The sequence below is a fragment of the Limosilactobacillus viscerum genome (assembly GCF_947387525.1).
GTDB lineage: Bacteria > Bacillota > Bacilli > Lactobacillales > Lactobacillaceae > Limosilactobacillus > Limosilactobacillus viscerum.
Map to the genome: position 1 here is coordinate 57,672 of NZ_CANDNW010000002.1, position 57,671 is coordinate 115,342.

Here is a 57,671-nt window from a genome sequence, read left to right on the forward strand (position 1 = left end):
CAAAATACTAATTCTAATGATATTCTAATTTACATAGAAAAACACACAGGAGGATTTAATTATGGTTAATGTATTTACTAAGCAATATCAACTTTCTTCCTCCTCAGTCTCTAGTAACTTTGAGACTGAGTGATCTTTGTGTGTCATAAATTATTGATTTAAGAATATTAAGTCGGGCATACTTGGTCATTTGGTTTAATACCACATGACTAGGTATGCCCGTTTTGTTTTGTCCTAAATCGAAGAATGGAGGAATGATGATGAATAAGCAGCCACAAGAGGAATTGAATCGTTCGTTAGGTTTCTGGTCGGCAATCTCAATCGTAGTGGGGACCATTATTGGTTCCGGGATCTTCTTTAAACAAGGGTCAGTTCTTGACAGCGCCGGTTCCTCAACCCTGGCTATTGCGGCCTGGGTATTTGGTGGGGTAATTACCCTGACCGGTGGATTAACAGTCGCTGAAATCGGTGCCCAAATGCCTTACACTGGTGGGCTATACGTTTACATTGAAAATATTTATGGGCGGATTCTTGGCTTCCTCGCCGGATGGATGCAAGTGATCGTTTACGGCCCCGCGATTATTGCTTCGGTTGCTGGTTTCATGAGTATTTTAATGGCTAACTTCTTTGGCTTGGGAACCGAATGGCGGGTGCCACTAGCCTTTATTACCGTTCTTGCAATTGGAATTATGAACCTTTTTGAAAATAAGGTCGGTGCTATTTTTGCAATTATTACTACTGCCGGTAAAATGATCCCAATCGCCGCCATTATTATCTTTGGCCTGTTCTGGGGAAATGAACATGCCTTTGGTCAAACCGTTACTGAAATTCACCAAGCAACTGGTGGCTTCGGGGTTGCCGTATTAGCAACACTCTTTGGTTACGACGGTTGGATTTTAATTGCCAACCTTGGTGGTGAAATGAAGAACCCGCAAAAGCTGCTGCCAAAGGCAATTATCTTCGGGATCACCGCCGTTCTGATTATTTACACGTTAATCACCGTTGGTATCTTGAAGTTTATGCCAGCCAACCTGATCCACCGTCTTGGTGAAAACGCGACTGTCTACTTAGCAACGAAGGCGTTTGGTAATATTGGTGGAAAGCTTCTTTCGGCCGGAATTATTATTTCGATGATGGGGACTTTGAATGGTAAGATGATTACCTTCCCCCGGATCGTCTACGCAATGGCCAAGCGTGGTGACTTACCATTCTCGCGTTTCCTGTCGTTTGTTACGCCAAAGGGCAAGTCGCCTGTTGTCGCAACGATGTTTATTATTGTTTTAGCAACGGTCATGATGTTCTTCTTTGATCCGGACCACTTGTCGGACTTATGTGTGTTCACCGTGTACTGCTTCTACTTGCTGGCCTTCGTAGGGATCTTCATTCTGCGTCGGCGGAACAAGGGACCACGGCCGTTTAGCACCCCACTTTACCCATTGGTACCAATCATTGCAATTGCCGGGGGCCTGTTCGTATTGGTCAGTGAAATTTTCAATGATCCTGCCGGGGTAATCCTCTTCGTTGGAATTGTGATTGTTGGGTTGCCAATCCTATACTGCGTTAAGCGGATGGATAAGAAGCGGCTTTAATATTAAGCCTTTTCCCGCAATCAATGTACAATATTTAAAAAAGGATTGGGAAGAAAATGAAGTTCTTCTTCCCAGTCCCTTTTCATTTTAAATAACTATACAGTAATTAGTGAAAACGACTATAATTAGTTGGTAAGATACGGGGGAGGGTATAACTTGATTGAAATTAATAAACGTAAATATTCGTTCCCGAAGATACTAACATTTGGTTTCCTGTTAGTAATTGCAATCGGAACAGCATTATTGATGCTGCCATTTTCGACAGTTCCTGGTGCCCACACCAACTTCATGACAGCCTTTTTTACGTCCACTAGCGCGACCTGTGTGACCGGGTTAACGTTGGTCAGTACCGCTACCCACTGGACGTCGTTTGGTCAAGTGGTCATTGCGTTTTTGATGGAGATTGGTGGACTAGGTTTTATGACCTTTGCCGTTATGATGTCCTTAATGATTCGCCGGCATGTCCGGATGTCAACGCGACTCTTAACACAAGAAGCATTAAACCTCGACCATTTATCACAACTGAGCGTGGTTTACCTAATCGTTAAGTTGTCATTATTAATTCAGGTAATCGGTGCCGTCTTTTTGTTCTTCGACTTTTATCCCCGTTACGGTTTAAGTAAGGGGATCTGGTTCAGTATTTTCCATTCAGTATCAGCCTTTTGCAACGCCGGTTTCGACCTCTTTGGCAACAGCATGGAAAACTACCTTAATGACCCATACATGATTTGTGTGCTGGCAGTTTTGATCGTTGCTGGTTCCATGGGTTTCCTGGTTTGGAAGGACTTGCTCAATTATCATAAATACCACCACTTGTCCTTGCATACCCAACTGGCATTGTGGACCGGGGCAGTACTCTTTATTGTTTCATTTATTGTTTACTTCATTACGGAACACAACCTGGCCCAATTAAGCAATCAGATTAGTTGGCCGCAGCGGTTATTAAATACGGTGTTTATGGCGATTACGCCGCGGACGGCGGGCTTGATTACTTTCTCGTATAACAAGCTAAGTGCAGCTGGAATTAGTCTAACAATTATTTTGATGTTCATTGGTGGAACGCCAGGTTCAACGGCTGGTGGGGTTAAGACCACAACGATTGGCTTACTAGCCACACAGAGTATTGCAACTTTGCGTGGCCAACGTGACACTAACTTTGCCCATCGCCGGTTTACTCAGGATAATATTAACCGGGCACTGACCTTGTTCTTCGTGGCCTTAGTGATTGTTTTGCTGGCGATCCTGTTATTAGTTGAAACGCAAGATCTTCCGAAGCACGACTCAATCGCCTATGTTACTTTTGAAGTGTTGGCGGCTTTTGGAACAACCGGGATTTCACTGGGAATCACCCAGAGTTTGAACTTGTTTGGTCAGCTAATCATCATGGCATTGATGTTTATCGGGCGGGTTGGTATCTACACCGTTATGTTTACCATCTTTAATGCCCAGCCACGGATGAAGAGCTACCGTTACCCAGAGGAGAGTGTTTTAATTGGCTAGAGAAAGCTATGCAGTTATTGGAATTGGGCAGTTTGGTGCCTCAATTTGTGAATCACTAGTTGCTGCCGGTCAGGAGGTACTGGCGATTGATTCAAATCCTGAAGTTGTTAATGAATTGGCTGGTACTGTCATGCGGGCCGTTGTTGCCGACGCCCAGGATGAGGATGCTTTACGGGACCTAGATATTGGTCACTTTGACCATGTTTATATTTCAATCGGTAAGAACGTGGGGGCCAGTATTATGGCGACACTGATTGCTAAGGACATGGGGGCCGACGATGTCATTTGCCGGGCCGAAAATGTTAACCATGCCCGGGTTCTTGAACGGATCGGTGCCGATCTGGTTGTCCGGCCTGAACACGACTTGGCTAAGCGACTCGTCTTTCAACAGTTAAACCCTAGCCTAGTTGATTATGTAAACCTGAGTAAGGAAACCACGCTGGCCGAGATCGATATTAACAACCCGAAATTTTATGGTAAGACCCTTGATGAACTTGATTTCCGTAATAAGTTCCGGGTTAATGTAATCATTATTGTTAGCCAGGATGAACAGATTAACCAAATGCCCCAAGCGGATGATGTTATCCAGCCGCATGATAAGATTACGGTCGTCGGTAACTTGAATGATATTAAACGACTGAACGAAATTGTACAGAAGCATAAAGGAGAAAAATAGTGAGAAACCGCGCAATTAACGTTATTACAATCGGTATTATTGCCCTGATTGCAGTGATCAGTGGCCTGTTTGCAGCATTTTCCAGTCATGAATACTGGAACTTAATTTGGGTTGCCCTGATTATCATCTGGGCAGGAATCTTTTTCCACACTATTTCAAGTGGCCATGAGCAGATCCTAGCTAATTTACTGGAGAAGCTTTCAGTACCGGCAACTTCCCAAGTGCTCGCTTTTAATGCTGGCCGGGTTGAAGATTTAAAGTTGATTGGCCAACGGCTAGAGGCACCGGGGAAGGTTACCGGTGTTGCACGCTGGCAGCAGTCGTTACCGGTTATTAAGCAACAGATTGCTAGTGAACGGCTTGCTGACCGGGTTAAGTTAGACGATGGTGGCATGATGAACCTGCCGTTTGCTAACCAGCTCTTTGATTACGTACTGGTTGATTCGGCATTGCACAACATTACACCAGCTATTCAACGTGGCCGGGCACTGCAGGAAGCGGCCCGTGTCCTAAAGGCTGATGGGACCCTGGTAATCGTTGATACTAAGTACATGGATGAATACAAAAAGGTACTTGCCAATGTTGGAATTGACGATGTTCAGGTTATTAAGACCGGCTTTAATGGCTGGTGGGGTGGTCCATGGATTACCACGAAGATATTAATTGCCAAACGTTCCTAGTAGATCTGGTTAAATTCACCGTCTATTTATATAGAGACAATTTGAAGAGGGGCTGAATTTATGACGCCAGAACAGGTATTAAAGGACAATTTCGGCTTTAAAACGTTCCGTAGTGGGCAGGCGGCAGTTATTTCCCGGGTAATGGCTGGTAAAAATGTACTAGCAGTTATGCCTACTGGTGGTGGAAAGTCACTGTGCTACCAAATTCCGGCACTAGTTAATCCCGGGGTGACCCTGGTTGTTTCACCGCTGATTTCCTTGATGAAGGACCAGGTTGATTCACTAAAGCAAAACGGGATTGCGGCTGCGGCAATTAATAGTACCATTCCCCAAGAAGAGGTTAACCCAATTCTGCGGCAAGCTTATGAGGGGAAGATTAAGCTAATCTATGTCACTCCTGAACGGTTAAACATGGATTACTTTCGTTACCAGCTTAATTTCTTGCCGATTGACCTGGTGGCAATTGATGAAGCCCACTGTATTTCCCAGTGGGGTCATGATTTTCGCCCTGCTTACCGGCAACTGCGTGAAGGAATTGATGGTCTGAAGTCGCACCCGAACACTTTGGCATTGACCGCTACTGCAACACCAGCTGTCCAGGAAGATATTGGCGACCAATTAGGAATTTCACGAGATAACTTTGTAATTACTAATTTTACCCGTCCCAACATTAGCTTTCGGGTAGTTCACCCAGAAAATAGTACCCGCCGATACATCCGGGAGTATCTGAAGGAGCACCAGGATGAGGCGGGGATTATTTATGTCAACACCAGGAAGGGCGTTGATGAGCTAACAACCTATTTACTGGAACACCAGTTTTCAGTGGCCGCGTACCACGCGGGGATGGATCCCGCTAGTCGTTCTAAAGTCCAAGATGACTTCCAATTTGACCGGGTAAACACCATCGTTGCTACCAGCGCCTTTGGAATGGGAATTGATAAGAGTAACGTCCGTTTCGTTATTCATGCCACAAGTGCCCAGAACATTGAGTCGTATTACCAGGAAGCAGGTCGTGCGGGGCGGGATGGCTTACCCAGCGAAGCTATTTTGATTTACCACCCCAATGACCTTCGCCAATACCGCTGGTTTATTGACCAGTCAACGGCCGATGATGATTACCGTGACTTACAGTACAAGAAACTGCAGGCGGTTGCCAATTATGCCAGCACCCCGGAATGTTTACAGCAATACATTGTCCGTTATTTTGGGCAGGATTGTGACCCTTGTGGCCATTGTAGTAACTGTACAGATGACCGAACTATTCAGGATATTACCACGGAGAGTAAGCACGTCCTTGAAATGGTGCAAGAGCTTCACGGCCGTTTTGGTAAGGGAGTGGTTGCCCAAGCTTTAACCGGTTCCCATAATAAGCGAATGGTGGAGATTGGCGCTCCCGAGATGGAAAACTTCGGAACCTTGAAGCAACTCTCTAAGCAGGAAGCCGCTAGCTTAATTGACTACCTGGTGGCAACAGGAATCTTGCAAACGGTGGGTGCCCAATACCCAGTTGTCCAAATTGCACCAGATGGGTGGGCGGTACTGAAGGGAGACAAGAAGGTAACCCGGCGGCAAGAAAAGCAGCCAGATCGTTCACGGACACAGGTAATGGAATCACCAGATGTTGCGGCGTTGTTTGAGCAACTTCGCCAAAAACGGTTGGAGCTGGCCACCAGTCAGGGTGTACCACCGTTTGTTGTTTTCTCGGATAAGACTTTACATGATATGGCACGGCTGAAGCCACAGACGAAGCGCGATTTTCTGGAGGTTAACGGTGTCGGCCAACAAAAACTTGCCCAGTATGGTGAAGTAATGATGAATGTAATTGGTGAATACCTAGCCGGTAAGAATTAATTTATTAAGTAAAGCTGGGAATGTCTTTTGAAAGTCCTAGCGAATACAAATGAGGTCCAGAATTTGGTTTTGACAACCGGACTCTGGACCTCATTTTGTTTTACATATTTGCAATTTAAAATAGCCACTTACTCATGATAATCATAAAGATTAAGAGGCAGACGGAACTGATGATCGCTGCGCCAAAGACCGCACCGCCGCGTTTAAAGATTACCTTGAAGTTTACTGATAATCCCAGTGCAGCCATTGCCATCCCTAAGAAAATATATGCGGCTTGGACAAGGACGTCCAGCGCACCCTTTGAAAATGGCAAGAAAGTACCAAGAATACTGGTTAAAATGAAACCACCTAAGAACCAAGGAATTGGCAGCTTCTTAGGCGTAGGAATTTCGCCTTCTTCACTTTCCTTGACTAGCCGGTGTTGGTACCAGTAACCAACAATTAAGGCAACTGGTGCTAACAAGAGTACCCGGGAAAGCTTCATAATTAAGGCATTGTCTAGACTGGCTTCACCAAAGGCACCACCGGCAGCAACCGCGTGGGCAATTTCATGAAGTGAACCACCAGCAACGATCCCAAACTGCGGATCGGTGAGGTGCAGAATAGGTTTTAACCCAATTTCCAATAGGGTAAAGACAGTCCCCATCACGCAGACAACTGCTACGGCCAGAACTTCATTTTCCCGTTTCCGTTCTTCATTGTCCGTTTCAATCTGTGGTGAAACACCCATTACGGCAGCGGCACCACAAATACTACAACCGCAGGCAGTAAGAATCGCCAATTCGTCCTCGGCACCAAACTTCCGACTTAACCAGTAAGTTAAGAAGATGGTTAAGGTAACTGCACAGGCAGCTACAAGGATGGTTTTAACGCCGGCAGCAGCAAGCTTAGCAAGGTCAAGCCGGAAACCAAGTAAGATGATCCCTAACCGTAAAAATTTGTTGGAGATAAAACCGATCCCAGTGCTAGCTTCATTCCGTAGCCCCGCGGGGGTTAACTGCATTGTAATCCCTAATAAGAGGGCGATAACTAATGCACCAATTAAGTTAACATAGGGGAGCTTGGCAAGCAGTACCCCGGCGACAGAACAAATTAAAGTCATAATGGTCGCCAACCAGAATGACTTTTTAGCAAAGATTTGCATTCTAAAATGAGTCCTCCCAATTTTTTCTCTTGTTCCACTTTACCAAACTGAGGGTGATAAACAAGAGGCAAATAGCATGGCAGCGCTTTATCATTCGTTTGTTTTGTCAGCAATAGTTTAAAAGAGTAGAATAACTTTAGCTTATGAAAAGGAAGTGTAAATTTTATGAGTGAACAAGGTAACCACGTACGACGGTTACTCAAAACGCGGCACTTGGAGATGATTGCCCTTGGTGGTTCAATTGGGACAGGGTTATTCATTGCCAGTGGTTCTGCTATTCACACCGCCGGGCCTGGTGGTGCGATTGTCGGTTACACGATTATGGGAATTATGGTTTACTTCCTCATGACCAGCCTTGGTGAGATGGCAACCTTCCTACCAGTAAGTGGATCATTTGCCACTTACTGTACCCGTTTTGTTGATCCTGCCCTTGGTTTTTCAATGGGATGGATCTACTGGTTTAACTGGGCATTAACCGTGGCGGTCGACAGTACGACGGCAGGAATTGTGATGAATTTCTGGTTCCCGCACGTACCGAGCTGGATCTTTAGTTTAGTCGTTTTAATTTATATTATTACGGTGAACGCTCTGGCCGTTAGTGCCTTTGGTGAAGCCGAATACTGGCTAGCAATTATTAAAGTTTTGACCGTGGTCCTATTCTTGATTGTCGGTCTGTTCGTGATTGTTGGGATTATGGGTGGTCAAGCAGTTGGCTTCCATAACTTAACGTATAAGGAAGCACCATTTGTTGGTGGCGCACCAACTGTTTTGAGCGTCTTCCTAGTTGCTGGTTTCTCTTTCCAGGGAACTGAACTGGTGGGAATCACTGCCGGTGAATCGGCAACTCCATCGAAGAGTATTCCCAAGGCCATTCACTCGACCTTCTGGCGGATCCTGCTCTTCTACATTTTAGCGATCTTTGTTATTGCATGTATCCTGCCATATACTAGTAAAAACTTATTGGGCTCATCAGTTAAGGATATTACCATTAGTCCATTTACCTTGGTCTTCCGGCGTGCCGGACTAGCTTTTGCGGCTAGTGCGATGAATGCAGTTATCCTGACAGCCGTTATTTCTGCGGCTAATTCAGGAATGTATGCTTCAACCCGGATGATTTATTCAATGGCTCATGAAGGACAAGCCTGGAAAATCTTTGGGGTTACTGATAAGCGCGGAATCCCGATTTATGGTCTGATGGCTTCAACACTGGTGGCATCCCTGACCTTTTTGACCGGGATCTTTGGCCCAAGTATTTATGAGTTCCTGATTGACTCTAGCGGGTTAGCTGGTTTCCTAACCTGGATGGGGATGGCCGTTGCGCACCTCCGTTTCCGGCGAGCATACAAGGCACAGGGGTACGATGTCCAAGATTTACGTTACCGGGCATCCTTCTTCCCTTTTGGCCCGCTCCTGGCCGTCGTCCTATGTGCGGTTGTTGTTATTGGTCAAAACCCAACAGCACTGCTACATGGTCAATGGCAGCAAATTATTTTGACCTACCTTAGTGTGCCACTGCTATTAGTTCTGTGGCTCTACTATCGCTTGCGTTACCACACCCATTTGATTCCACTAAAGAAGGTTAACTTGCATGGTGGAAAACTGAAGGGTGACAAGGAGATCTAATGGAAATTAAAAATGTTCCCTTGGTGGAACCATATTCATCAGTTGATATTTATCATAGTAATTCGGATGTCCCGCTGCCAGGGGTAGTAATTGTCCCGGGTGGTAGCTATAACCGGATTATGGAGCGTGATTCTGAACGGGTGGCAATAACAATGGCAACACACGCCTTCCAAGCTTTCGTTGTTCGTTATCCGGTAGTTGAGCATAAAGATTACCAGGCGGCTAAACGGGCAATGTCCCAGGCATTTGACTACTTGCTTGCGCACGCTAAGGAACTAGACCTTGACCCAACACGGTTAGGGGTACTTGGCTTTTCAGCTGGTGGCCAGTTGGCGGCAGCATACAGTAACCAGGCGGAAACTAAGGCAAAGTTTGTGGGCCTCGGTTACCCGGTTATCCAGCCGACGATTGATCAGCGGATGGGGGTAACAACGGAAAACGTTTCCCAGTTGGTAACGCCACAAACACCACCGACCTTTATTTGGGGCTCAATTAAGGATGAACTAACTCCTTATTTAGAACATGTTGCAGTTTATGCACAAGCATTAGCTGAAAATGGTGTTCCGTTTGAACTCCACGAATTTAGTACCGGTGGTCACGGAATTGCCTTAGCAAACAAGTATACGGGAATTGTAAACCGTGACCGGGTTGATGCCCACATGGCAAAATGGTTTCCACTATTTTTAGATTGGTTTAAGCAATTGTAATTAAAAGGAAACGAGACAGAAGTCGGCTTGATTTCTGTCTCGTCCCCTTTTTAAATAAACAAGGCCTTGGAAGAGATTTTCCAGCTGATTATTTCCTGGGAAATATTTTAACTTGGACCTGCTGTTGGGCAACGGTATCAATGAAGTGCTTGTCATGTTCGACAAACAGCAGGGGCGGTTGGTAATCCTTAATTAGCTGGATTAATTGTTGTTGGTTATAGGTATCAAGATAATTCAATGGCTCATCCCAGATATAGAGTTGTGCAGGGGTAGCCAGTGACCGGGCAAGCTCAACCTTCTTTTGCTGGCCCATGCTCATTTGCTCAATTGGGACGTTAAACGTTGACCGTTCCATTCCTAACTTCCGTAAAATATTGAGAAGGAGGTCGTAAGCAATGTGCTGTTCGCTGGAAAATTCCTTTAATAATCCATGGTTAGTAGTGTAATCTTGGCGAACATAGCTAACTTTGATTCCATTTGCTAGGGTAATTTTTCCAGAATATTCGCCTGCAAAGTTATTGCGGATTGCATGAATGAGACTTGACTTGCCGGCACCATTGGGACCAACTAGTGCTACTTGGTCATGAGCGGTGACTTTGAAGCTTAGAGGTTCAAAAAGCTGCTCACCGTTAATCGTTAGTATAACCTGGTCAACAGTTAATAGTGTTTGATGATGACTAGCTACCAAGTTAAGCGGTAAGCGATCCACCTCCTCCACTTCTTTTAATAGTCCTTCACGATTGGTAATTGCCTGACTCAGGCGATTAGTAGTAGAAACCGTCTTTTTCATCATTTTAGCGGCTTTAGCACCAATAAAACCCTTGTCAGCGTGGGAGTTGTTTTTCTTTTCTCCCTCAGCACGTTGGGCCCACTGCTGTCGCTGCTGACGGGTCTTTTTCAGTGCCTTAATTTCCGACTTAAGCTGCTGGTTGGTGGCTAGTGCCTCCTTATCACGCCGCCGCTTTTGCTGGAAGTAGGTTGAATAATTACCGTGACTGAGGACTAGCTGGTAGCGTTCGATTACGAGAGTGTGGTTAATTACCTGGTCAAGGAAGTCTTGGTCGTGGCTGGTAATAATAAAACCGCGCTGTTTACTAGTAAGATAGTCCGCAACTTGCTGCCGGCCAAGCTGGTCGAGGTGGTTAGTTGGTTCATCGAGTAGTAAGAAGAGACCATCCTGGGCAAAGAGGGTGGCTAGCTGGACCTTTGTTTGTTCACCGCCACTCAGTGTTTCGTACGGTTGCCACATTAATGCCGGGTCAACGCCCATTAGATTTAGTTCCCGTTCAATCTGCCACTGTTCTAGTGCCGGATCATTAACGGTTGCTAATAGGGCTTCACCTGCGAAGGCAGTTGGCTCACTAATGGCTAAGGGAAAGTAGCCGAAATTTAGTTTGCTGGTGACGGTACCAGTGTATTTAACCTTTCCACGGAGGATCTTCATCAGGGTAGTTTTACCTCGCCCGTTTCTCCCGAGTAGGCCTAGTTTCCAGTCGCTATTTAAATCCAAGTTACAGTCGGTGAATAATTGTTCTTGGCCAGGATATGCAAAGTTAAGGTTACGAATCGTAATTGGTTCCATTTAATAATCACGTTCCTTTCAAAGAGGCACGCAAAAAGGCCCACCCCGAGTAGGACAGGCCTTTAAAAGAGCGGCACTAAGCCACTAATTAATGGTACCAATAATTGAAATAATAATTCTACTCGAGGAGCCAATTCGCGCATGGTGCTGAATTAGCTGCGTTAACTTGTGTAGAATTAAAACTTCAATGGTTGATCCCTCCGCTTAATTGATATTGTCAGCTTAACAGGCCGACAATTATTTGTCAATTACTTGTTAAGTTCACCATCGGCAATCTTGTCTAATAATGGACGAGATGGGATGAAGAAGAGTTGACCAGATAAAATGTCAGAGAAGGTAAGCAGGTAGTCACCATTCTTTAACATGTTTTCCAGCATCAACTTGGTTACTTTCCAATACCGGGAGTAGCCAATGAAGTAGGTCCCAGTAATGCCGGAAGCAGGGTCAGAGTAAGGAACATTCATCCGTACAATCTTTTGCTCCACGCCATCAATCTTGGCTTGTGAAGCAACGTTGTGGGCATTCTTGAACTTTTCACCATCAGGCAATTCAAGGTCAGAGAACTTCTTCCGCCCAACGGCCTTTTCCTGGGTTTCAGTGGTTAGCTTATCCCAAATATCCATGTGGTGACGCCATTTTTGTGCAAAGGCGTAGGAACCATTTTCAAAGAATGGGTCTTCGTCACCGACAATTGCGTAATCGGCAGCATCTTCTACTTGTGGTGCTTCGGTTCCATCGATAAAGCCGATAATGGCCCGTCCTTCAAAGTAACGGAAGCCCTTGGTTTCATCAACAACCGTGGTGTAGTCCTTTAAGAAGAGCATGCATTGGCTAATCAGTTCGTATACAACCGCTTCGTCATTAGCACGAATGTGAAGGAATAAGTCACCCTTTGTGGCAGGCATGGTGTACTTGTCACTGGACAGTGTTTCGTAAGGTTCTAGTTCCTTTGGCTTTGGTGCGTCAGGGAAAAGGTAATCCCAGGCAGCACTGCTAAAGCCAAGGGATGCCTTTAAGTTACCCTTGTTATCCCGGATCCGTAGAGACCGCACAATTGCTTGGTAGCGGTCAACGAATTCTTGGATAACTTCTTGCTCTTTAGCTTGGTCCTTACGGTTAAGCTCTAAAACAGTAAATTGAACGTGCTCACCGGCATCTTTCCAGACATCTTGAGCTTTATTTGGATTCATAGGCATTGGAAAAGTCTCCCTTCAAATTATTCCCAATTACAGTATTATTATAGCATTTTCAGCCAGGGGTGCCGATAAATTTTAGTTGGCCCTAAAAAGGTTTTAGTTTACTTTCTGGCGGGTTTTGTCATATCATATAGGCATTATAAATTTACAAAAGGATCCAAACAAATAATGAACATGAATAATTCTGTCGTATTTAAAATGCACCAACTTGAGATTAATCCAGACACGCATGACCAATATCTCAATGCTAGTCGTGGCGACATGATTACTGCGGTGGCAATTGAAGATGGCACTTTTGGGATGTATGCTTCCCACCAGCCAGATGACCTGACGAAAAATTATATTTTTGAAGTCTTTAACGATGAGGCGGCTTACCAGGAACACCGGAAGTCTGGTCAATACCAGCAATTCCACCAGGAAATGGACGGGGTAGTTGTCAGTGATAAAGAAACTGACCTTGAACCCCAGTTCATGGGCCACCAAGATGTTGCATTAAACATCAGTACGCCAAATGATTTGTGGGTTAACATCGTTAATATTTCCGTTAAAAAGGACCACCTTGGTGACTTTAAGCGGGTTGTTGCCAAGCAATTGCAAAATGCTATTGATGGCGACACTGGTATTTTAGCGATCTATGCGGGAACCAAAAAAGGCCAACCCAGTGAGTGGGTAATTTATGAAGTCTTCCAATCAGAGGAAAACTACCGTAAGCACCTTGCTAACCCAGACCACCAAGACTATGTCAATACAACTAAGGACTGGGTTGCTAATAAAGATGTGGCACAGACCATCGGTGATATTTTAGTTAACCAGGGAAATAATTAAATTTTAAGACCTATGCCAGATTTTAACGGTGTGGGTCTTTTTTATTGCCCATATTTTGACCGAGGGTAACAAAAAAGGTGCTAACGCATAATTTGTTAACACCTTTTTTAATGTTGTGCATACGGCCCTCTAAAAGGCCGCTCCGCACTTTTTTAGTAGACGTGCTACGCGGCCGAGGGCTAGAGTCTAACAGAAAAAAGACGCCAACGCATCCGCGTTACCGCCTTTTTCCACGTTAGCCAACCGCCTCCTTAAAGGCCGCTCCGCACTTTTTTAGTAGACGTGCTGCGCGACCGAGGGCTAGAGTCTAACAGAAAAAAGACGCCAACGCATCCGCGTTACCGCCTTTTTCCATGTTAGTCTTACGCCCTCTTTAAAGGCCGCTCCGCACTTTTATTTTTGTTCCATCACCTTTTCACCGTTTGCGGTAACAGTGAAGGTCTTGTTTGCTGCGTCTGCTTCCAGTACTGCGACGTTTGCGCCGTCCTTGTCCTTCCGCGTGATCTTGATCGTGGTTTCGCTTGGCGTTTCAACGTCAATTGAACCATCTAAGTCAAAGGCAGCAAACTTGTTCCGCCATGATAATAACTTCAGTAGGTTAGCAACAACTGGCCGTTGTACTTCCTTTGCTACTTCTTCCTTACTGTAGTAGTGACGGTTGATGTTCCGGCCTTCCTTGGTCTTTTCCAGCAATTCAAGGTCGTTTGAACCTGCCAACAGCCCAACATAGTAAACCATTGGAATACCAGGAGCAAAGATTTGGAATGCCCGAGCCAGCAAGTATGACTTGTCATTGTCACCTAATGCTGAGTAGTAAGTAGAGTTAATTTGGTAAATGTCCAGGTTGTGGTATTCAGCACTGGAGTACTTCCGCTTAACGTTAGCACCAACCTTGTATAATTCGTTTGATGCGTACTTGATTTCATCATCAGTCAAGATGTCCTTAGCGTCAACAACACCAATTCCATCGTGAGTATCAAGCGTGGTGAATTGCTTCATTGGGCTAATCTTTAACCAGTGGGCCAAGCGGTTGGTCTTACCAGAGTACAAGGTGTACAGGGTCGTCATTGGCAGGGTGAAGTCGTAAATGAAGAAGTTGTGTTGAGAAATCTTTTGTGGAATCGTGTAGTGTTCGTGGATTTCAGGCAGGATGATAGCCTTGTATGGTGCCAGAATGTCTTGAACCTTGTTTAAGAGGTCCCAGATTTCTGGTTCAACGAAGAAGTCATTCGTACCAACCTTCTTAACAGCATATGCAAAGGCATCCAGACGGATCATGTCGGCACCGTGCTTAACCATGTCGATCAGAGTTTCCTTGAAGAATTCGTTAGCTACCTTGCTCTTAACGTTGATGTCGATTTGTTCTTCACCAAACGTGTTCCAGAGGTGTTCCTTCGTACCATCATCAAAGTCAATTTCTTGTTCAGGAGCCTTATCCTTCCGCTTGTAAATCAGGTCGATGTCCTTTTGGGTTGGACGGTCCTTACCAGCCTTTTCCCAGAACTTTTCCCAACGGATGAAGAAGTCGTTGTACTTAGAGTCATCATGCTTCTTCTTGAAGTCTTGGTACATTACTGACTTCTTGGAAATGTGGTTGATCATGAAGTCAAACATCAGGTAGTAGTCTTCACCTAATGCTTCAACGTCGTCCCAGTTACCAAAAGCTGAGTCAACAACGTCGTAACGGTATGGTGCAAAACCACGGTCACCAGTTGATGGGAAGAATGGCAGCAAGTGAACACCACCAATTGCGTCGCCAATGTAGTTCTTTAATACTTCATGAGTTTCCTTAATGTTTTTACCCATTGAGTCAGAATAGGTGATTAACATTGCTTTGTTTTGAATTGGCATAAGATAAAACCTCCAATAAATTAGTTAGCTTTTTGAGCATTGTGACGGGTAGCAAAGAAAATAACTAATGCGATGACGATTAAAGCGACACCGTAAACGGGGAATGGTGCAGCTAAGCCCATTCCGCTGGTTGGTTGACCCAGCAAGTGGTTAGTCCATTCTGCAATCGTTGGAGAGAAGAATGAACCAAAGTTAAAACCAATCAGGCAAAGTGAAGTAACGAGCGGTTGCCGGTTTGCTGGAGCAAGATCTGGCAACAGGTTGAAAATCAACGGAGAAACAAGTTGCAGTGGGAAACCAATTAAGAGTAGCCCGATGACCATCATCACAAAGTTATGACCAGCAAAGCCAAACAAGAAGTTAGATAAGGCCATCAGTCCTAGGCCAAGATAGACGGTCCCAAAGCCGAGGCGTTTTTGAATGGCACCATAGAAAATACCACCAAGTGTGGCCCCAATCAGCATCAACGATAAGAACATGGATGAACCAGTGTAATGGCTACCGTTGATGGCAACAGATAAGCCAGGGAAACGATTTTCCATCCCCACATAGTCTACAACTAATAGGAAGGCAAAGAGTACCAATAAGTACACAACTGGACTAATCTTGGTAATTTTTTCACCCTTCTCTTCGCCAAGTTCATCACCCAGGTCGTCTTCGTCAACATTATCATCCTGAACCTTACTGTCATCGGGAACCCGGACAGCGAAGAAGAAGAGAACAACAAATGCCAGCAAGTAAACGGCAAACGAGCCATGCCAGCCGAGAAAGCTGAGCAGCAGTCCCGCAACAGTTAAGGTGCAGGCTTGACCGATTTGTTCGGCTGCGGCACGCCAACCAAGCATTTGTGCCCGGACACCGCCTTCGTACCAGACGGAAATCATTGAAATAGCTTGTGAGTTGTATAAACCATAACCAGCACCCAAAACTAGTCGGGAAATTAAGATGGTTGTGTAATTGCTGACAAACATTGGAATGATCCCAGCCAGGCCGACAATTGTTACCCCGGCCATGATGATTTTCTTATCCGAAATGTGGAACCATTCCTGGATTAGTGGTGAGAGAACCACGAAGATCATGACAGCAAATGACGGGGTGGTAACCAGGTACTCAGATTGCGTCTGGCTAATATTCAGGCGGCCTTTAATTGAGGGAGGGAACCCTGAATGGCATAAGCACTGGTAACCATAAATGAAACAGAGAGGAACGCAAGCTTAGTAACGATTGAATTCTTATTATTCATAAGTTTCGGTATCACTTTCTAAATAGTTTTGCTAAACGTTTAATATTTATCTGTGACCATAATATACATCCTTCACGATTTATTGTCAAACGTTTATCAAAACTTTTTGGAATTGCTTTCATCCCCGCGAGATCAAATTAAAATGAAAAATACGATGAAAGCTTGTCAGGACAATGGTTACGGTTCCATCACAAAGCCTTGTGTAGTGGTGATCAATTGAGATAAAAATAAAGAAGGGGAGACAGAAGTCGGTTACGACTTCGTTTTTCGACGCGAAGCTAGCCTCTGGGAGCCCCCGCGAGCACAAATAGAGGTCTAGAATTCGTCTTTGACGGGCTCTAGACCTCATTTGTGTACCGCGCTGTTCGATTTTTATCTATATAAAAGGACTTATGTCACGGCCCCAAAGAAATTAGTATTGTTGGTTGTATTCATAAACCAGTTCAGGTTCATCGCCGGTCCGTTGGTACTTGTTTAGGGCATTAATCTTTTCCATTTCGGCGGATGAAAGTTTAAAGTCATAGATGTCGGCATTTTGCGCAATCCGTGCTTCGTGGACGGACTTAGGGATGAATGATACGCCGCATTGGAGGTGCCAACGTAGAATAACCTGGGCAGTTGACTTTCCATGAGCAGCGGCAATTTCTTTCAAAACATCTTCACCAAGAACGGCTCCCCGGCCAAGTGGACTCCATGCTTGGGTAATAATATGGTGTTCCTGGTTGAACTTGAGCAGTGGCTTTTGGGTGAGCAGTGGGTGTAATTCAACCTGGTCCACTACCGGCATTTCATTTGCCTGCGTTGCAAGGTATTGCAGGTGGATCATTTCAAAGTTGCTGACCCCGATTGACTTGGTGAGCCCTTCCTTCTTCATGTCTTCAAAGGCCTGCCAGGTTTCAAAGAAGGACCGTTCAATTGGCCAGTGGACAAGTAACAGGTCAACATAGTCCATCTGGAGCTTCTTTAATGACTCCTTAACTGAAGCAATTGCTTTGTCATATCCCTGATTTTCTTCAGCCACCTTAGTAGTAACAAAAATTTGGTCTCGTGGAATATCAAGTTGCTTAAACGCTGTACCGACTGCGTCTTCATTACCATATAGTTGTGCAGTATCAAAAAGCCGGTAGCCATCATTGTAGGCGTTTTGAATAGCGTCATTCATTGTCTGCTGGCCATCAACTTTGTAAAGGCCAAAACCTTCTTGCGGCATTTGGTTCCCATCAGCAAGGGTTAAGTAGTTATCCTTAATTGACATTACGGTACCTCCTATTAATCTATACGGCTATTTTAGCACGTTCTTACTTATAGTAATAGAAAACAAAAGGGAGCAGGATAGAAGTCGTAGTCGGCTCTTATCCTACTCCACATCCATTAAAGTTATTGCATTAAGCTTTTTGTAACCCGCGCAAGCTGTTCGATCGTCTGCTGCCCTGTCTGCATGGTTGAATTCTTGTCGGTATAAATGGCAATCGTATAGTCGGTCCCGTTGCTATTTTTAACGTAACCAATACTATTGACCATCCACTTTGAGCTACCGTAATCGAGCCACCCATTCTTGATCGCGAAGTGGTTGCTGTCGGCAGAAATCCCCCAGCTTTGGTCCGCATCAACATTACTCATCAGGCCGCCAATTAAATTTTGGTCCTGACTAGAAAGCAGTTTCGACTTGTAGAAAATATTGTTCAGCAATTTAACCTGATCCCGCGGGGTAGTGGTTGACAGTCCCCAATTTTTGCGGGCAACAGAGTCAGACATTCCGAACTCATCAAAGGCCTTCTGAAGACCCTGCTGTTTACCTAAGTCATTAAATAGTAGTGTTGTAGAGGTGTTATCACTTTGTTCAATCATCGCCTTTGCTAAATCATATTGGTGACTAGTAAGGCCGTTGGGTTGCTTAACCAGTAATCCCGCTAAAATAGTAACTTTAACGGTACTTGCTGTATGAAATTTGTGGCCGGGAGCATTTGTTGCTGAATAAATATGGCGGGTCCGTGGGGAGTAAACCGCAATGGCAACATTGTCATTAGAGGTATAGATAACCTTATTCCACGCCCCCCTTAGTCTGCTACCAAGGGAACCATAACGGTGGATTCCCCAGATGGCAAGAACTATAAGAATAATTATGATCCAGATAGTGCGCTTACGCCGTTTTGACCTAGGCTTCATTCTGAAACTCTCCTTTAATTAAAAATGCACGTAAGTACAATAATACAATGAATACTGAAAAAATAAAGCGGTTAGGCCGAAACTTAACCAAGCCTTTGAATTCTAAATTTGTTAACAAATCGTTATGTTCAAACGCTGCTTTTTCCGCTATGATAGTTGGGTATAACAAAAGGAGTAATTAACTGAAAGAGTATGAAAAAAGTAAAGAGCTTCATTATTAAATGTTTACTGTTAATACTTAGTTTGAATATGAGCTTGCTTGGTCTGGGGGGACTAGTTAAGGCTGATAGCAATTCTTTCTACCAAATGAAGGCACGTTCAGCGTACGCAATTGATGCTGACAGTGGCCAGGTTTTATATGAAAAGAATGCGAAGAAGACTTACCCAATTGCCTCGGTTACCAAAATCGTTACCCTAGCGGTGATTGAACAAGATATTCGTGACCACAAGCTTAGCTGGAACCAAAAGATTACAATTAGCCCGGACGTTGCTCAGATGGCCAATGATCCTCGCTGCTCTAACGTTCAGTTAAATGCTGGCGAAAAGTATACCGTCAAGCAATTAGTAGACTCAATGATGCTAGTTTCAGCGGATGGCAGTACCGAAGCCTTGGCATTAGCTGATGCCGGCAGTACCGCTGCTTTTAATAAGAAAATGCAACAGTTAGTAAGAAAAGCCGGGGTAACTGACGCCAAAATTTACAACATGGTTGGGCTACCCAATAGCTTCATGGGCGTTCACTCGTTGAAGGGTGTTGATAAGGATGCCGAAAACCTCTTTTCCGCCCGTGACCTCGCTTTAATTTCAAAGTACGTGATTGCCAAGTACCCAGAAACCTTAAAGATTACTTCGACCAAGTTTGCCGACTTTGATGTCAGCAAGAACCAGAAGGAGCACATGGTCAACATCAATTCACTGTTGCCACAAAATGGTGCCGCCCCAAAGGATTGGAATGTTGACGGCCTTAAGACAGGGAACACCGATGAGGCGGGCAAGTGCATCGTTTCAACTGGTACTTACAATGGTCGCCGGGTAATCGTTGTTGCACTGCATACTAAGGGCGACTGGAACGACCAGTCGAAGATGCAAAAGGAGTTCTATGAGGCACTCTCAAATGGTTACCAGGTGGTTCCATTAACTAGTATCAAGGCATTGCCGAAGAATTTACGGACATACCACGTTGTTCATGCCAAAAAGCAGCATTCAACTGGCGTCAAGCTGACCGCACCGACAGCAGTCTGGTTGCCGAAGAACACCAACTGGCAGCAGGCAAAGCCTAGTTTCCAGCTTGACCACCAACACAAGTCAATGACCGGACAGCTGGAAGCACCGCTTAAGAAGGGTGAAAAGGTAGGCTGGATCAATATCCACCCGGCAGGAATGCCAACGATGAAAATTCCAGTTCAGTCAACAAAGACCATTCAAAAGACATTGTTCTAACCTAATAAAATTAAGTCTTGTGTCATCATCCTAATGACTGTTAGTGATGACACAAGACTTTTTTAATTTTAATAGTAAATCCACTTTAAACAACCATTCCATGGTGCTATTATTAAAATTAAATTAGAAATTAATTAGAATTTTAATAAAGAGGCGGACGCAATATGGTTAATTTTTTGCTGGAACTCCTGATAATGGTGCTCCTGATTGTGTATGGGCTTCATATTGGTCGAGCGCTCGGTGGCTCTGTTCTTGCCATCCTCGGTGTCTTGATCATGGCATTTGTTTTTAAAGTTCAACCGGGGCAAATCCCAGTTAACGCGGTCCTCATTATTTTGTCAATCGCGGTTGCTGGTGGTGTCCTGGAGGTAACTGGGGGCCTGGAATACTTGGTTTATCTGGCTGAACGTCTAATTCGTCGCTGGCCCCACCTGGTTACCTTTCTTTCACCGTTGATTATTTTTATCTTTGTTTTTGGGATTGGTACCAGTAATATTACCCTTTCACTTGAACCAGTGATTGCTGAGACCGCCAATGAAGCTAAAATTCGTCCACAACGGCCGTTAGTTGCAAGTATTCATGCTGCGCAGTTTGCTCTTCTTTGTAGTCCAGCAGCTGCTTCGACCGCATTTATCATTACCCTATTAGGTGCACACGGCGTCACTCTTCACCACTACTTATCAATTGTTTTACCAACTGCAATTATCAGTATTCTTGTATTGAGTGTTGTTATGACGCTATGGCACTTTAAGAGCAGTGATGCCGAGTTTATGAGTAAGGTTGATAAGAATGCTAAGTCCATTACGGAAAAGCAGGCAAGTGATTTTTCAACAGTCACCAAGCTCTCGGTTGTAATTTTCCTGCTCGGTATTCTCTCCATCCTCTTACTCGGGATCTTTCCCCAAATAGGGCCGAGTTTTGACGTAAAGGGCAAGACCGTTCGACTGACAATGGATGAAATTGTCATCCTCTTCATGTTCGCTTCTGCATCGCTAAATTTGATTATCTCAAAGATTGACTACCATCAAGTTTTCTTAAGTAAGATCGCCCGGTCAGCCTTTGGTGCGGCCCTAATCGTAATGGGTCCCGGCTGGCTCGGTGGAACCCTGTTCTCTAACCCGCAAAATATCAAGTTAGTGAAGGGGCTGGTTGGCAACCTTGCTACCACTGCCAACTGGATTATTGTGCCAGTGATCATGCTGGTCGCAATGCTGTGTATTTCTCAGGCAGCCACTTCGGCAATTATTTTCCCTGTGGCCCTCAGCTTAGGAATTTCACCACTGTTCTTGGTTGCGGTTGTTCAGGCAGTTAACTTCAACTTTGGGATTCCGGCAATTCCTACAATTCTCTTTGCAGAAGAAATTGATAAAACCGGGAGCACGAAGCGGTATAGTTTCTTAATTCCAGGACTGATTGCGATGGTAACGTCGTTTATTGTCGGTTCCCTGTTTGCACGGATTTAGTAGGAAGGAAGCAATAAATTATGGATCAACAAGCAAAGTTAGATTTCTTAAAGCAATTAATTAGTATCGATTCCGCCGGTGGACACGAAGAAAAGGTTACCCAGTTCTTGAAGGATGCACTGGAAAAGCACAATATTCAGGTCCAACTAGTTGAAGTGGAACCTGGACGGCATGACGTTATTGCTAAGTTAGGGAATGGCAACGGTCCAACACTCGCCTTTGAAGGTCACCAGGATACGGTTGCTCTTGGTGAGCGTGACGAGTGGGACCACGATCCGTTGGGCGGAGAAGTTGTCGGTGACAAGATCTACGGCCGTGGAACCACTGATATGAAGGCGGGACTTGCTGCCGAGGCCTTATCACTAATGGAATTAGCCGATGAAGGAGTCGAATTGAACGGTACACTGGAGTTTATTGCAACGGTCGCAGAAGAATCCAGTCAGCACAACCACATGCAAGGTGCCCAAACATTGGTTAAGAAGGGCCTGATTGGTGATGTTGACGCGATTATCATTGCTGAACCATCTGATTCCCAGCTTGACTTTGCGCATAAGGGTTCAATTACTTATAAGATTTCCTCGATCGGAAAGACTGCCCATAGCTCAATGCCGCAACTTGGCTATAATGCCATTGCACCACTAGTTCACTTTTATAACTTGCAAGATGAGTACTTTAAGACCTTTGACCAGGCTGAAAACAAATACCTTGGAAAGACGATTCCAGTAGTAACTAAGATTGATGGTGGACACCAATTAAACTCAGTTCCCGACTATGCTGAGTTGTTTGCGAAGGTTCGGACAATTCCTGAAATCAGCAACCAGGAGATTTGGGACCACTTAAAGAAGATCATCAAGAAAGTTAATGAAGAGGATCATGCAAAGCTATCATTGACCGTTCTCGGGGATAAGATCCCAGTGGTCACTGATCCAGATGCTGACTTTATCAAGAAGCTCCACCCAATTGCCGAAAAGACACTTAAGCGGCCCGTAAAGGTCCAGGGGGTTGCATTTGGGACCGACGCTTCTGAATTGAGCAAGGGGAATGACCACTTTAGCATGGCGGTCCTTGGCCCTGGAAACAAGACTGCTCACGCCATTAATGAATGGGTTAGCCTAACTACTTACTATGAATTTATCGACATGTTTGACCAGATTGCCAAGGAATATTTGAAGTAGGCTAAACCTGTAGCGGTAGGAAAGTTGACACGATATCTTTGTAATATTTAAAACTAAAAATGGGTTGCGACAATTGACTTTGCCGCAGCCCATTTTTGGTTAAATTTAATATTCAACATGCCACTTAATGGTGTATTCTTTTTCTTCACCAGGGTGGAGGTCAATGTTACCGAATTCTGGGTGGTGTGGAGTGTCAGACAAGGTCTGGGCTTCCATTGCAATCCCATTGTGTGGGTGAACTTCACCGTGGTTGTATACAGTTGGGTCATCAGAATTCATCGTGTACATAACTAAACCATTCCGGTCTGAGTACAGGGTCATCTTCCGGCCACTTTCTGGATCTTCCAGGGTAGCGACTGGCTTGTCTAGGCTTGGTTCAACTTCCCAGATGTCATCAAAACCATTTTCCTTAGTTGATGCCATTTGCTTCAGGGCGTCAGACAGCTTAGTTGGCTTAGAGAAGTCAAATGGCGTGCCTGCGTTAGCAACCTTTTCACCAGTTGGAATCTTGCCATCGTCAACTGCCAAGTGGTTCTTGGAGTTAACGTAGAGCTTGAGGTCATCAACCGTGGCTGCGGATGCCTTAGACAAGTTCCAGTAGGTGTGGTTAGTTGGGTTAAACAGAGTGTTGGCATCGCTGGTAGCACTAAACTTCAAACTTAAGTTATCATCGTTGTCCAGTGTGTAGGTTGCCTTAACGTGCATCTTACCAGGGAAGGTATCCATTTCCTCGGTCAAGGTTAAGCTGAGGGTGATTGAAACAGCATCGTCAGTTAACTTTGTGTCATCGACATGCCAAACGTGACTGTAGAAACCATTTTTACCACCGTGAAGGGTATTCTTGCCTTCATTTTGGTCAACATGGTATTCTTGGCCATCAATCTTGAATTCACCATCGGCAATCCGGCCAGCAACCCGTCCGATTAGACGGTTAGTGCAAAAGCCGTTGCCAGTAAACTCATCCAGGTTTTCGGAAGTAAGGATCATGTCAGCCTTGCCACCATCCTTGGTTGGAACCTTAAATGATTGAAGGAGGCCAGCAAAGTTTAAGATACCGGCCTGAACACCATTGTCATTAGTTAAAACATACTTTGTCACTGCTTGGTCATTAAATTTACCAAATGGAACTTTTGAGATTTCCATGAAACGAATTCCTCCTTAAGAAAGCGCTTAACGTTTAGTTAATATTTTACCACAGTTTGCCTAATATTGAACAAGCTGCGGTAAAATATAAGAAAAGGGGGATGGCGATGGCTAAGAAAGACTGGTGGCCCCGCTTCAAAAAGAGTTTTAACAAGAACTTCATCGACTTCTTGATGCTCTTTGCGGCGGAGGATAAGTTTATTCATAACCACAAGCATAAGAGTAGCATGATTGCTGAACAAAATCGTTACGGCGATGATAAGGGTCACAAAAAAGAGCAAAATTAAATTAATAGACTAAAAATGGCAGATAACCAGTTTTCGTTTTAGCGAAATACTAGTTATCTGCCATTTTATTTTTAGCCAAACATAATTGCGGCTAGTAGGCAATTGAGGATACAGGTAATCCAACCGAATGGAACCCCAGTCTTTAAGAAGGTCTTAACGGGGAGCTTTTGGTCTTGGACAACCCATAAGTTCCATGACTGGGTAATACAAGTTGAGACCGCCATCGAAACTGACGGCACGATAATCATTGCAAAGGCAAAGTATTGGTTGAAGAAACCGGTAGCGGCCAGCACAGCAGCAGTTGCTGATCCCGCACCCCATACCATCAAAGGACCACGGAATAGTGCTAATGGTGATAGGATTCCGAAAGCAATTGCCAGGACCCACGGGTTGGTTGGAACAATTGCAGTTAGGATATCGTTAAAGTTAGCGGTAACCTTGACCGCAACCGCACTAAACATTGCTAAGAACAGTAACATGATGATCAAAGTTGCAATGTCTGAAATTGACTTTTGAATTGTGTCATTAACAAAGGCAAGCATCTTCTTGTAACCATGGTTAAGCTTACCAGTTAGTAAGAGGGCCAAAATAATTGCGAGCATTAAGCCAGGAACTGGTTCCCACTTGAAGAGAATGTTCATCAGTACTGGAAGAATTGGCAAAATGTAGGTTAGCTTATTGATCTTTGGTGCATCGCTTTGCTTGTTTTCTGCAGGGTGGTCATTCTTATGAATGTTCTTCGCGTGTAAAAGGATAAACAGGATGACAACAATGAGTTGGATCCCCATTGCGGCAAATGCGTAGGCTAAATATTTAGGACCATAAACAACATTGGGGAAGAAAAGCTGAATTTGCTTAACAATAACGATGTTGACGTACATCGGTGCACCAATTGCCATTACGAATGCAGTAACAGCTACATTTTTCTTTAAGCCAAGTGAGGTCAAAATTGGTAAGAGAATTACGGCAATTGCGATTACCGCACCGACACCATAAGCACTAGTAAAAATAAAAGCAGTAATTAAGCAAACTAAAATCGCAGCAAGCACAGGGTGACGGTAGGAAACTTTAACTGCCTGCCGGCTGATATCACTGGCAATTCCGGTATCAACAAGTACACGACCAAACCAGGAACCGAAAATGATTACCATGATTGTGGAACCGTATTTAAGCGCTGGTGCTGAAATCAATTGGTTAACAGCGGTGTTAATTGGAATCCGCCCGATTGCAATCCACAAAATTGTCATTACGAAGAAGCCGATCATTATGTTTCCGCCCTTCATGACGTAGATTACTAGGCCAATAAAAGTTAATAGTAGTAATAATCCGGTAATTATATTAATCATTTCGCACACCTCAAAATTAATGAATTGTTCAATTCTTGGTGTAGCGGTAAACCTTGTGAAATCGATTACATGATACAATTGCCATTCTTAAATGTCAACCGCTTTCTTGCTTTAATATCAAGCGATATAATTCTCTTTAATGTAGAAAACCGTTATTAATAATTTTGCCATTGACTTTTTGCTGAAAGCGTTTTAACCTGTAGTTGTTCAATTAAGGAAACCGGTAAACCAAATTGTAAGGAACTGATTACACAAGGAGGCAATTGGCATGAACCAATCAAGAATTGTTATTAATACACTTGTTGCTCAACGAGCACACGAAGAAGGGACGTCACAGTTAGCAATAATTAAGCATTTACTTCCGCTAGGGTACCGAAATTTTGAACTTCGACGCGAATACTTCAACGGTAACTTTGCTGAATTAGAGGAGCTAGCAGCACTCAAATTAAAGTACCGGTTAGTTTACTTCTATTCGATCCCCGAGAATTTATTTGTCGACGGTCATTTGAACATTGAGTTGCTTCAATTTATTGCGGAAGCGCGGTTAATGGGGGCAAATTATTTGAAGATGACGCTTGGTAACTTTGACGGCCATAACATTAATGAACTACAACGCCTGAATAGGCTGCTTCCAGATTCTATGCAGTTGAATTTGGAAAATGACCAGTCACTGGCAAATGCAAAAATTAGTAGACTAGTTGACTTCTTCCGGGTGGCAAATGAGAACAACGTTCAGATCGGTTTTGTAAATGACCTCGGAAACTGGGTATATACAAAGCAAGATGAGCAAGATGCAACTCGGCAATTACTTCCTTATACCCGGTATGTTCACTTGAAAGGCTATGAGACGGACAACGGGATTAACACGACTAGCTTTGTAGATAGCCAGTTGGATTGGCAAAAGTTATTAAAACAATTTGCGGCTCATTTACCAGTTGCTTTGGAATACCCAGCAACGATTGATGAACTCAAAAACGATCTCAATGTCCTTAACAATTTTGTGATTTAAGGAGACGATGAAAAATGTTTGATATTAACTCATTCAGCTTAAAAAACAAGGTCGCCATCATTACCGGTGGTGCCTCAGGACTTGGCGAATATTATAGTAAAGCAATGTTAAAAGTAGGGGCACAGGTAATGGTAGTTGCCCGTTCTGATAAGGGCTTTGATGAATTAAAGAACTTTGCGGAGGAAAACAATGCTACCGTTGATTTCTTTATTCAAGATGTCACAGCAGCGGATGCTCCGGACAATATTGTTAATGCAACGATCGACCGCTTTGGCAAGATTGATATTCTGGTAAACAATGCGGGGATGCAGTTGCGGAACAAGTGGCAAGAATTTAAAGACGAAGACTGGCGGAAGGTCATCAACCTTAACCTTAACGCGGTTTACTTCTTATCCCATGCTGTTGCAAAATCAATGGCTGAAAATGGTGGCGGTAAGATTATCAATATTGGATCAATGCAGTCATTTCGGGCTGGTAAATTTATCTTTCCATATACTGCAAGCAAGCATGGAATTGTAGGGTTGACCAAGGCATATGCTGATGCATTAGCACCAGATAATATCCAAGTTAATGCAATTGCTCCGGGTTACATCAATACACCGATGACTAAAGCTCTTCAAAATGACCCAGTTCGGAGCAAAGAAATCCTTGAACACATTCCGGCAGGTCACTGGGCAGACCCATCTGAATTAATGGGGGTTGCGGTCTTCTTAGCGTCACCGGCATCTGATTACATCACCGGCACTACGATCCCAGTTGATGGTGGCTACTTATTACGTTAATTTAAGGAGAAAATAGAAAATGACACAAAAAGTTGCAGTTCCGGCATACCTTTCACAGGCAGGAAAAGATTATTTAACTGACCATGGCTTCGAATTAATTGAAACCGCTGACCAAAAAGCGGCGACGCTAGCTAAAGAGGCAACTGACGCGGACGGGATCGTTTTAATGACGGACCCGTTTCCTAACGAAATGATTGAAAAGATGCCAAATCTAAAGGTAATTGCCCGGCATGGTGTCGGCTACGATAACGTTGACCAAGATTTCTTTGGGGACCACGGCGTTTGGGTAACAATTACGCCAACTGCCAACGCTGCTACTGTTGCTGAAACCACCCTGGCCGCAATGTTTAATATCTCGGCAAACCTTACTGCGGATATTAACCACATGAAGGCTGGCGAATGGGGCTGGGCTGGCAACCACAAGGGATTTGACCTTGCCGGTAAGACACTTGGAATTATGGGTTACGGTCGAATTGGACGGATGGTTGCTGCTAAGGCAAGTGCTCTTGACATGCATGTTATCGCCTACGATCCCTTTGCTAAGGGGGATGGCAATGCCGAACTCGTGGATCGTGATACTTTATTGAAGACTGCAGATATCGTTACTCTTCATATGCTAGTGACCCCTGAAACTACACATAGTATTGGAGAAAAAGAATTCAAGATGATGAAGCCAACTGCCACGCTAATTAACTTCGGCCGGGCCGCACTAGTTGACCAGCAGGCAATGCAGGCGGCATTGAGAAATGGCGAAATCGCCCATGGCTTCGTCGACGTCTTTGATGAGGAACCACTACCAAAAGATGATCCATGGTTCTCTACGCCAAATGTACTTCTAACACCGCATATTGCATCGAATACTACTGAGTGTATGAACCGGATGGCAACCGATGCAGCAAGCGAAGTAGTTCGGGTACTCAATGGTGAAAAGCCAAAGTGGAATGTTAACCAGCTGAAATAATGACGTTAATTCGGAGCCTCACCAATTGCTTGCAATTTTGGTGGGGCTTTGTTAATAATTAAATTGATATCGCATAAAGGATTGTCGAAAATGAAAAAGCAGTATACCACTATCAATGACGTTGCAGCGAAGGCTGGTGTTTCGAAGACGACTGTTTCCCGTTACCTAAATGGGCACTATGAACGGATGAGCGACAGTACTCGAGAAAAAATTTCCCGGGTAATATCCAGCACAGGCTACCGCGTTAATTCCCAGGCCAAGGCCCTTACACAGCATCACTCCCACTTAATTGGGTTGGTTGTTGCAGATATTGAAAATATTTTTTCTTCTATTTTATTTAAGGGCGCTGACCAAGTCTTAGAGGTGGCAGGTTACTCGATCATGCTGATGAATTCAAATAATTCGTTAGCGTTGGAACGAAAACAACTCGAACGGCTAATTAATCTGCGAATTGATGGATTGATCCTACAGCCAGTTTCACAAAATACTAGTGATTATGACTTTCTCGAAGACGCTGGAATTCAGCCGATCATTGTTGACCGGAGATTAACACCGCAAAAATGGCCCGGGGTCTTTACAGACAACTACACCTATTCGAAAATGCTGAGTGATTACGTTGCCCGTCAAGGATACCAGCAGGTAGTTGTCTTGACTGAAGACGTCCATGCTAATTCGGCACGGCAGGAACGTTACCAGGGAGTCATTGATTCGGGAAAAGAAAATGGCCTGACGGTACAGCTTGTTGAGGTACCAGCGGAGGTGACCTCAAGTAAGCTCTATGAAAAGCTGGCGTTGGTTAATGGTTGCTTAACCAGTCACACCGTCATTTATGCATTGAAGGGAACATTGCTGACTAGGCTGATGAATACCCTAATTGAGTACTCAATTAGGGTTCCAGAGCAGGTAGGAATTGTTGCTTTTGATGACTGGGACTGGGCTAAATTAATGTCACCACAAATTACAACAATCCAGCAGGATCCTAAGTTAATGGGGAAGACGGCTGCCGAGTTACTTCTTGACCAGTTAAACGGTAAGGTGATTCCTGCTACTACCATGATTGATTCATCTTTCATGGTTCGGCATTCCTTAAAGAGCGGAAAATAGAAGCATATAAAAACCGCCAAATTAGTGTATTACAAAACAATCACTAATTTGGCGGTTTCTTATATTTGAAAAAGCTTAATTTTCGACGGCCTTCTTAAACGCATTGTAGTCCTTCGTAACCTGGTCGACGTACTTTAAAGACCAGTCTGCCAGCCCCTCATCAAGTGCCTTTTGGTGCTTGAGGTAGCCACGGATCATTGGTGAAGTTGGGCTCTGTGAATGGGCCATTGCCAGTAAGAGAGCACAAACCTGAACGTAGAGTTGGAAACTGTCAAAATCAAGCTTAGCCACGTTAACTGATTCTTTCATGTCGCGGAACTGGCGAACATAGTAGCTCCGTCCACCGAAACGGGTACTAGCTAAGAAGGGGTCTGAACTAGACTGGAGAACCCGCTGGGCAGTTACAATCCGGCGGCCAGCCATAATCCCATTTTGAATTGCCTGCTGGACCTCGAGATTGAGCAGGTTGTAACGTAACGGAAGTGCCTCCTTGACTTGGAGAACCAGGTGGCTACCGTCAATTCCGGTTAACAGAATGAGGTAGCAACGGGTCCCAAAACTGCCGACACCAACGCTGTAGCGAATGATGTCAGAAATGTGGAAGTTGGCGAGCAGTACCCGAACATCTTCACGGGCGTTTTGCCGGTAGAAGTTATATCCCGCAACGAGTTGCTGGTAAAGTAGTGGGCCTAGGTGCTTTGCCCGTGGCGGATTATCTTTGAAAATTAACTCACCATTTTCATTAGTGGTTCCCATCTTTTGAACGATTTGTTCCGAGTTGCTGTGCTGGCTCTTCTTCATAATTTTTTGCAGACGGTAATTCATCTGGTCATTACCATCACCTAGCGAATTAATGGTGTCAATCATGTCATTAATTTCAAAGGAGAAGTAGAAGACTTCTGATAAAGTCATCCGGTTGGCCCGCTTAATGGCGTGGCGGTAAGTCTTAGTAGCGAGCTTAAGGAGTTCCTTTAACTGGTCCTTAGGAAACCCATTCTCCTCGCCGGCTAATTCGGCACTGACCAGCAGGCGTTTAAGGTCACTTTCCCAGTTGCCGATCCGTGATTCATCGAAATCGTTAAGGCCAAATAGCAGTTGCCGTTCCGGTGAAGCGTAGAAACCAAAGTTATTAACGTGGGCATCACCACTGATGACCACGGGGATGTTACTCTGAGCCTGCTGCTTGAGGTCGCGTTCCATCAGTTCCGCGGTTCCCCGGAAAAAGGAGAAACGGTTAGCTAGCATCCGTTGGTGACGCATTGGCAGCAATTCCGGGATCATTTTCGATTCAGTCATTTTAATTGCCGCTACTGGATCACGGTCAACGGGGACAAAGGTCGATAATTGCTGACTGCTTGTCTCATGCTGGCGCTGTTTCCCGGTTGCCTCCAGCTCCTTTTTACTTTGGTGGAACTGAAGACGTTTTAAATCAAAAATATCTAGCTTAAGATCACTCATACTGTGCCGTCCTTTAATGTCTTGATACTATTTATTTTAGCGTTTCGCTAAAGTTTGTAAACAAAGTTTGTCTTCAGCTAGCTAATCTGTCACAATGAAATTGAAACCATTAAAGGAGTTGTTGAGGGTGATTATTGCTGTTGAACAATCTACGGCGCAAGGCCTCCATGTCAATCCACAACCACTAAGCGGTGAGCTAAATGATAGCCTGACATGGTCAGTACGAGTAACCGGGGATTTTGTGATTATCATGAATAATCGTTTTGCACTGCCGGTAATTATCCGCCACCCACAACGGTTTAAGGATTCACGTTCTTTTGTTGCCGAATTTAAACGGGAATTCATTAACCTCTTGGCGGTGTTGCCGGTACCCCACGCCAAGATTCGGCTAGTTCGTGACGGTCAGTTTGACAACATTCAATTTACAGTAGGAATTACAGCGGACGCAGCTGCCTATCTCAAGACCTACCAAAACCTACTAACAGGGCCAAATGAGGTGATTAACTGGGACGCGGAGCCAACGAACACGGAGATTGCCTTACAGCTGGCTGAGGAAACCTGGATGGAAGATGACCAGGACAACAGTATCTCAGTGATGACAGCCTTCGAACGGTATACGATGGAAAACTACCATGTTCCGGCACACCCAACAATTAATGATAATAATCGTAAGTACCTTTACCAGTCGGCATCATTAAACGATGTCCTGAATGCAGTAGCGGTTAGTCAGGTCTTCCTAGCTGATTATCATGACTGGTTAGACCAGCGAGGGAAGAGTGATCAGATCATTGACCGCGATACAGATGTAGCGGCTGACTATTGCTCATACTGCGAGGTAAATGGTGCTTCGCCGCTAGATGACCTGACAATGCCATACTATTACTTGCTCCACTACCGGGAAAATAGTGATGAAGATGTTTCCGATACTCAGCTCAAAGAAGTCGCAACAGCTCTTCGCGAGTTGGCTCGCTTTATGCGTCTGCAAAAGCTATTTAGTGATGAGGACTATGAGCAGTTTGGGCAGGCAATAGCTCAAAGTGGGGATGACCGTTATTCCCCACAACGGTATTACCACTTCCAGCGGATGGTTAAAGATTTACAGATCCAGCTTAATGATCAGCGACAGGCAATCGTTGCGCCGCGTGCCTATGCTAAACAGCGGATCAAGGTGCGGGCCAAGCTGGCTGATTACTCACCCAAAATTTGGCGTGAGTTTGAAGTCGGTGGTGACACGCGGCTTGATAAGCTTTGCATGCAGGTACTTGCTAGCTTTAAGGCACAGGGCAGTCACCTTTTCGATTTGCAAGCCGGCCAAACTAATTACCAGTTGCCAGTGATGGAAAGCGGTTTTGGTGATGCTGAAGATCTGAGCGAACACTGGTTAGGCGAATTTCCAGTGGGCAGTCAGTTCACCTTAAATTATGACTTTGGTGACAGTTGGCAATTTAACATTGAGCTAGTAGGCGAAACCGAACAGTCCCGCCTGCAAAATGATGGTCACGCTCACCTGATCAATGGATTTGGCAGTGGCATTATTGAAGATATTGGCGGGGTGGACGGATTACGTCAGGCAGCGCAGGATGACCCAACGATTAACCGGCAACTAGATGTGGATACGTACCAAAAACAGTGGGGTAACGGTATCAGCCGTCTCCAGCGTGCCTATTCGATAAGGTGATATCCTTCACAAGTTCCCACTTAGGGTTACAATGAAGGTAACTATAAAGATGGAAGTGAATTGTTAGAATGGCTGAACAAAGTGAAAAGATTCCAGAAACGATGCGTGCGTGGGAAGTAACTACGCCGGGTCCAATTGATGGTGACCGGGCACCACTAAAGTTGGTTGAAAAGCCGGTCCCAACACCGAAACGTGGTGAAGTTTTGGTACGGGTGCTGACCTGTGGTGTTTGTCATACCGACCTTCATGTTACGGAGGGAGACTTACCGGTTCATAAGGAACACGTTACCCCAGGCCACGAGATTGTGGGGAAGGTTGTTGCGCAGGGACCTGAAACCCAACGCTTTAGTTTAGGTGAGCGGATCGGGATTCCGTGGTTCCGTCATGCTTGTGGTGTTTGCAAGTTTTGTCGGTCGGGTCATGAAAACCTTTGTCCGCATTCAATTTATACTGGTTGGGACCATGATGGGGGCTATGCAGAATATGTGACTGTTCCTGAAGGATTTGCCTACCGGATTCCTGAACGTTTTGATTCTTTGACCGCGGCACCGCTGCTTTGCGCCGGGATCATCGGTTACCGGGCATTTGAACGGGCAAATGTTCCGGCTGGTGGTCGCCTTGGTCTATACGGCTTCGGTGGTTCAGCACACATTACTGCCCAGATTGCCCTTGACCAGGGGATCGAGGTTCATGTCTTTACCCGTGGTAAGGATGCCCAGAAATTTGCCCTTCAGTTGGGTTGTGCTTCTGCACAGGGGGCATATGATCCATCACCAGTACCGTTGGATTCATCAATTATGTTTGCACCGGTTGGCGACATGGTCTTGCCAGCGTTGAAGAGCTTGACACCAGGTGGAACTCTTGCCTTAGCTGGGATTCATATGTCTGATATTCCAACGATGAATTACCAGGATGCTATTTTCCACGAAAAGGTTTTGACGAGTGTGGAAAGTAATACCCGCCGGGATGGCGAAGAGTTCTTGACATTGGCTGACCGCCTGCACATTGAACCAGCAGTCACTGAATATCCATTTGAAAAGGCGGACCAGGCACTTCGGCACGTAAAGGGCGGTAACATCAAGGGCGCCTGCGTATTGCGGATTAGCCAGGACTAGCAAATTTTGCTAAGATATAACTTATTCAAATGAGAAATGAGGAATGATAATGGATTATCCACAATTAGACCTTGCGAAGGTTACCGGACCAAAAGCAACGATCAAGACTAACCTTGGGGACATTGAAGTACAGCTTTTCCCGGACCAAGCTCCTAAAACAGTAGAAAACTTTACTAAGTTGGCGAAGAAGGGCTATTACGATGGTGTAATCTTCCACCGGGTAATTCCGGACTTCATGATCCAGGGCGGTGATCCCACCGGTACTGGTCGTGGCGGCGAGAGTATTTTCGGTCAGGCCTTTGAGGACGAATTTTCTGACCAGCTGTTTAACTTTACTGGTGCGCTGTCGATGGCCAATGCCGGTCCAAATACAAATGGTAGTCAATTCTTCATTGTTTCAAACGAACATGTTCCAGCGAACATGGTTGAAGAGATGAAGGCAGTTGGCTACCCGCAAAAAGTAATCAAACATTACCAAGAAAATGGTGGAACACCATGGCTTGACCACCGTCATACCGTATTTGGCCAAGTGATTAACGGCATGGATGTTGTTAAGAAAATTAGTAAGGTTGACCGTAACGGTATGGATAAGCCAAAGAAAGATGTCGTAATGAATGAAGTAACAATTGAAGATTAAGAACTAAAAGGATCCAAAGTTCGACCAAAATACCTGACTTTGGATCCTTTTTTTAATACTTGTGGCTTTAGAATCAAAATGTCTTTTGTGAAAGAATTTTCCACAATTTTTCTTTATCGGTGGACAGCACTTCAGTTTCCCTAGTAGCAAGCGAAAGTCGGAACGAAGGCTGCTCTTTATCGGTAATTGGTAAAGCAATTACTTGGTCCGTAGGTTCGATTGCCAGGCTGGTCAAAAATGAAATGCCCAGGTTTTCAGCTACCATTGCTTTAATGACATGGATATCCGGCGTCCGGAAAAGAACCTTGGGACGGAAGTGGGCACGATGACACATCTGTTTAAATGCCTGTTCATGGAAAAATTCACTTCCCGGCATTATGAACTGTTGGCCACGGAGGTCGGCAAAGTGAACCTCCTTCTTTTGGGCTAACGGGTTGCGATTACCGACGATTATCTTAAAAGAATATTGGGCAAATTCCTGGGTCTTTAGTCGTGCTTGTTGGAGCGCATCAAGTGAGCCAAGCAGGGCAATATCCAGGTGGCCCTGTTCCAGCATCTTAAGCAATTCCCTTGAACCGTGTTCGTAAATATCAAGTTTCTGCATTAAATCTGCCCGCATCAGTGAAGGGGTAAGGGCTGGAAAGTAGTAGTTACCGATAATTGGTGGAAGGCCAAAGCGAATCCGGGTGGACTGTGTCCGAGCGATTTCTTCCTGTGCGATCTTTAATTCGTTCAGGATTACATTAACGTGGTTGGAAAATTGCTGGCCGGCAGGGGTGATATGGAGCTGCTTATGGGCGTGGTCACGAATGAAGAAAGAAGCACCAAAGTCACTTTCTAGCCGCTGGATAGCCATGGTAATTGTTGGCTGACTAACATTGAAGTGGTTGGCAACTTGCGAAAAATTTTGATATTTTACTAATTCTTGGTAATATTCTAAATCTTTAATTTTCATAACTAATCCCTTTAATCATGCATGATTGAGCGTAGTACATCAACTTTATTTATAGCATAACATAAATTTGACTATAAATTTTCCTGACTCTTATACTACGGACGATAAGTAATTAAGAAAGAAAAGGAAAGTGACATTTATTATGCGTAAGGGAATGCAAATTTTAAACGACCCATTTAAGAACAAGGGAACTGCTTTTACGATGAAAGAACGGCGTGAACTCGGCCTACTAGGACTCTTGCCAAGCCATGTTCGGACCATTGAAGAGCAAGCTGCTGAAACATACGCCCTTTACCAATCAAAAAATTCCGGAATTGAAAAGCGTCACTTATTGATGGAAATTTTTAACAACAACCGGACACTTTTCTTCTACTTAATGAAGCAACACATTACTGAATTTATGCCGATTGTTTATGACCCAGTAATTGCAGAGTCAATTGAACAATACGATGAACGTTACCTCCGTCCACAGGATGCTGCCTACCTTGATATCAACCATCCTGAAGATATTAAGGAAGAATTGGCGGATGCGGCTGACGGTCGCGACATCCGTTTGATTGTCGTTACTGATGCGGAAGGGATCCTCGGAATTGGTGACTGGGGTGTCAATGGTGTTGATATCTCTGTTGGTAAGCTGATGGTATACACCGCTGCTGCAGAAATTAACCCAGCTCAAGTTCTCCCCGTTTCAATCGATGCTGGTACTGATAACGAAAAATTACTCAATGATCCGAACTACCTTGGGAACCGGGAACACCGGATCCATGGTGACCAATACTTTGCCTTTATTGACAAGTTCGTCAGCGAAGTAGAAGGTCTGTTCCCAAAGAGTATGCTGCACTTTGAGGACTTTGGTCGTGGAACTGCTGCACGGATTCTTGACAAGTACCAGGATAAGATTTTAACCTTTAACGACGATATCCAGGGAACTGGTATTATTTCACTTGCTGGTGTGCTGGGCGCAATGAACATTTCAAAGCAAAGGATAACCGACCAGGTATTCTTGACCTTTGGTGCTGGTACCGCAGGGATGGGAATTGCTAAGATGCTCTTCGAAGAATTGGTTCGGCAAGGTTTGACACCTGAAGAAGCCAAGAAGCATTTCTACCTTGTTGATAAGCAGGGGCTCCTCTTTGATGACACCGAAGGCTTAACACCAAAGCAAAAGCCATTTACTCGTCAACGGTCCGAATTTGCTAATGCGGATGAGTTAACTGACCTCTTATCCGTTGTTAAGGCCGTTCACCCAACGGTAATGATCGGTACTTCTACTCAACCAGGCGCATTTAGTGAAGCAGTTGTAAAGGAGATGGCAGCCCACACGGACCGTCCGGTAATCTTCCCACTGTCAAACCCAACTAAGCTAGCCGAGGCTAAAGCAGCTGACCTTCTGAAGTGGACCGATGGACGGGCACTTGTTGCTACCGGGATTCCTGCAGGAACTATTAGTTACAATGGTGTTGACTATGCTATCGGCCAAGCTAACAACGCACTGATTTACCCCGGAGTTGGTTTTGGTGCCCTAGCTGCTGAAGCAAAGGTATTAAACGACAACATGATTGCCGCTGCCGCTCACGCCCTTAGCGGAATTGTTGACCCTGACCAGCCTGGGGCCGCTGTCTTGCCACCAGTTGATAAGCTGGCAGAATTTTCTAAGAAAGTTGCAATCACGGTTGCACAGTCAGCAATTGACCAGGGCCTTGCGGGCGCCGGCATTACTGATGCTAAGAAGGTAGTTGAAGAAATGACCTGGGAAGCAAAATATTAATTCAAAAGTCACGCGATTACCCTTTTTATTAAGCAAAATAATCTAAAATGGCAATTAGCCTTGTGATATTAATCGTAATTTGGTAAATGCTCAATGAACTTTTTATCTTTCTTGGGCATTTTTCTTTTAAAATGGCTTGTGAAAAAATCACGTCGTTTTTATGAAAAGGCTATCATAACGGCACTTATGCCGGTTATTATAAGTGAAATTTATAGAATCTTAAAGGTTTGACTATCATTATGGGGGTGAGATAGTATTAAGATGTAATGATGTGTAGCATTTCACAAGTTGTTATTGCATGATAATACATTGGAGGTATTTGTTATGTCAGATTACCGGACAGAAGAAGATACACTAGGCCCTGTTAAGATTCCTGCTAGTGCACTGTGGGGACCACAAACAGAACGTAGTCGCAATAATTTCCCAACTGGTCAATTTATGCCACTGGCAATCATCCGTGCATTACTGAACATCAAGAAGGCTGCGGCTCAAGCAAACATGGAAACCAATGCTATCTCTGATGAAAAGGGTAACTTGATTGTTAAGGCAATTGATGAATTACTTGCATTAAGTGATGATGATTTGCGTAAGGACTTCCCATTGAAGGTTTACCAAACCGGATCTGGTACGCAAACTAACATGAACACTAATGAAGTTGTTGCCCACAAGGCCCATGAACTTAACCCAGACATCGAAATCTTGCCAAATGACGATGTTAACAAGGGGCAAAGTTCCAATGATACTTTCCCAACGGCCATGAATGTGGTTGCCTTGGAAGCACTCAACAAGTTGAAGCCGGCTGTCCAACACTTGATCGATGAATTGAAGATCAAGCAAGACAAGTACTGGGAAACGGTTAAGGTTGGTCGTACCCACTTGCAAGATGCTGTTCCGTTGACATTTGGTCAAGAAGTTTCTGGTTACGTTGCTGCGCTGGAACATGACCTGGACTACATCAAGACGCTGGAACCAACATTAAATGAATTGGCTATCGGTGGTACTGCTGTTGGTACTGGTCTGAACGCTGCTGAAGGTATGCCGGAAAAGATCGCTGAAAAGCTTTCTGCTGTTTACGGCTTAAACCTAACCGCTAAGAGCAACAAGTTCTACGGCTTGGCAAACCACTCTGGCTTGGATGTTGTTCACGGTGCTTTGAAGACCCTGGCTGCTGATATGTTCAAAATTGCTCAAGATATTCGGTTCTTGGCTTCTGGTCCTCGTGCCGGTTACGACGAATTAAACATTCCTGCCAACGAACCTGGTTCTTCAATTATGCCTGGTAAGGTTAACCCAACTCAAGCTGAAGCCGTAACGATGGCTGCTATCCGGGTATTTGGTAACGATACTGTAGTTACGATGGCTTCATCACAAGGTAACTTCGAAATGAACGTTTACAAGCCGGTTATGATCGATGCCTTCCTTGAATCAGCTGACCTGTTAGCCGGAACGATTACCGGTTTCACCGACCGTTGTGTTAAGGGCTTGACCGTTAACGAAAAGCGGATGGCGGAATTAGTTGATAACTCACTGATGACGGTTACTGCACTGTCACCACACATTGGTTACCACGACAGCGCCAAGATTGCCCAAGCCGCTGATAAGGCGGGCAGCACGCTGAAGGAAGCCGCATTGAAGTCTGGCAAGGTGACTGAAGAACAGTACGATGAATGGATGGATATGCTCAAGATGACTAATGCTGACCGTCAGGACTAGTCACTTATTAAAAAGGAGATAATTAATAATGGCAGAAAAGTTTCAACCATTATCAGTTAGCAAGTTAGGCAACAACTATGATGTCGTTATCATCGGTTCCGGTGGTACCGGCCTGGCTGCTGCCATTCAAGCAAATGAACTGGGGATGAAGGTCGCCGTTGTTGAAAAGGAAGAAGAACTGGGTGGTAACACCAACCGGGCCTCTTCTGGAATGAACGCGGCCGAAACTAACGTCCAGTTACAGCATGGTGTCATTGATAACGTTGCTGACTTCTATCATGAAACTTATAAGGATGGTGGCCGGTTAAACGACAAGGACATGCTTGGTTACTTCGTTTACCACACCGCTCCCGCAATCGACTGGTTAGCCGACCATGACATCAAACTTGATGACATCACGGTGACCGGTGGGATGTCTAAGAAGCGGACTCACCGTCCAGCTAGCATGGCACCAATCGGTGGTTTCCTTGTCCAAAGCCTGCTAGGGGTGGTTGCTAAGGAAAATATTCCAGTGTTTAACAATACCAAGGTGACTAAGCTCTTACGGGCCACGGATGGTCGGATCAATGGGGTGGAAGTTCAATCTGGTGACCTCACTAAGACCGTTCACGCTAAGGCCGTGATCTTGGCAACCGGTGGTTTCGGTGCTTCTAAGGAATACATCGAGCGCTTCCGTCCGGACCTGAAGGACTACAAGACCACTAACCAACCAGGGGCAACCGGTGATGGTTTGAAGCTGGCGGAAAACGTTGGTGCCGAACTGATGCAGATGAACCTGGTTCAAGTGCACCCCACCGTTCAGCAAGATAACCCCCATGTTTACCTGATTGGGGAAGCGGTCCGTGGTGAAGGGGCCATCCTGGTAAACGCCCGCGGGGAACGGTTCATTAACGAACTGAACACCCGGAAGATTGTTTCGAATGCAATCACGGCATTACCAGAACACAGTGCCTACTTGATCTTTGACCAGGGAATCCGGGACCGGGCGAAGGCCATCGAATTCTACGACAAGGTGGGCCTGGTTGTTCATGGTGACACCATTGAAGACCTGGCTAAGAATCTGAAGATGGATCCAGCCACATTGAAGGCAACGGTTGATACTTGGAACCAGGCGGTTGAAAGCCACGACGACACTGAGTTCCACCGGACCACCGGGATGGACCGGGGAATTACCAAGCCGGGCTTCTTTGCCATCCACATTGCCCCTGCTATCCACTACACGATGGGTGGTATCCACATTACGCCAAAGACGCAGGTACTTGATGGTAATGGTGACATTATCAAGGGGCTCTTTGCTGCGGGTGAAGTTGCCGGTGGATTACACGGTAACAACCGGGTCGGCGGTAACTCAATTGCCGAGACGATCGTCTTTGGTCGTCAGGCGGGTCAACAGGTTACCCTGTACGCTCGCAACCTAAAGTAAACTGATTATTAATATTCGGGGCTCAAACGGGCCTCAAGCAATTATTTAATTCTCATTCAGGGAGGAATTCTGTATGATTAAACGTCGCCACAAGGTTGTCCTAGTTGGTGATGGTGCGGTTGGTTCTTCATTTGCTTACTCGTTATTACAAACGACTCAAGAAGTAGATGAATTGGTAATCGTTGACCTTAATAAGGAAAAGGCACGGGGGGATGCCATGGACCTGCAAGACATTACCCCATTAGAATCACCAACGATTATTCGGGCTGGTGAATACGCTGATGCTAGTGATGCGGATATCGCGGTAATCACGGCGGGGGTACCCCGTAAACCAGGGGAAACCCGGTTAGACCTCGTTAACAAGAACGTCAAGATTTTGAAAACGATCGTTAAGCCGATTGTCGACAGTGGTTTCCACGGGATCTTCGTGGTTTCTAGCAATCCAGTTGACATCCTGACCACTTTAACGCAGAAGCTGTCCGGCTTCCCAAAGGAACGGGTTATTGGAACGGGGACATCGCTTGACAGTGCCCGCTTAAACGTTCTGTTAGCCGCAAAGCTGGACGTACCGGTAAGCGAAATTGATGCTCACATCATGGGTGAACACGGTGATACTTCCTTTGCGGCCTTTGACGAAGCAACCGTCAATGGTGAACCCCTAAAGACGGCGACCGAGTTAACCGCAGACGACTACGCGGCCTTAGAAGAAGCCGTTAAGAAGCGTGGTGGCGAGATTATTTCTCGCAAGGGCGCGACCTTCTACGGGGTTGCCAAGTGCTTAGCCTACATTGTTAAGGCCATCTTGGAAAACCGCAACGTCACCCTGCCAATTTCCGCCCCATTAGATGGGGAATACGGCGTTAAGGACCTTTACTTAGGGGTACCAGCGGTAATTAATACTAGTGGGATCGTTAAGGTTCTGGAACACGACCTGTCAGCAGAAGAGAGTAAGAAGATGGAACACTCGGCTGCCAAGATGAAGGAAGTTCTTGACGGCGTCGAGCTGTAATTGATTAGTATTAGGTAAATAAGAAAGAGAGAAAAGATAATGGAATTAGCAAAATTCAAGGCTAAGGCCTGGGCCTGGCCACTCGTTATTGGATTAATTCTGTGGTTCTGTGGCCCAGTTCGGCCAGACGGTGTTTCCCTCGCCGCTTGGCACATGTTTGCCATTTTTGTAGCCACGATTGTTGGATGTATCACGCAACCCCTACCGATTGCCGGGACAACCCTAGTTGGGTTCACGGTAATGGTCCTAGTGGGTCTGTCACCAATGAAGCAAGCACTGACGGCGTTCAGTAACTCCTCTGCTTGGTTGATTGCGATGGCCTTCATGCTTTCCCGGGGCTTCATTAAGACCGGCTTGGGGCGGCGGATCGCCCTGGTCTTCGTCCGTAACTTCGGTCACCGGAGCTTAGGGTTGGCTTACTCAATCATGGGGATCGACCTGGTTACTTCTCCAGCGATCCCAAGTAACACCGCCCGTGCCGGTGGGGTTGTTTACCCAATCGTTAAGTCACTGGCGGAAACTTACGGGTCAGACCCGAAGAAGGGAACCCGGAAAAAGATTGGTTCTTTCTTAGTCTTCTCCGAATTCCACAGTAACTTGATCACGTCCGCAACCTTCATGACTGCCATGGCGCCAAACCTGGTTATCGTGGCCTTGGCTAAGACGCTCCACATTAACATTACCTGGTTGGGCTGGTTCGTTGCCGGTGTCTTGCCAAGTGTAATCTGTCTGATTGCGACGCCGTACATCATCTACAAGATGTACCCACCGGAAATCAAGGAAACGCCAAACGCCAAGGAATGGGCTGACAAGGAATTGAAGGACATGGGTTCAATGAAGCTGTCTGAAAAGCTGATGGGCCTGATCTTCATCCTGACGCTGATTTTGTGGATGTTAACGAGTTTTGTTCCGGCAATTGACGCAACCTTTGTGGCCTTCTTGGCAATCGCCCTTCTGTTGATTACGGGTGTGCTGGAAACCAAGGATATCCTAAAGGAAACCGGTGCTTGGAACGTGTTGATTTGGTTATCCGTACTGGTTTACATGGCTAACCAACTGTCTGAATTAGGCTTTATCAAGTGGTTCTCTGGCTCCATTGGTTCCGCATTGCACGGTATCAGTTGGGTCTGGGTAATGGTTGTCCTGATGGTCGTTTACTTCTACGCGCACTACTTCTTTGCTAGTGCAACGGCCCACGTTACTGCTATGTATGCAGCATTCGTTTCAGTTGCCATTGCTGCCGGGGCACCGGCGATGTTAGCCGCAATGCTGTTGGCCTTCACGTCGGCATTCATGAGTTCAACGACTCACTACGCCAACGGGCCAGCTTCCGTTCTGTCATCTTCAGGTTACGTTACCCAATCCGAATGGTGGAAGATGAACTTCGTAATGGGGATTTTCTACCTCTTAGTTTACGGAATTATCGGTTCACTATGGATGAAGATGATCGGCCTTTGGTAAGATGTATTAACTTAAATAAGCTGTTTGCTACTGAATGAAATTAATTTATTAGGTTGTTTTCCAGTAGTAATTAAAAAACGTGGCTGGGAAAAACCTCTTTAGTTTTTCACCAGCCACGTTGGCGTTTAAATGTTTTAATTTGATCCTGGCGCCGCTTAAATTCCAAACGCTTCGGTAATCCGCAGGGCAACCGATTCGGTCAGGATCATGTCTGTAAAGAGCTGACCTTCAAGTGCGCCCATGGCCGCTTGAAATTTGGACTTACGCTGGACAATTGCCACCCGCCGGGGAACCTGTTCGATGGTTGGCAAGGCGATTGACAGGGTTTTATCGTTTTCTGGGGCGACCAGGAAGTGTCCATTGATATCGAAGGGCCGGCCAAATGCCATCCCGGCAATCTGCCGGAGGTCGACGCCGGGAAAAATCTCCTGGATATGGTCATGCCAGGCGGGGATACTGTTGATTGACTGGAGCGTCCCCAAACCGCAGACGATTAGGTCCATCCGCTTGGCCGCGGCAAACGCAGCCGTGAAGGCGGGCTCGTGGTACAGGGTCTGCCGGGCTTGGTCATTTAAGACGTATAAGGGTCCCGGGATCGTCCGGTAGGGGACGTCGTATCTGGCGGCGGCCTTTTGGACCATCCGCATCGAGGCGGCCGACGAGTGGTACTTCATGTTTTCGCCCATGAACTGGGTGAAGGTTAACTTACTAGCGGTCTGCTTGTTAAAGTGGTCGAGCATGGTGTAGATCGTTTCTCCCCAGGTGAGGCCAACGACTTGGCAGTTGCTGATTAGCGACTGCACCTGGTTAGCGGCGAAGGTTGCGATAATTTCGTCCCGGTCTAAGGGGTTACTAGGGTCCTTGATGACAAACAGGTTTTTAATCTTAAATTGTTGTTTTAAAGCCTGTTCGAGCTTGGCATTCCGGTCGTAGTTAGTATGGATGTTAATGCTGACCACTCCGGAAGCAAGGGCCTCATCAAGGTATTTCATAATGAGGTAGCGACTGAGGTGGTACTTCTTGGAGATATCACTGATCGCCATTTTGCTGAGGTAGTAGTCCTGAGCGAGGTCCGCCAATAATTGGGTATGTTCTGCATCCATGAAATGTTCACCTACTTTTCGGTTATTTATTCTCGATTATAGCATTTTCTACTAGTTACAATTTTAAATATTTAAAAATTACCGCGTTTATTTGCAATATTTAAAAAATATTGTAAGATGGTAGTAGTGATTGGAGGATGGATAAATGGAGGATGAAGAATTACTGTCACTGCATGCTAAGCACCGTGGTGTGTTGGCAATTTCACCCGAATTTGCGGTTCACAATAAGAAGGAACTAGGGGAAGCCTACACGCCAGGCGTGGCCGTCATCTCTAAGCTGATCGAACGTTACCCCGAATTAAAGGATAAGTACACGATGAGCGGGAAACTGGTAGCCCTGGTTACTGATGGCTCAGCGGTCCTGGGTCTTGGTAACATTGGCCCGGCCGGTGGCTTGCCAATTGTTGAAGGGAAGGCCCTTTTATACAAGGACCTGTCCGGTGTTAACGCCATCCCGTTAACGGTGGAGCAAGTTTCCCCCGATGAAGTGGTTACAACTTTAAAGAACATGCAGGAATCCTTTGCCGGTTTCCACCTCGAAGATATTGCAGCACCCCGTTGCTTTGAAATTGAGGAAAAGTTGGCTAAGGAAGTCAATATCCCGGTTTACCATGATGACCAAGAAGGGACGGCGATCGTGGTCCTGGCTGGCTTGATTAACGCGGCTAAGGTGGCTGGTAAGCAGTTGACCGACTTAAAAGTGGTCATCAATGGTGTTGGTGCCTCTGGTGTTGCCACCGCCCGCTTACTCTTTGCCGCTGGTATCAAGAACATTACCTTCGTTGACATTAACGGCCCGGTACACGCTGACAGTAAGGAATATAACCACTATCAAACCGACCTGGTTAAGCAAAGCAGCGATCAAACTGCCTATGCAAACCTCGACGAAGCAGTTAGTGGTCGGGACGTCTTCATCGGCCTTTCCGACGCGGATGTCTTAAGCGCTGACCAGGTCAAGATGATGGCTGATAATCCAATCATCTTCGCTTTGGCCAACCCGAAGCCCGAGATTGACCCTCAAGTGGCGCATGCGGCGGGGGTTAAGATCATGGCTACCGGTTCGAGCCAGTACCCGAACCAGGTTAACAATATCTTAGTCTTCCCAGGCCTTTACAAGGGCCTTTTGGCGACCGACCTGAACAAGGTGGATTTTGGCCTGGAAACGGCGATTGCCAAGGGAATCGCCAGCTTAGTCCCTGAACCAACGGCTGCCCGCTTCGTCCCCGGCGTCTTTGACGAGGGTGTGGTGGATACCGTTGCCCAAGCGGTTAAGGACTACGCGGCAAGTAAGTAATTAAAAACGAGGAGGGGCGTTGATGGAAGTTCGTGAGATCAACATCAATATCAAACGCAATTTTAACAAGTGGCGAAAGTTCCTGGAGAAAACTGGAATTACCGAGTTTTCACCTAAGGAGACCAGCCAGGTGGAACGGACCTTCGTCTGGGAGGACGATGGTGAAATCATGGCCACTGGTTCAATCGCCGGCAACGTCTTGAAGTACATTGCGGTGTGCTCAAGGGTTAAGGGGCATGGTGAAACTTTCAACCAGCTGGTCAGTAAGTTAGTCAACGAAGCCGCCACGATGGGACGTTTCCACCTCTTTGTCTTTACCAAACCTCAGTATGTACAAAGTTTTGGCTATGTTGGCTTCCACGTTTTGGCCCAGGTAGCCGATGGCGCAATCTTAGAAGCCGGTACCCCAGATGTTCACGACTACATCAAGGGCCTCCCCCACTTTAGTGACCAGGCTAACAGCCGGATTGCTGGGATTGTGATGAACGCTAACCCCTTTACCAACGGTCACCGCTACTTAGTTGAACGGGCAAGCGAGGAAAACGACCACGTTTACGTTTTCGTAGTTAGTCAGGAAGTATCCCTCTTTACCTTTGCCGAACGCTTTCAGCTGGTTAAAGGCGGGTGTCGTGACCTGGCCAACGTCACGGTGGTGCCGGGTGATAACTACATGGTTTCCTACGCGACCTTCCCGGCCTACTTCTTAAAGGATAACCAAGACGTTGCCCGTTTTCAGGCGGCCCTTGATGCCCAACTGTTTAAGCAACAGGTCGCCCAGCCGCTCCACATTACCCGGCGGTACGTGGGGAGCGAGCCATTTTCAAAAACAACTGATATTTACAACGAAGAATTAACTAGGGTTCTACCACCTGATGTTGAGGTTAAGATCGTTGACCGCGCCAGTAACGCGGCTGATGACGTGATTTCGGCAACGAAGGTACGAGCAGCGATTGCTAATGATGAATTAGCGGTGGTGCAAAATTACGTTCCACAAACGACGCTCTCATTTATTCAAGATAACTGGTCTGATCTCAGAGCACGCATTAAGGAAGGAAGTTTAGAATAATGGATATTAAGAAGACTGCATTAGCAGGAACTCTGGAATCATCCGATATCCAAATTACCTTGAGCAAGGGTAGTAATGGCATCGATATCGACCTTGATTCTTCAGTTGACGAACTTTATGGCGACCAAATCCGCAAGGTGATCACTGACACTTTGGCTGCCTACGGAATTGACAATGCCGAAGTTAAGGCTGTTGACAAGGGTGCCTTGGACTGTGTTGTAAAGGCACGGACCATGGCTGCTGCACAACGCGCCCTGGAAACTACGGATCAACCAGACTGGGAGGTATTTTAATAATGGAAGAACGTTTACGTCGGACCATGATGTTTGTTCCGGGTAACAACGCCGGAATGGTTAAGGATGCTGGTATCTACGGTGCTGACTCCATTATGTTTGACCTGGAAGACTCTGTTTCCATGTCAGAAAAGGATGCCGCACGGATGCTGGTTTACGAAGCTTTACAAACCCAAGACTACGGTGACTCTGAATTAGTTGTCCGGGTCAACGGGATTGACACGCCATACTTCAAGAACGATGTTTATGCCATGGTTAAGGCCGGCATTGAAGTTGTTCGTTTGCCGAAGGTTGAATCTGCTCAGATGATGCTCGACTTAGTGAAGGTCGTTGAAGAAGCAGAAAAGAAGTTTGGCCGTGAACCCGGTTCTACCCACGTAATGGCCGCAATTGAAAGTGCTAAGGGGGTTTTGAATGCCCCTGAAATCGCCGCAAGTACTGACCGGATGATTGGTTTAGCCCTCTCTGCCGAAGACTACACTACTGACATGAAGACTCACCGTTACCCAGATGGTGCTGAACTTGAATTTGCCCGTAACATGATCCTTCATGCTGCTCGTGCCGCTGGGATTGCGGCCTTCGATACTGTCTTTACCAACATGAATGACGTTGAAGGCTTCCAACGGGAAACTGAACACATCCACGAACTTGGCTTTGATGGTAAGTCACTGGTTAACCCACGGCAAATTGACTGGGTTAACAAGGTTTACGAGCCAACCAAGAAGGAAATTGAAAACGCCTTGGACGTTGAAGCAGCGATCGAAGAAGCACACCAAAAGGGTTCTGGTGTTATTTCCATGAATGGTCAAATGGTTGACCGCCCAGTTGTATTGCGTGCACAACGGGTAATCCGCTTAGCCAAGGCTTCCAACCTGATTAATGAGGAGGGTGAATACATTGAAAAATAATGTCGGTCGTGAAATCTCAGACGAAATTTTAAACTCAACTAACTACAAGCCATTCGAAACTACTGAAATCGGCCACCCAACTGTTCACTACACGGGCCACGATGTCCGGGTTACTAAGGGTGACGATAAGCTGGTTGACTCCTTGGACCAAGTAATTAAGGACAACCTGAAGGACGGTATGACCATCTCCTTCCACCACCACTTCCGTAACGGGGACTATGTCTTCAACATGGTGATGGACAAGATCATCAAGATGGGTTACAAGGACTTAACCTTGGCCCCATCTTCTCTGACTGGGGTTATGAACGATAAGGTTATCGAAGCTATCAAGGCCGGAACCATTACCAACATCACCAGTTCTGGGATGCGGGGCAGCCTGGGTGAAGCCGTATCACACGGTTTATTGAAGAACCCGGTAATCTTCCGTTCCCACGGTAACCGTGCTCGTTCCATCGAAAACGGCAACATTAAGATTGATGTGGCCTTCCTGGGTGTACCAAACGCCGACCGGATGGGGAACGCCAACGGGATGGAAGGTGAATCCGCCCTTGGTTCCCTCGGCTATGCCCTGGTTGATGCCCAATACGCCAACAAGGTGGTTCTGCTGACTGATACCATTGTTGACTACCCGAACACGCCAGCTTCCATTAAGCAGACCCAAGTCGATTACGTGGTTAAGGTTGACAAGGTCGGTGACCCCGACCGGATCGGTAGTGGTGCAACCCGGTTTACCAAGGATCCAAAGGAATTGAAGATTGCTAAGATGGTTAACGACGTTATTGTTAATTCACCATACTTCAAGAATAACTTCTCCTTCCAGACTGGTACTGGTGGTGCTTCACTGGCCGTTACCCGTTTCCTGCGTCAATCCATGTTAGATAACGACATCAAGGCTTCCTTCACTTGTGGTGGGACGACTTCACCAATCGTTAAGCTCCTTGAAGAAGGCCTGGTTAAGAAGGTCATGGATGTGCAAGACTTTGATAAGGGTGCCGCTTCCAGCATGAAGTCCAACCCTGGCCAAACCGAAATCGACGGTTCATGGTACGCTGACCCTGATAACAAGGGTGCCATGGTGGACCAATTAGACATCGCCATCCTGTCCGCTTTGGAAATCGACACGGACTTCAACGTTAACGTTTTGACTGGTTCCAACGGTGTGATCCGTGGTGCCGTTGGTGGTCATCAAGATGCTGGTACTGCTAAGATGACGATTATTTCTGCACCACTGACCCGTGGCCGGATTGCAACGGTTGTTCCAGCCGTTAACTCCATCACGACGCCAGGTTCATCCATCGATGTCCTGGTTACTGAAGTTGGGGTTGCTGTTAACCCAGCCCGCAAGGACCTGATTGAAGCCTTCAAGAAGGCCCCAAGCATTCCGCTGGTTTCAATTGACGAACTGCAAAAGCGGGCCGAAGGGATCGTTGGTAAGCCAAAGCCGATTGAATACACCGACCGGACCGTGGCCCTCGTTGAATACCGTGACGGTACCCTGATCGACGAAGTAAAGCAAATTAAGGACTAGTTCGTCGTTAAACACATAATGCAAATAAAAAGTGGGCGGAGCGTTTTGACTTCGCCCATTTTTATACATACACTATTCGTATAGTAAAAATAAAAGGAGTCCATGATGAAGAATATTTTTGCAACGGGGGAACCCCAAGACATTCCAGCGGTACTGGCAAATAAGGACCACCGGGCGGCCGTCCAACGGAAGTTAGTTGCGGACTACCCGACAATGACGGTGGTGGCTGCTAAACTCAATATTCCCGGCCCAATTAAGAATAACCAAGCGATTACCCGCTTCTTCGTTATGGAACTCCAACGACTAGAAAAGCAGTGGCTGGCTGCGGGAGTACTCTTTTACCAGAAGGGCCAGTGGCTTGATGCCGGGACCGGCCCGGAACGTTTTTACCTGGTTAAAGCACCTGCAACAACTGTTAAGGGGCAGACGAGTGAATTTGAGGAGGCTACCCCAAGCCACCGCCTCTTTGACCTAGACGTACTAGTAAAGCGGGATGGACAGGTGCAGCCACTGTCGCGGACTGAGTCTGGCCAACCGGCTCGCCGCTGCTTCGTCTGTGGTCGACCTGCCAAGGAGTGTGGTCGTTCTCGCCGGCACTCCGTTGAAGAACTGCAGACGGCCGTCAATAAGCTGATTGTTAGTGCGTTAGCAAGTGAGCAACGGGCCGAGGTTAGTGACCGCCTGGTTCAATTTGCCCAGCGAGCATTACTCTACGAGATGATGGCCTGGCCTAAACCTGGCCTAGTTGACCCGGTCGAGCATGGTGCCCATCCAGACATGGATGCCTTTACCTTTGTTAACAGTTCTCTATCACTGCACCGCTACCTAAAGCAGTCTGCCGACCTGGGCCTGCAGGCTACTAGTGATGACTACCCGGTAATGTTTGCGGAGCTCCGCGAGTTTGGCAAGGTGGCCGAACGTGAGATGTTTGTAGCAACGAAGGGCGTTAACACGCATAAGGGGGCCGTATTTTCACTCGGCATCTTGGTAATGGCGGTAGCCGATAGCTGGCGGCGCTTAGGCCACGTTGCGTTAAATGATGTCCAGAAAGTAGTAAAGAAGATGCTGGCGGACCTGGTTAAAGATGATATGGGGAAGTTGCCGGCACAGGATGAACAGACGGCGGGGGAAAAGCAGTATAAAAAGTACGGCTTGACCGGCATCCGTGGTGAAGCCCAGGCCGGATACCCAACTGTTTTTGACTACGGCCTGCCGGCAATGTCCGCAACGAAAGGCAACCGGAATAACCGGATTGTCCAGACCATGTTGACACTTGCTCGTTACACCGAAGACTCAACCCTGGTTAAGCGGGCGGGTAACCCGTCAATCTTGAAGTGGAAAGATAAGCAGGTTGACGAATGTCTAGCTGCCGGGGGAATTACCACGGCTGCGGGACGGGCAGCATTAAATAAACTTGAGCAAGAATTCTCTAAACGGCACTTGAGCCTTGGTGGGACAGCTGATTTAGTAATTGTGACGGTCTTCTTAACGCTCGTAAAGGAGGAGTTGGCAGATGGACTTTCGGACTAGTGATGGGGTCGAATTAAACTACCAGGTTGAGGGCAGCGGTGAACCGGTTGTCCTAATTCATGGCTTCGGTGGTTACCAGCAAATTTGGTGCTTACAAGTACCTGAACTGGTTAAGCAGGGTTACCAGGTAATTACTTATGACCAACGGAACCACGGTGCGTCGGGCCACACTACGGGGTTGGGTTCTCTTGACCACTTGATTGCAGACCTTCACGAATTATTAGTCGGTTTAAAAATTGAACGGCCTTTTTTAATTGGTCATTCGATGGGGGCGGCGGAAATTTATGGCTTCATTAAACAGTATCCCGACTTTCCTCTCCGGGGAGCAATTGCAGTTGATCAGTCGCCCAAGATGCTGAACACGCCCCGTTGGCACTATGGCTACATGGATATTACCCGGGCCTCTTACCGGCTAAAACTTAAGCAGCATGGAAACGTCCGTGAGACCTTAAACGGGGTTCCTAAGAAGGTGCTTGACCATTTGGCACCGGTGAAGGAAATGTTTCCTTTTGTCCGTGCTGATAACCTGCCCTTGTTGTATGACCATGCCAAAAAGGACTGGCGGTCGGCAATTGAGGGGGCCCAGGTACCACTTTTGCTAGTAACCGCCAACCAGAGTCCTTACTTTGATGGTGCCTTTGCTGACGTGATGGCCCAGGCAAATCCCAACTATGTTCGTCACGCGGCAGTTGACCAAACGGGACATGTAGTGATGGCTGAACAGGCCGCAAAGTTTAATGAAGTTATGGATCAATTTTTAGTTGAGCATTAACGCGGGACTGGGAAGAGAACTTAATCTCTTTCCAGTCTCTTTTTTCTAGCCTCTTTATGTAAGCGCTTTTATAATAAGGGTAGGGACAAAAAGAGGAGGTTTTTCGGATGGTTAACAAGGAATTTTCGGTCGAACCGCAGTTTATCACAGTAAAAAATAGTCAAGGTATGAATTCCAAAAAGGTTACGGGCACAATGATGACGATTGCGGGGACCACCCTGCAATACCAGCAGGATGCAGGAGGCGCAAATATTAGTGTGCAATCAACGGTTCCCGTTAGCGTAATCAAGCTACGGTGGGGTTACCAGTTTAACCCACGAGCACAGTTTCTTGCGGATGAAGTTGAGCGTGGCTATGGCAACATGGGCTGGCAAAAGTTAACGCCAAACCGGATTATGCCGTGGTACTTTATGGTAAACCTTGGTCAACGGACCACCGGCTTTGGGGTAATGACGCAAGCAAATGCCTTTTGCTTTTGGCAGGCCGACCCTGCCGGTATTACGCTGATTATGGATGTCCGTAATGGTGGTAACGGGGTTGAGCTCGGTGATCGCAAGCTGAAATTAGCAACGATCGTCAGTCGTTCTTATGAGGGTGAAAGCTCGTTTGCGGCCACCAAAGAGTTTTGCCGGGTTATGAGCCCCCACCCGGTACTTCCGGCAGAACCGGTATATGGGAGCAATAACTGGTACTATGCATACGGAAAGAGTTCTGCTAGTGAGATCAGTAGCGATACCGACTATCTGGTCGGCTTGACCACCGGAATTAAAAACCGGCCGTTCATGGTTATTGATGATGGCTGGCAGGTTGACCACGTTATTGACGGCTATAATGGTGGCCCATGGCGTGCGGGAAATGAAGCATTTCCGGACATGGAAGCTTTAGCAAAGACAATTACTGACAAGGGCGCCAAGCCAGGCATTTGGTTCCGTCCGTTGCTTGACCACCGTGAATTGATTCCCGATGAATGGCGGAACCCAATTAATGGTGCACTAGATCCCACAGTTCCCGCGGTTTTGGACCAGGTTAAGGGGGATGTTGACCAGCTGTGCAAGTGGGGCTACCGCTTAATCAAGCATGACTTTACCACCTTTGATCTTTTCGGCCGCTGGGGATTTCAGATGCGGCCATTTGTCAGCCGGGATGGTTGGAACTTTGCGGACCATTCACTGACAAATGCTGAAGTGGTTAAAAAGCTGTACCGGGCAATCTTTGAAGCCGCCAAGCCTTACCATACTTTAATTTTAGGATGTAATACAGTGGGCCACCTTGGAACTGGCTTAATGCAACTAGCCCGGGTTGGCGACGATACTAGCGGTAAAGAATGGGAGCGGACCCGGCAGATGGGGATCAACTCCTTAGCATTTCGTTTACCGCAGGACGGGACCTTCTTTAGCATCGATGCTGACTGTGTAGGTATTACGGACCAGATTGACTGGTACTACAACCGTCAGTGGGCACAAGTTGTAGCTGAATCCGGGACAGTCCTGTTTATTTCCGCTATTCCGGGGTTGATGGGAGAGGAGCAACAAAAGCAGTTGCATAAGTTAATGAAGGTTGCGGCTGAGCAAAAGGAGCACTTTGTCCCGACTGACTGGCAGTTAATTGATTACCCGGCTAACTGGTCTGACGGGCAAGTTGACCGCCACTATGACTGGTATGAACCAGCTGGTCTTTCCTTTAGCAATGATACGCCGCGTTCAATTCCGTTTTACTCGGTTGCCCATTAAACGAAGCTTGTTCGTAAGATTCAAAACGAAAGGAGCTGTGACAAAACTAAATTTTGCCACAGCCCTTGTTTTTTAGCTCCGAATATTACAGAGATATCGCGTGACCCAACCTCAGGTCCTTAGTGTCTAGCTACGGACAATCGCTAGCCCGTTCCGTGCTAACGATCGTCCTATGCTAGCCATACAGGCCCTAACCAGGGTTGTGTCACAGCTTCCCTTTCGTGAAATGTTGCAACCAAGTTTATTGAATAAACTGAACTTGTTCGCTAATCTTCTTAATTTGTTCTTCTTTCCGCTTGTTGAATTCGGCCTTCTTAGCGTCAAAGAAGTTATCACCATTAGTATCAATCGTAACAACCAGTGGGCCAAAGTCCTTTACCTTACATACCCAGAGAGTTTCAGGCATCCCCAGGTCAGTCCATTGGGCGTCGACAATCTTTTCCACGTGCTTGGCAGCGTAAACAGCGTTCCCAGCAGGGTAGACTAATTGCAGGGCCTTGTCATTCTTGCAAGCCCGGGCCGTACCAGCACCCATGCTACCCTTACCGATGATCAGACGAACACCGGTCTTGTGGACAAACTCTTCTTCAAACATTTCCATCCGCATACTAGTGGTTGGACCAACGGCAACCATCTTGTACTTATTGTCTGGCAAGTACTTAATGATTGGACCAGCGTGCAGGATTGCCTTGTCCTTAATATCAACCGGGAGTTTTAATCCTTCCTTAACAACCCGCCGGTGGGCATCGTCACGAGCGGTAACCATGGTCCCAGTCAGGTAAACAATATCACCGATCCGGATGTCCTTAATGTCGTCAGCGGAAATTGGTGTCGTTAAATGATATGTCTTCATTTTATAATTCAACTCCCTTGTTCATTGGTAATTCGTAGTTCAGGTTTTCGTCTAACTTAATCAAGCCCCGCCGGTGAGACCAGCAACCGGTTGAAACACCAACACCGATAACTGATGGGTGCCGGGCAGTATTGATGATGTTAACGCCCATGACGGACTTCTTGCCACCAAATCCTTGTGGGCCAAGGCCAATGGCATTGATCCCGTCTTCTAGCAGGTGTTCCATCTTGGCGGCTCGCTTGTTAGGGTTGTAAGAATCAACCCGCCGGAGAAGGGCCAGCTTGGAGTTCATTGCGGCAGTTTCAACAGAGGTGGCGATTCCGACACCAACTAATAGTGGTGGGCAGGCATTAACCCCGTAAGTCGTCATCCGGTCCATTACGAAACGGGTAACCCCTTCGTAACCTTCACCAGGCATTAAGACCTTAGCAACACCGGGCAGCGTACAACCACCACCGGCCATGTATGGGTAAATTTCAATGTCTGAGCTGTGTGGTACTAGCTGGGTGAAAATCCCCGGAATACCATCACCAATGTTGATGTTGGTGTTGTATTCATCAAAGGTTTGAACCGCGTTGGTCCGCAATGGGGCAATCTTGGTAGCACGGTAAGTGGCGTCAACCAAGATTTCGTTCAATTCATCGATTACTGGGAACTTAGTACCAACCTTGACGAAGAACTGTAGGGTCCCCGTATCTTGACAGCTTGGAACATCAGCTTCAGCGGCCAGCCGTTGGTTTTCCATCATGGTGTCGTAAACTAGCTTTTGCAGTGGGTCAACTTCAATCTTTGAAAATTCAACTAACTTCTTTGAAACATCATCTGGTAAGCGGTGGCTGAAAATGTCCAGGTACTTAACCAGTAGGTCACGCAATTCGGCACCCTTTTTACTGAGAGTGGGTTCGGTGTAGGTGTACTTCATGATAATTCCCTCCTTGATTACACCTCTAAGTATGTGATCTTTGTCACGAATCTGCTATGACTTAGTTACGTAATTTAATGCGTGCTAAGTAATGGCAACGCTTTCTAGTTCCCCTGTTTGGAGGTGCAGAAGGGAATAATAAAAGACCAGCTAGGTTGCCGTTGTTGCAAGCTTGCTGGTCGTTTACTTCTTTTAATAAGGGAATTAGTGTTAAAAAATTGGTAGGTTAATTCTTATCATTAAGGAGTTCTTTTAATTCTTTCTTCAATAGGTGGTAACGGAGGCCGTCTTCCTTATAGGAGCAGCCAACGCATTCCTGAGCCGGTGGGATGTTGGCACTAGCCTGGGTAAGCAGGTGACCAAGACGTTCCCGTACCGCCTGCTGCTGGTCCGGCGGAAGTTGCTGCTGGAAAGTTTGGTCAACCTTCCTTAGCTGTGGCGAAAACTTGCCTTGGTAGTCAGATGGCGTGATACCAAAGTGCTTTTTAAAGGCCTGGTTGAACGATTTAATCTCGTTAAACCCGTTATTAAGGGCAATATCGCCAATTTTAAGTTCGGAATTATTAAGGTCACTAAGGGCGTGCTGAAGACGCTCACGAGTAAGGTATTCGTAAAAGCCAATACCGAAGTGCTGTTTAAAGATCTTTGAAAAGTAAGTCTTTGAGTAGCCGTACTTTTGCGCCAGGCCCCCTAAACTCAATGCGTTCTGGTAGTCCTTTTGGATGTCACTAGCAACCTGGGTCAGTTGGTCATTTTGCTGGTCAGCAGGTATTTGGTCGCAACCACTAGCGATAAAGAAGTGTTCGTAAAGGAGGGAGGCCAACCGGAAAGTGGCACTATTCTTACTAAATTCACTATCAGAAAGGTAATAGCTAGCGATCGCCCGCCGTAAGTCAGGGTATAAGGGGTGGTTGTGGAGCAGGGCACTATTGAGGCTGAATTGCCCGTTGGCGAGGCTGGCCCCTTGCTCCTGGAAAAAGCGCGGTGCAATATGGGTCCGGATAGCAAGCGTATTTGGCGTTGAAGCCAACGTTGCGTGTCCTTGGTTGGCGTTAATGAGCAACAGGTCATTCGGCCCTAGTGCGTACTGGTAGCCATCGACGTTAGCAATAACTCGTCCCCGGATCACCATTAACAGCTCGATTGCGGGGTGCCAATTATAATGGTAATTTCCGATTGCGTAGACGAGCTGGTCGAAATAAGTTGAAATTGCTTTATTAAGTGTCACGGTCGTTGCCTCCTTTTTACCTATTATAATGCGCGGTTAATTAATTTTCCTTTTCATTTACTTCGATTTTAGCGTAAGATTATTGTTGTAAAGGGGATGAAGACGATGAACACGCGGGATCTTCAGTATTTCGTCGCTTTAGTTAAATATAAAAATTATACCCAGGTGGCCAAGCTCTTTAATGTTTCCCAACCAACCATTACCCAGTCAATCCAGCGGCTGGAGCGGGAGTTTAATACGCGGTTGATTCGGAAAAACAAGGTACATCGTGATGAGATGGTCACCCGTAGCGGGATGATGCTCTTTGAAAACGCCCAGCTGATCAATAAGAAGATTGAGCTTGCCCACCAAGAAATTAACCGGGCGAACCAACGCCAAATCCGCTTTGGCCTGCCGCCGATTATTGGTAAGGTCTATATTTCAAAGATTATTCAGAATACCTCTGATGACCTGCTCCAACGGCTGCGCATTTCCTCAGCTGGTTCACATGAACTTTTGCATGAATTGCAAGATGGCAAGATTGACATTGCTGTCCTGGGATCAAATAACCTGCTTAACCAGCCGGGAATTTATGCCGAGCTGATTACTACCCGGCCGTTTAAAATTATTGCCAGCGCTAAACACCCCCTTGCAAAGCGCAAATCCGTTTCCTTTAAGGAGTTAGGCAATGAACGGTTCATTAACTTTGACCAGCAATATGTTCACCATGCTGCCTTTCAGGAGTACTGTACATATGCTGGTATTAAGCCGGCAACCACTGTTTACCAGGTGCCAAACATTTCCTGGGTAAAGGAGCTGGTTCGGCAAAACCAGGGAATCAGTTTAATGGTTAAGGATGCGCTCCGGAATGAACCAGGAATCGTGTCGATTGATATTAACGACCCAATTCCCGAAAAATTCACCATTTCGGTTGCAATCCGGGAGGGCTATGTCCTCAGTCCGGAAGAAGAGCACTTTATCAGCATCCTAAAGGAGATCAAGTGATTTACTTAGCAAAGTTGACAGGGGACGTATAATGGAAATTGTGAATTAAAAGATACGATTTAAGCAAACGGAGGATCAGATAGCTATGAGCAAGGAAGACGAGTTGCTGTCAGATAAATTTCAGCCAACACCCCATTTGTCAACGAAACACCACATGGCCATTCCGTGGCACGACTTTTTCACTAATGATAACTTTACGCCAGCAAGTGAAGCCAACCTAGTTGAACGGGCCGCCATCGTTGGCCGGATCGGTTTGATGATGTTATCTTACGGGACCGGGGCATGGCGAGTCCGGGACTCGATGAACATCGTTGCCCGCAAATTAAAAATGACCTGCTCGGTTGATATCGGGCTAGTCTCACTAGAATATACTTGCATGGATGCACACCACAGTTACACCCAGGCGCTGTCTTTGCCGACAACGGGGGTTAACACGACGAAGCTATCCCACATGGAGCAATTTATCCGGGACTTTGATGCCCATGGTGATGAGATGACGATTGGGGATATCCACGCACGCCTTGAAAATATTGCCCATTCAAAGGGAAATTACGCACCATGGCAAGTTGCCTTGGCGGCAGCACTCGCATGCAGCGCCTTCGTGTTTTTACTTGGTGGTGGCCCCGTTGAAATGGTTTGCAGTTTCATCGGTGCCGGCCTTGGTAACTTTGTTCGGCGGAAGATGGGTGACCGGCACATTACGATGTTTGCTGGAATCGGGATGGCGGTTGCGGTTGCCTGCCTGAGTTACCTGTTGTCATTAACCGTTTTACAGATGGTCTTTGATGTTAGTTCCCGGCATGAAGCGGGATACATTGGGGCGATGCTATTTGTGATCCCCGGCTTCCCATTTATTACCAGTGGCCTGGACCTTTCCAAACTGGATATGCGGTCGGGGCT

48 protein-coding genes and 1 pseudogene (1 of these 49 only partly in view) are annotated in these 57,671 nt (G+C 46.2%); 34 read left to right on the forward strand and 15 right to left on the reverse strand.

What is annotated here, in order from left to right:
- Nucleotides 1-260: 260 nt before the first annotated feature.
- The 5 genes from QOS07_RS01015 (at nucleotide 261) to recQ (ending at nucleotide 6,296) form a co-directional block, all read left to right on the forward strand.
- Nucleotides 261-1,589 carry an APC family permease gene (locus QOS07_RS01015; RefSeq protein WP_283587237.1) on the forward strand — a complete coding sequence of 443 codons (1,329 nt, stop codon included), beginning with the start codon at nucleotides 261-263 and terminating at the stop codon, nucleotides 1,587-1,589.
- Between the two features lie 156 nt (nucleotides 1,590-1,745).
- Nucleotides 1,746-3,089, forward strand: a complete 1,344-nt coding sequence (locus QOS07_RS01020; RefSeq protein WP_283587158.1) for a TrkH family potassium uptake protein — start codon at nucleotides 1,746-1,748, stop codon at nucleotides 3,087-3,089.
- The gene (locus QOS07_RS01025; RefSeq protein ID WP_283587159.1) at nucleotides 3,082-3,765 is read left to right on the forward strand and encodes a potassium channel family protein; all 684 of its coding nucleotides are present in this window, start codon (nucleotides 3,082-3,084) and stop codon (nucleotides 3,763-3,765) included. Before QOS07_RS01020 ends, QOS07_RS01025 begins: the two co-directional genes overlap by 8 nt.
- Nucleotides 3,765-4,445, forward strand: coding sequence for a class I SAM-dependent methyltransferase (locus QOS07_RS01030; protein ID WP_283587160.1), 681 nt, complete (start codon nucleotides 3,765-3,767; stop codon nucleotides 4,443-4,445). Before QOS07_RS01025 ends, QOS07_RS01030 begins: the two co-directional genes overlap by 1 nt.
- A gap of 60 nt (nucleotides 4,446-4,505) precedes the next feature.
- Complete coding sequence (recQ, locus tag QOS07_RS01035; protein WP_283587161.1) at nucleotides 4,506-6,296, forward strand: DNA helicase RecQ; 1,791 nt, start codon at nucleotides 4,506-4,508, stop codon at nucleotides 6,294-6,296.
- A 115-nt stretch (nucleotides 6,297-6,411) separates the two neighbouring features.
- Here the strand turns inward: recQ and QOS07_RS01040 are convergent, their stop codons facing one another.
- A complete protein-coding gene (locus QOS07_RS01040) occupies nucleotides 6,412-7,440 on the reverse strand; it encodes a YeiH family protein (protein WP_283587162.1) in 1,029 nt (342 codons plus the stop codon).
- 165 nt (nucleotides 7,441-7,605) lie between these two features.
- Between QOS07_RS01040 and QOS07_RS01045 the strand changes: the two genes are divergently transcribed.
- The gene (locus QOS07_RS01045; protein WP_283587163.1) at nucleotides 7,606-9,063 is read left to right on the forward strand and encodes an amino acid permease; all 1,458 of its coding nucleotides are present in this window, start codon (nucleotides 7,606-7,608) and stop codon (nucleotides 9,061-9,063) included.
- Complete coding sequence (locus QOS07_RS01050; protein WP_079375927.1) at nucleotides 9,063-9,770, forward strand: alpha/beta hydrolase; 708 nt, start codon at nucleotides 9,063-9,065, stop codon at nucleotides 9,768-9,770. Before QOS07_RS01045 ends, QOS07_RS01050 begins: the two co-directional genes overlap by 1 nt.
- Nucleotides 9,771-9,858: 88 nt before the next feature.
- On the opposite strand, the gene abc-f is transcribed toward QOS07_RS01050, so the two are convergent.
- Nucleotides 9,859-11,352, reverse strand: coding sequence for a ribosomal protection-like ABC-F family protein (abc-f, locus tag QOS07_RS01055; RefSeq protein ID WP_283587164.1), 1,494 nt, complete (start codon nucleotides 11,350-11,352; stop codon nucleotides 9,859-9,861).
- 248 nt (nucleotides 11,353-11,600) lie between these two features.
- A complete protein-coding gene (locus tag QOS07_RS01060; protein ID WP_283587165.1) occupies nucleotides 11,601-12,548 on the reverse strand; it encodes a Dyp-type peroxidase in 948 nt (315 codons plus the stop codon).
- A gap of 168 nt (nucleotides 12,549-12,716) precedes the next feature.
- Between QOS07_RS01060 and QOS07_RS01065 the strand changes: the two genes are divergently transcribed.
- On the forward strand, nucleotides 12,717-13,373 hold the full coding sequence (locus QOS07_RS01065; RefSeq protein ID WP_283587166.1) for a putative quinol monooxygenase: 657 nt from the start codon (nucleotides 12,717-12,719) through the stop codon (nucleotides 13,371-13,373).
- A 393-nt stretch (nucleotides 13,374-13,766) separates the two neighbouring features.
- On the opposite strand, the gene gtfA is transcribed toward QOS07_RS01065, so the two are convergent.
- The 4 genes and pseudogenes from gtfA to QOS07_RS01085 all read right to left on the reverse strand — a co-directional run bounded on the left by gtfA (nucleotide 13,767) and on the right by QOS07_RS01085 (nucleotide 18,633).
- Entirely contained in the window at nucleotides 13,767-15,224 is a 1,458-nt protein-coding gene (gene gtfA / locus QOS07_RS01070) for a sucrose phosphorylase (RefSeq protein WP_283587167.1), read from the reverse strand.
- Nucleotides 15,225-15,244: 20 nt separating this feature from the next.
- Nucleotides 15,245-16,467, reverse strand: a pseudogene (locus tag QOS07_RS01075) (MFS transporter).
- Between the two features lie 412 nt (nucleotides 16,468-16,879).
- Nucleotides 16,880-17,722, reverse strand: a complete 843-nt coding sequence (locus QOS07_RS01080) for an aldo/keto reductase (protein WP_283587168.1) — start codon at nucleotides 17,720-17,722, stop codon at nucleotides 16,880-16,882.
- A 122-nt stretch (nucleotides 17,723-17,844) separates the two neighbouring features.
- The gene (locus QOS07_RS01085; RefSeq protein WP_283587169.1) at nucleotides 17,845-18,633 is read right to left on the reverse strand and encodes a serine hydrolase; all 789 of its coding nucleotides are present in this window, start codon (nucleotides 18,631-18,633) and stop codon (nucleotides 17,845-17,847) included.
- 192 nt (nucleotides 18,634-18,825) lie between these two features.
- On the opposite strand from QOS07_RS01085, the gene QOS07_RS01090 reads away from it, so the two are divergent.
- The 3 genes from QOS07_RS01090 (at nucleotide 18,826) to QOS07_RS01100 (ending at nucleotide 22,711) form a co-directional block, all read left to right on the forward strand.
- Nucleotides 18,826-20,073, forward strand: coding sequence for a D-alanyl-D-alanine carboxypeptidase family protein (locus QOS07_RS01090; RefSeq protein ID WP_283587170.1), 1,248 nt, complete (start codon nucleotides 18,826-18,828; stop codon nucleotides 20,071-20,073).
- 164 nt (nucleotides 20,074-20,237) lie between these two features.
- Nucleotides 20,238-21,536, forward strand: a complete 1,299-nt coding sequence (locus QOS07_RS01095; RefSeq protein WP_283587171.1) for an anaerobic C4-dicarboxylate transporter family protein — start codon at nucleotides 20,238-20,240, stop codon at nucleotides 21,534-21,536.
- Nucleotides 21,537-21,556: 20 nt separating this feature from the next.
- Entirely contained in the window at nucleotides 21,557-22,711 is a 1,155-nt protein-coding gene (locus tag QOS07_RS01100; RefSeq protein ID WP_283587172.1) for an ArgE/DapE family deacylase, read from the forward strand.
- 105 nt (nucleotides 22,712-22,816) lie between these two features.
- On the opposite strand, the gene QOS07_RS01105 is transcribed toward QOS07_RS01100, so the two are convergent.
- The gene (locus QOS07_RS01105; RefSeq protein ID WP_283587173.1) at nucleotides 22,817-23,854 is read right to left on the reverse strand and encodes an aldose epimerase family protein; all 1,038 of its coding nucleotides are present in this window, start codon (nucleotides 23,852-23,854) and stop codon (nucleotides 22,817-22,819) included.
- A gap of 107 nt (nucleotides 23,855-23,961) precedes the next feature.
- On the opposite strand from QOS07_RS01105, the gene QOS07_RS01110 reads away from it, so the two are divergent.
- Entirely contained in the window at nucleotides 23,962-24,141 is a 180-nt protein-coding gene (locus tag QOS07_RS01110; protein ID WP_283587174.1) for a hypothetical protein, read from the forward strand.
- Nucleotides 24,142-24,212: 71 nt separating this feature from the next.
- Here QOS07_RS01110 and QOS07_RS01115 read toward each other — a convergent pair whose 3' ends face one another.
- On the reverse strand, nucleotides 24,213-25,487 hold the full coding sequence (locus tag QOS07_RS01115) for a gluconate:proton symporter (RefSeq protein WP_283587175.1): 1,275 nt from the start codon (nucleotides 25,485-25,487) through the stop codon (nucleotides 24,213-24,215).
- Nucleotides 25,488-25,755: 268 nt separating this feature from the next.
- Between QOS07_RS01115 and QOS07_RS01120 the strand changes: the two genes are divergently transcribed.
- From QOS07_RS01120 to QOS07_RS01135, 4 genes are all read left to right on the forward strand, one after another.
- Complete coding sequence (locus QOS07_RS01120; RefSeq protein WP_283587176.1) at nucleotides 25,756-26,496, forward strand: sugar phosphate isomerase; 741 nt, start codon at nucleotides 25,756-25,758, stop codon at nucleotides 26,494-26,496.
- 14 nt (nucleotides 26,497-26,510) lie between these two features.
- Nucleotides 26,511-27,278: a glucose 1-dehydrogenase gene (locus QOS07_RS01125; RefSeq protein WP_283587177.1), complete on the forward strand. Its 768-nt coding sequence runs from the start codon at nucleotides 26,511-26,513 to the stop codon at nucleotides 27,276-27,278.
- Between the two features lie 19 nt (nucleotides 27,279-27,297).
- The gene (locus QOS07_RS01130) at nucleotides 27,298-28,239 is read left to right on the forward strand and encodes a phosphoglycerate dehydrogenase (RefSeq protein WP_283587178.1); all 942 of its coding nucleotides are present in this window, start codon (nucleotides 27,298-27,300) and stop codon (nucleotides 28,237-28,239) included.
- A 90-nt stretch (nucleotides 28,240-28,329) separates the two neighbouring features.
- Complete coding sequence (locus QOS07_RS01135) at nucleotides 28,330-29,343, forward strand: LacI family DNA-binding transcriptional regulator (RefSeq protein ID WP_283587179.1); 1,014 nt, start codon at nucleotides 28,330-28,332, stop codon at nucleotides 29,341-29,343.
- Nucleotides 29,344-29,418: 75 nt separating this feature from the next.
- On the opposite strand, the gene QOS07_RS01140 is transcribed toward QOS07_RS01135, so the two are convergent.
- A complete protein-coding gene (locus tag QOS07_RS01140; protein ID WP_283587180.1) occupies nucleotides 29,419-30,801 on the reverse strand; it encodes a DUF2252 domain-containing protein in 1,383 nt (460 codons plus the stop codon).
- A 127-nt stretch (nucleotides 30,802-30,928) separates the two neighbouring features.
- On the opposite strand from QOS07_RS01140, the gene QOS07_RS01145 reads away from it, so the two are divergent.
- From QOS07_RS01145 to QOS07_RS01155, 3 genes are all read left to right on the forward strand, one after another.
- Complete coding sequence (locus tag QOS07_RS01145) at nucleotides 30,929-32,479, forward strand: plasmid pRiA4b ORF-3 family protein (protein WP_283587181.1); 1,551 nt, start codon at nucleotides 30,929-30,931, stop codon at nucleotides 32,477-32,479.
- 68 nt (nucleotides 32,480-32,547) lie between these two features.
- Nucleotides 32,548-33,594, forward strand: a complete 1,047-nt coding sequence (locus QOS07_RS01150; protein ID WP_283587182.1) for a zinc-dependent alcohol dehydrogenase family protein — start codon at nucleotides 32,548-32,550, stop codon at nucleotides 33,592-33,594.
- 49 nt (nucleotides 33,595-33,643) lie between these two features.
- Nucleotides 33,644-34,231, forward strand: coding sequence for a peptidylprolyl isomerase (locus tag QOS07_RS01155; RefSeq protein ID WP_283587183.1), 588 nt, complete (start codon nucleotides 33,644-33,646; stop codon nucleotides 34,229-34,231).
- Nucleotides 34,232-34,304: 73 nt separating this feature from the next.
- On the opposite strand, the gene QOS07_RS01160 is transcribed toward QOS07_RS01155, so the two are convergent.
- A complete protein-coding gene (locus tag QOS07_RS01160; protein ID WP_283587184.1) occupies nucleotides 34,305-35,186 on the reverse strand; it encodes a LysR substrate-binding domain-containing protein in 882 nt (293 codons plus the stop codon).
- A 130-nt stretch (nucleotides 35,187-35,316) separates the two neighbouring features.
- Between QOS07_RS01160 and QOS07_RS01165 the strand changes: the two genes are divergently transcribed.
- From QOS07_RS01165 to QOS07_RS01185, 5 genes are all read left to right on the forward strand, one after another.
- Complete coding sequence (locus QOS07_RS01165; RefSeq protein WP_283587185.1) at nucleotides 35,317-36,954, forward strand: malolactic enzyme; 1,638 nt, start codon at nucleotides 35,317-35,319, stop codon at nucleotides 36,952-36,954.
- 324 nt (nucleotides 36,955-37,278) lie between these two features.
- On the forward strand, nucleotides 37,279-38,667 hold the full coding sequence (locus QOS07_RS01170) for a class II fumarate hydratase (RefSeq protein WP_283587186.1): 1,389 nt from the start codon (nucleotides 37,279-37,281) through the stop codon (nucleotides 38,665-38,667).
- 28 nt (nucleotides 38,668-38,695) lie between these two features.
- Nucleotides 38,696-40,090, forward strand: coding sequence for a flavocytochrome c (locus QOS07_RS01175; protein ID WP_283587187.1), 1,395 nt, complete (start codon nucleotides 38,696-38,698; stop codon nucleotides 40,088-40,090).
- A 73-nt stretch (nucleotides 40,091-40,163) separates the two neighbouring features.
- Nucleotides 40,164-41,099: an L-lactate dehydrogenase gene (locus tag QOS07_RS01180; RefSeq protein WP_283587188.1), complete on the forward strand. Its 936-nt coding sequence runs from the start codon at nucleotides 40,164-40,166 to the stop codon at nucleotides 41,097-41,099.
- A gap of 39 nt (nucleotides 41,100-41,138) precedes the next feature.
- Nucleotides 41,139-42,560, forward strand: a complete 1,422-nt coding sequence (locus QOS07_RS01185) for a DASS family sodium-coupled anion symporter (protein WP_283587189.1) — start codon at nucleotides 41,139-41,141, stop codon at nucleotides 42,558-42,560.
- Nucleotides 42,561-42,715: 155 nt separating this feature from the next.
- Here the strand turns inward: QOS07_RS01185 and QOS07_RS01190 are convergent, their stop codons facing one another.
- Complete coding sequence (locus QOS07_RS01190; protein ID WP_283587190.1) at nucleotides 42,716-43,663, reverse strand: sugar-binding transcriptional regulator; 948 nt, start codon at nucleotides 43,661-43,663, stop codon at nucleotides 42,716-42,718.
- Between the two features lie 145 nt (nucleotides 43,664-43,808).
- On the opposite strand from QOS07_RS01190, the gene QOS07_RS01195 reads away from it, so the two are divergent.
- The 8 genes from QOS07_RS01195 (at nucleotide 43,809) to QOS07_RS01230 (ending at nucleotide 52,784) form a co-directional block, all read left to right on the forward strand.
- Nucleotides 43,809-44,957, forward strand: coding sequence for an NAD(P)-dependent malic enzyme (locus QOS07_RS01195; RefSeq protein ID WP_283587191.1), 1,149 nt, complete (start codon nucleotides 43,809-43,811; stop codon nucleotides 44,955-44,957).
- 22 nt (nucleotides 44,958-44,979) lie between these two features.
- Entirely contained in the window at nucleotides 44,980-46,023 is a 1,044-nt protein-coding gene (gene citC, locus QOS07_RS01200) for a [citrate (pro-3S)-lyase] ligase (protein WP_283587192.1), read from the forward strand.
- Nucleotides 46,023-46,316, forward strand: coding sequence for a citrate lyase acyl carrier protein (citD, locus tag QOS07_RS01205; protein WP_283587193.1), 294 nt, complete (start codon nucleotides 46,023-46,025; stop codon nucleotides 46,314-46,316). The genes citC and citD overlap by 1 nt, the downstream gene beginning before the upstream one ends.
- Nucleotides 46,317-46,318: 2 nt before the next feature.
- On the forward strand, nucleotides 46,319-47,224 hold the full coding sequence (gene citE / locus QOS07_RS01210) for a citrate (pro-3S)-lyase subunit beta (RefSeq protein WP_003713714.1): 906 nt from the start codon (nucleotides 46,319-46,321) through the stop codon (nucleotides 47,222-47,224).
- On the forward strand, nucleotides 47,214-48,752 hold the full coding sequence (citF, locus tag QOS07_RS01215; RefSeq protein ID WP_283587194.1) for a citrate lyase subunit alpha: 1,539 nt from the start codon (nucleotides 47,214-47,216) through the stop codon (nucleotides 48,750-48,752). The genes citE and citF overlap by 11 nt, the downstream gene beginning before the upstream one ends.
- A 105-nt stretch (nucleotides 48,753-48,857) precedes the next feature.
- On the forward strand, nucleotides 48,858-50,282 hold the full coding sequence (gene citG / locus QOS07_RS01220; RefSeq protein WP_283587238.1) for a triphosphoribosyl-dephospho-CoA synthase CitG: 1,425 nt from the start codon (nucleotides 48,858-48,860) through the stop codon (nucleotides 50,280-50,282).
- Nucleotides 50,266-51,054 (forward strand): alpha/beta fold hydrolase, encoded by a 789-nt coding sequence (locus tag QOS07_RS01225; protein ID WP_283587195.1) that lies wholly within the window; start codon nucleotides 50,266-50,268, stop codon nucleotides 51,052-51,054. The genes citG and QOS07_RS01225 overlap by 17 nt, the downstream gene beginning before the upstream one ends.
- 107 nt (nucleotides 51,055-51,161) lie before the next feature.
- Complete coding sequence (locus QOS07_RS01230; protein ID WP_283587196.1) at nucleotides 51,162-52,784, forward strand: alpha-amylase family protein; 1,623 nt, start codon at nucleotides 51,162-51,164, stop codon at nucleotides 52,782-52,784.
- Between the two features lie 241 nt (nucleotides 52,785-53,025).
- On the opposite strand, the gene ttdB is transcribed toward QOS07_RS01230, so the two are convergent.
- The 3 genes from ttdB to QOS07_RS01245 all read right to left on the reverse strand — a co-directional run bounded on the left by ttdB (nucleotide 53,026) and on the right by QOS07_RS01245 (nucleotide 55,787).
- The gene (gene ttdB, locus QOS07_RS01235; RefSeq protein WP_283587197.1) at nucleotides 53,026-53,637 is read right to left on the reverse strand and encodes a L(+)-tartrate dehydratase subunit beta; all 612 of its coding nucleotides are present in this window, start codon (nucleotides 53,635-53,637) and stop codon (nucleotides 53,026-53,028) included.
- A gap of 1 nt (nucleotide 53,638) precedes the next feature.
- Nucleotides 53,639-54,559: a L(+)-tartrate dehydratase subunit alpha gene (ttdA, locus tag QOS07_RS01240; protein ID WP_283587198.1), complete on the reverse strand. Its 921-nt coding sequence runs from the start codon at nucleotides 54,557-54,559 to the stop codon at nucleotides 53,639-53,641.
- 226 nt (nucleotides 54,560-54,785) lie between these two features.
- Nucleotides 54,786-55,787: a helix-turn-helix transcriptional regulator gene (locus QOS07_RS01245; RefSeq protein ID WP_283587199.1), complete on the reverse strand. Its 1,002-nt coding sequence runs from the start codon at nucleotides 55,785-55,787 to the stop codon at nucleotides 54,786-54,788.
- A 105-nt stretch (nucleotides 55,788-55,892) separates the two neighbouring features.
- On the opposite strand from QOS07_RS01245, the gene QOS07_RS01250 reads away from it, so the two are divergent.
- Both QOS07_RS01250 and QOS07_RS01255 read left to right on the forward strand, forming a co-directional pair.
- On the forward strand, nucleotides 55,893-56,771 hold the full coding sequence (locus tag QOS07_RS01250; RefSeq protein ID WP_283587200.1) for a LysR substrate-binding domain-containing protein: 879 nt from the start codon (nucleotides 55,893-55,895) through the stop codon (nucleotides 56,769-56,771).
- Nucleotides 56,772-56,856: 85 nt separating this feature from the next.
- Nucleotides 56,857-57,671 carry the 5' portion of a threonine/serine exporter family protein gene (locus QOS07_RS01255; RefSeq protein WP_283587201.1) on the forward strand. The gene runs 553 nt beyond the window's last position, so the window shows 815 of its 1,368 coding nt (coding positions 1-815); the start codon lies at nucleotides 56,857-56,859; its stop codon lies off the right edge, out of view.

Coding starts and splice junctions, on each gene's coding strand:
- QOS07_RS01015 (WP_283587237.1), top strand. CDS start 261: ATGAATAAGCAGCCACAAGAGGAATTGAATCGTTCGTTAGGTTTCTGG.
- recQ (WP_283587161.1), top strand. CDS start 4,506: ATGACGCCAGAACAGGTATTAAAGGACAATTTCGGCTTTAAAACGTTC.
- QOS07_RS01040 (WP_283587162.1), bottom strand. CDS start 7,440: ATGCAAATCTTTGCTAAAAAGTCATTCTGGTTGGCGACCATTATGACT.
- QOS07_RS01045 (WP_283587163.1), top strand. CDS start 7,606: ATGAGTGAACAAGGTAACCACGTACGACGGTTACTCAAAACGCGGCAC.
- QOS07_RS01050 (WP_079375927.1), top strand. CDS start 9,063: ATGGAAATTAAAAATGTTCCCTTGGTGGAACCATATTCATCAGTTGAT.
- abc-f (WP_283587164.1), bottom strand. CDS start 11,352: ATGGAACCAATTACGATTCGTAACCTTAACTTTGCATATCCTGGCCAA.
- QOS07_RS01060 (WP_283587165.1), bottom strand. CDS start 12,548: ATGCCTATGAATCCAAATAAAGCTCAAGATGTCTGGAAAGATGCCGGT.
- QOS07_RS01065 (WP_283587166.1), top strand. CDS start 12,717: ATGAACATGAATAATTCTGTCGTATTTAAAATGCACCAACTTGAGATT.
- gtfA (WP_283587167.1), bottom strand. CDS start 15,224: ATGCCAATTCAAAACAAAGCAATGTTAATCACCTATTCTGACTCAATG.
- QOS07_RS01080 (WP_283587168.1), bottom strand. CDS start 17,722: ATGTCAATTAAGGATAACTACTTAACCCTTGCTGATGGGAACCAAATG.
- QOS07_RS01085 (WP_283587169.1), bottom strand. CDS start 18,633: ATGAAGCCTAGGTCAAAACGGCGTAAGCGCACTATCTGGATCATAATT.
- QOS07_RS01090 (WP_283587170.1), top strand. CDS start 18,826: ATGAAAAAAGTAAAGAGCTTCATTATTAAATGTTTACTGTTAATACTT.
- QOS07_RS01095 (WP_283587171.1), top strand. CDS start 20,238: ATGGTTAATTTTTTGCTGGAACTCCTGATAATGGTGCTCCTGATTGTG.
- QOS07_RS01100 (WP_283587172.1), top strand. CDS start 21,557: ATGGATCAACAAGCAAAGTTAGATTTCTTAAAGCAATTAATTAGTATC.
- QOS07_RS01105 (WP_283587173.1), bottom strand. CDS start 23,854: ATGGAAATCTCAAAAGTTCCATTTGGTAAATTTAATGACCAAGCAGTG.
- QOS07_RS01110 (WP_283587174.1), top strand. CDS start 23,962: ATGGCTAAGAAAGACTGGTGGCCCCGCTTCAAAAAGAGTTTTAACAAG.
- QOS07_RS01115 (WP_283587175.1), bottom strand. CDS start 25,487: ATGATTAATATAATTACCGGATTATTACTACTATTAACTTTTATTGGC.
- QOS07_RS01120 (WP_283587176.1), top strand. CDS start 25,756: ATGAACCAATCAAGAATTGTTATTAATACACTTGTTGCTCAACGAGCA.
- QOS07_RS01125 (WP_283587177.1), top strand. CDS start 26,511: ATGTTTGATATTAACTCATTCAGCTTAAAAAACAAGGTCGCCATCATT.
- QOS07_RS01130 (WP_283587178.1), top strand. CDS start 27,298: ATGACACAAAAAGTTGCAGTTCCGGCATACCTTTCACAGGCAGGAAAA.
- QOS07_RS01135 (WP_283587179.1), top strand. CDS start 28,330: ATGAAAAAGCAGTATACCACTATCAATGACGTTGCAGCGAAGGCTGGT.
- QOS07_RS01140 (WP_283587180.1), bottom strand. CDS start 30,801: ATGAGTGATCTTAAGCTAGATATTTTTGATTTAAAACGTCTTCAGTTC.
- QOS07_RS01150 (WP_283587182.1), top strand. CDS start 32,548: ATGGCTGAACAAAGTGAAAAGATTCCAGAAACGATGCGTGCGTGGGAA.
- QOS07_RS01155 (WP_283587183.1), top strand. CDS start 33,644: ATGGATTATCCACAATTAGACCTTGCGAAGGTTACCGGACCAAAAGCA.
- QOS07_RS01160 (WP_283587184.1), bottom strand. CDS start 35,186: ATGAAAATTAAAGATTTAGAATATTACCAAGAATTAGTAAAATATCAA.
- QOS07_RS01170 (WP_283587186.1), top strand. CDS start 37,279: ATGTCAGATTACCGGACAGAAGAAGATACACTAGGCCCTGTTAAGATT.
- QOS07_RS01175 (WP_283587187.1), top strand. CDS start 38,696: ATGGCAGAAAAGTTTCAACCATTATCAGTTAGCAAGTTAGGCAACAAC.
- QOS07_RS01180 (WP_283587188.1), top strand. CDS start 40,164: ATGATTAAACGTCGCCACAAGGTTGTCCTAGTTGGTGATGGTGCGGTT.
- QOS07_RS01185 (WP_283587189.1), top strand. CDS start 41,139: ATGGAATTAGCAAAATTCAAGGCTAAGGCCTGGGCCTGGCCACTCGTT.
- QOS07_RS01190 (WP_283587190.1), bottom strand. CDS start 43,663: ATGGATGCAGAACATACCCAATTATTGGCGGACCTCGCTCAGGACTAC.
- QOS07_RS01195 (WP_283587191.1), top strand. CDS start 43,809: ATGGAGGATGAAGAATTACTGTCACTGCATGCTAAGCACCGTGGTGTG.
- citC (WP_283587192.1), top strand. CDS start 44,980: ATGGAAGTTCGTGAGATCAACATCAATATCAAACGCAATTTTAACAAG.
- citD (WP_283587193.1), top strand. CDS start 46,023: ATGGATATTAAGAAGACTGCATTAGCAGGAACTCTGGAATCATCCGAT.
- citE (WP_003713714.1), top strand. CDS start 46,319: ATGGAAGAACGTTTACGTCGGACCATGATGTTTGTTCCGGGTAACAAC.
- citG (WP_283587238.1), top strand. CDS start 48,858: ATGAAGAATATTTTTGCAACGGGGGAACCCCAAGACATTCCAGCGGTA.
- QOS07_RS01225 (WP_283587195.1), top strand. CDS start 50,266: ATGGACTTTCGGACTAGTGATGGGGTCGAATTAAACTACCAGGTTGAG.
- QOS07_RS01230 (WP_283587196.1), top strand. CDS start 51,162: ATGGTTAACAAGGAATTTTCGGTCGAACCGCAGTTTATCACAGTAAAA.
- ttdB (WP_283587197.1), bottom strand. CDS start 53,637: ATGAAGACATATCATTTAACGACACCAATTTCCGCTGACGACATTAAG.
- ttdA (WP_283587198.1), bottom strand. CDS start 54,559: ATGAAGTACACCTACACCGAACCCACTCTCAGTAAAAAGGGTGCCGAA.
- QOS07_RS01250 (WP_283587200.1), top strand. CDS start 55,893: ATGAACACGCGGGATCTTCAGTATTTCGTCGCTTTAGTTAAATATAAA.